At 43.2% G+C, this 42034-nt stretch carries 43 protein-coding genes and 1 tRNA gene (1 of these 44 cut by a window edge); 3 read left to right on the forward strand and 41 right to left on the reverse strand.

Annotated features, from left to right (window positions below; translation table 11 throughout):
• The 4 genes from ACN6KS_RS30015 to ACN6KS_RS30030 all read right to left on the reverse strand — a co-directional run.
• A protein-coding gene (locus ACN6KS_RS30015; protein WP_076285054.1) for a cytochrome ubiquinol oxidase subunit I crosses the window boundary here: on the reverse strand, positions 1 to 213 show its 5' portion. Its footprint begins 1182 nt before the window's first position; only the first 213 of its 1395 coding nucleotides appear in the window; it begins with the start codon at positions 211 to 213; its stop codon lies beyond the left edge, outside the window.
• 223 nt (positions 214 to 436) lie between these two features.
• A complete protein-coding gene (locus ACN6KS_RS30020) occupies positions 437 to 667 on the reverse strand; it encodes a cold-shock protein (protein WP_042131698.1) in 231 nt (76 codons plus the stop codon).
• 92 nt (positions 668 to 759) lie between these two features.
• Positions 760 to 960 (reverse strand): cold-shock protein, encoded by a 201-nt coding sequence (locus ACN6KS_RS30025; protein WP_019914582.1) that lies wholly within the window; start codon positions 958 to 960, stop codon positions 760 to 762.
• A 419-nt stretch (positions 961 to 1379) separates the two neighbouring features.
• Entirely contained in the window at positions 1380 to 2624 is a 1245-nt protein-coding gene (locus tag ACN6KS_RS30030) for a S1C family serine protease (RefSeq protein ID WP_094869747.1), read from the reverse strand.
• Between the two features lie 374 nt (positions 2625 to 2998).
• Here ACN6KS_RS30030 and ACN6KS_RS30035 point away from each other — a divergent pair, with 374 nt between their 5' ends.
• Positions 2999 to 3208: a hypothetical protein gene (locus tag ACN6KS_RS30035; RefSeq protein WP_042193027.1), complete on the forward strand. Its 210-nt coding sequence runs from the start codon at positions 2999 to 3001 to the stop codon at positions 3206 to 3208.
• On the opposite strand, the gene ACN6KS_RS30040 is transcribed toward ACN6KS_RS30035, so the two are convergent.
• The 21 genes from ACN6KS_RS30040 to rpsF all read right to left on the reverse strand — a co-directional run bounded on the left by ACN6KS_RS30040 (position 3174) and on the right by rpsF (position 26807).
• Positions 3174 to 3983 carry an MBL fold metallo-hydrolase gene (locus tag ACN6KS_RS30040; protein WP_094869745.1) on the reverse strand — a complete coding sequence of 270 codons (810 nt, stop codon included), beginning with the start codon at positions 3981 to 3983 and terminating at the stop codon, positions 3174 to 3176. The two genes, ACN6KS_RS30035 and ACN6KS_RS30040, sit on opposite strands and share 35 nt — an antisense overlap.
• 14 nt (positions 3984 to 3997) lie before the next feature.
• A complete protein-coding gene (yycI, locus tag ACN6KS_RS30045; protein WP_094869744.1) occupies positions 3998 to 4738 on the reverse strand; it encodes a two-component system regulatory protein YycI in 741 nt (246 codons plus the stop codon).
• 38 nt (positions 4739 to 4776) lie between these two features.
• Positions 4777 to 6069 carry a YycH family regulatory protein gene (locus ACN6KS_RS30050; protein ID WP_094869743.1) on the reverse strand — a complete coding sequence of 431 codons (1293 nt, stop codon included), beginning with the start codon at positions 6067 to 6069 and terminating at the stop codon, positions 4777 to 4779.
• On the reverse strand, positions 6066 to 7895 hold the full coding sequence (gene walK, locus ACN6KS_RS30055; RefSeq protein WP_094869742.1) for a cell wall metabolism sensor histidine kinase WalK: 1830 nt from the start codon (positions 7893 to 7895) through the stop codon (positions 6066 to 6068). The genes ACN6KS_RS30050 and walK overlap by 4 nt, the downstream gene beginning before the upstream one ends.
• The gene (yycF, locus tag ACN6KS_RS30060) at positions 7895 to 8626 is read right to left on the reverse strand and encodes a response regulator YycF (protein ID WP_094869741.1); all 732 of its coding nucleotides are present in this window, start codon (positions 8624 to 8626) and stop codon (positions 7895 to 7897) included. The genes walK and yycF overlap by 1 nt, the downstream gene beginning before the upstream one ends.
• 190 nt (positions 8627 to 8816) lie before the next feature.
• The gene (locus ACN6KS_RS30065; RefSeq protein ID WP_440961070.1) at positions 8817 to 10361 is read right to left on the reverse strand and encodes a peptidoglycan DD-metalloendopeptidase family protein; all 1545 of its coding nucleotides are present in this window, start codon (positions 10359 to 10361) and stop codon (positions 8817 to 8819) included.
• A gap of 298 nt (positions 10362 to 10659) precedes the next feature.
• A complete protein-coding gene (locus tag ACN6KS_RS30070; RefSeq protein ID WP_440961071.1) occupies positions 10660 to 11310 on the reverse strand; it encodes a hypothetical protein in 651 nt (216 codons plus the stop codon).
• 162 nt (positions 11311 to 11472) lie between these two features.
• Positions 11473 to 12759: an adenylosuccinate synthase gene (locus ACN6KS_RS30075; protein WP_060626292.1), complete on the reverse strand. Its 1287-nt coding sequence runs from the start codon at positions 12757 to 12759 to the stop codon at positions 11473 to 11475.
• Between the two features lie 209 nt (positions 12760 to 12968).
• A complete protein-coding gene (dnaB, locus tag ACN6KS_RS30080) occupies positions 12969 to 14336 on the reverse strand; it encodes a replicative DNA helicase (protein ID WP_042131710.1) in 1368 nt (455 codons plus the stop codon).
• Position 14337: 1 nt separating this feature from the next.
• The gene (gene rplI / locus ACN6KS_RS30085; protein ID WP_094869738.1) at positions 14338 to 14784 is read right to left on the reverse strand and encodes a 50S ribosomal protein L9; all 447 of its coding nucleotides are present in this window, start codon (positions 14782 to 14784) and stop codon (positions 14338 to 14340) included.
• Positions 14781 to 16787, reverse strand: a complete 2007-nt coding sequence (locus ACN6KS_RS30090; protein WP_094869737.1) for a DHH family phosphoesterase — start codon at positions 16785 to 16787, stop codon at positions 14781 to 14783. Before ACN6KS_RS30090 ends, rplI begins: the two co-directional genes overlap by 4 nt.
• An 11-nt stretch (positions 16788 to 16798) precedes the next feature.
• Positions 16799 to 17716, reverse strand: coding sequence for a DUF2232 domain-containing protein (locus ACN6KS_RS30095; protein ID WP_440961072.1), 918 nt, complete (start codon positions 17714 to 17716; stop codon positions 16799 to 16801).
• 6 nt (positions 17717 to 17722) lie between these two features.
• Complete coding sequence (locus tag ACN6KS_RS30100) at positions 17723 to 18025, reverse strand: MazG-like family protein (RefSeq protein ID WP_170880353.1); 303 nt, start codon at positions 18023 to 18025, stop codon at positions 17723 to 17725.
• A 213-nt stretch (positions 18026 to 18238) separates the two neighbouring features.
• A complete protein-coding gene (locus tag ACN6KS_RS30105; protein ID WP_042193039.1) occupies positions 18239 to 18664 on the reverse strand; it encodes a CBS domain-containing protein in 426 nt (141 codons plus the stop codon).
• 193 nt (positions 18665 to 18857) lie between these two features.
• Positions 18858 to 19898: an LCP family protein gene (locus ACN6KS_RS30110; RefSeq protein WP_179281570.1), complete on the reverse strand. Its 1041-nt coding sequence runs from the start codon at positions 19896 to 19898 to the stop codon at positions 18858 to 18860.
• Positions 19899 to 20213: 315 nt separating this feature from the next.
• Complete coding sequence (locus tag ACN6KS_RS30115) at positions 20214 to 21158, reverse strand: D-alanyl-D-alanine carboxypeptidase family protein (protein WP_440961073.1); 945 nt, start codon at positions 21156 to 21158, stop codon at positions 20214 to 20216.
• Between the two features lie 74 nt (positions 21159 to 21232).
• Positions 21233 to 22963 carry an oligopeptide ABC transporter substrate-binding protein gene (gene opp4A, locus ACN6KS_RS30120; RefSeq protein ID WP_440961074.1) on the reverse strand — a complete coding sequence of 577 codons (1731 nt, stop codon included), beginning with the start codon at positions 22961 to 22963 and terminating at the stop codon, positions 21233 to 21235.
• Between the two features lie 201 nt (positions 22964 to 23164).
• A complete protein-coding gene (locus ACN6KS_RS30125) occupies positions 23165 to 25120 on the reverse strand; it encodes an endonuclease MutS2 (RefSeq protein WP_440961075.1) in 1956 nt (651 codons plus the stop codon).
• A 553-nt stretch (positions 25121 to 25673) separates the two neighbouring features.
• Entirely contained in the window at positions 25674 to 25946 is a 273-nt protein-coding gene (gene rpsR, locus ACN6KS_RS30130) for a 30S ribosomal protein S18 (RefSeq protein WP_036651767.1), read from the reverse strand.
• A gap of 21 nt (positions 25947 to 25967) precedes the next feature.
• Entirely contained in the window at positions 25968 to 26474 is a 507-nt protein-coding gene (gene ssb / locus ACN6KS_RS30135) for a single-stranded DNA-binding protein (RefSeq protein WP_036677780.1), read from the reverse strand.
• Positions 26475 to 26522: 48 nt separating this feature from the next.
• Positions 26523 to 26807 carry a 30S ribosomal protein S6 gene (gene rpsF / locus ACN6KS_RS30140; RefSeq protein WP_036677776.1) on the reverse strand — a complete coding sequence of 95 codons (285 nt, stop codon included), beginning with the start codon at positions 26805 to 26807 and terminating at the stop codon, positions 26523 to 26525.
• 214 nt (positions 26808 to 27021) lie between these two features.
• On the opposite strand from rpsF, the gene ACN6KS_RS30145 reads away from it, so the two are divergent.
• Positions 27022 to 27219, forward strand: coding sequence for a YjzC family protein (locus ACN6KS_RS30145; protein ID WP_042131720.1), 198 nt, complete (start codon positions 27022 to 27024; stop codon positions 27217 to 27219).
• 371 nt (positions 27220 to 27590) lie between these two features.
• Here ACN6KS_RS30145 and ACN6KS_RS30150 read toward each other — a convergent pair.
• The 4 genes from ACN6KS_RS30150 to ACN6KS_RS30165 form a co-directional block, all read right to left on the reverse strand.
• Positions 27591 to 27681: transfer RNA gene (locus ACN6KS_RS30150), tRNA-Ser, on the reverse strand.
• A gap of 43 nt (positions 27682 to 27724) precedes the next feature.
• Positions 27725 to 27937 (reverse strand): DUF951 domain-containing protein, encoded by a 213-nt coding sequence (locus tag ACN6KS_RS30155; protein WP_094869732.1) that lies wholly within the window; start codon positions 27935 to 27937, stop codon positions 27725 to 27727.
• Positions 27937 to 28965, reverse strand: a complete 1029-nt coding sequence (locus ACN6KS_RS30160) for a mechanosensitive ion channel family protein (protein ID WP_440961076.1) — start codon at positions 28963 to 28965, stop codon at positions 27937 to 27939. Before ACN6KS_RS30160 ends, ACN6KS_RS30155 begins: the two co-directional genes overlap by 1 nt.
• A gap of 15 nt (positions 28966 to 28980) precedes the next feature.
• Positions 28981 to 29232 carry a DUF3343 domain-containing protein gene (locus ACN6KS_RS30165; protein WP_094876551.1) on the reverse strand — a complete coding sequence of 84 codons (252 nt, stop codon included), beginning with the start codon at positions 29230 to 29232 and terminating at the stop codon, positions 28981 to 28983.
• Positions 29233 to 29350: 118 nt separating this feature from the next.
• Between ACN6KS_RS30165 and yyaC the strand changes: the two genes are divergently transcribed.
• Positions 29351 to 29956 (forward strand): spore protease YyaC, encoded by a 606-nt coding sequence (yyaC, locus tag ACN6KS_RS30170; RefSeq protein WP_094869729.1) that lies wholly within the window; start codon positions 29351 to 29353, stop codon positions 29954 to 29956.
• On the opposite strand, the gene ACN6KS_RS30175 is transcribed toward yyaC, so the two are convergent.
• The 12 genes from ACN6KS_RS30175 to rpmH all read right to left on the reverse strand — a co-directional run bounded on the left by ACN6KS_RS30175 (position 29931) and on the right by rpmH (position 41360).
• Positions 29931 to 30431, reverse strand: coding sequence for a DUF4446 family protein (locus ACN6KS_RS30175; protein WP_094869728.1), 501 nt, complete (start codon positions 30429 to 30431; stop codon positions 29931 to 29933). The genes yyaC and ACN6KS_RS30175 overlap by 26 nt on opposite strands.
• A 20-nt stretch (positions 30432 to 30451) precedes the next feature.
• The gene (locus tag ACN6KS_RS30180; RefSeq protein WP_094869727.1) at positions 30452 to 31612 is read right to left on the reverse strand and encodes an aminotransferase class V-fold PLP-dependent enzyme; all 1161 of its coding nucleotides are present in this window, start codon (positions 31610 to 31612) and stop codon (positions 30452 to 30454) included.
• A gap of 110 nt (positions 31613 to 31722) precedes the next feature.
• Entirely contained in the window at positions 31723 to 32565 is an 843-nt protein-coding gene (locus ACN6KS_RS30185; protein ID WP_440961077.1) for a ParB/RepB/Spo0J family partition protein, read from the reverse strand.
• Positions 32558 to 33319, reverse strand: coding sequence for a ParA family protein (locus tag ACN6KS_RS30190; RefSeq protein WP_094869725.1), 762 nt, complete (start codon positions 33317 to 33319; stop codon positions 32558 to 32560). The genes ACN6KS_RS30185 and ACN6KS_RS30190 overlap by 8 nt, the downstream gene beginning before the upstream one ends.
• Positions 33320 to 33526: 207 nt before the next feature.
• On the reverse strand, positions 33527 to 34342 hold the full coding sequence (gene noc / locus ACN6KS_RS30195; RefSeq protein ID WP_094869724.1) for a nucleoid occlusion protein: 816 nt from the start codon (positions 34340 to 34342) through the stop codon (positions 33527 to 33529).
• Between the two features lie 414 nt (positions 34343 to 34756).
• Positions 34757 to 35482, reverse strand: coding sequence for a 16S rRNA (guanine(527)-N(7))-methyltransferase RsmG (gene rsmG / locus ACN6KS_RS30200; RefSeq protein ID WP_440961078.1), 726 nt, complete (start codon positions 35480 to 35482; stop codon positions 34757 to 34759).
• A gap of 3 nt (positions 35483 to 35485) precedes the next feature.
• The gene (mnmG, locus tag ACN6KS_RS30205) at positions 35486 to 37372 is read right to left on the reverse strand and encodes a tRNA uridine-5-carboxymethylaminomethyl(34) synthesis enzyme MnmG (RefSeq protein ID WP_094869722.1); all 1887 of its coding nucleotides are present in this window, start codon (positions 37370 to 37372) and stop codon (positions 35486 to 35488) included.
• 39 nt (positions 37373 to 37411) lie between these two features.
• Entirely contained in the window at positions 37412 to 38788 is a 1377-nt protein-coding gene (gene mnmE, locus ACN6KS_RS30210) for a tRNA uridine-5-carboxymethylaminomethyl(34) synthesis GTPase MnmE (protein ID WP_280788006.1), read from the reverse strand.
• Positions 38789 to 38896: 108 nt separating this feature from the next.
• Complete coding sequence (gene jag / locus ACN6KS_RS30215; protein WP_042193066.1) at positions 38897 to 39631, reverse strand: RNA-binding cell elongation regulator Jag/EloR; 735 nt, start codon at positions 39629 to 39631, stop codon at positions 38897 to 38899.
• The gene (locus tag ACN6KS_RS30220) at positions 39628 to 40497 is read right to left on the reverse strand and encodes a YidC/Oxa1 family membrane protein insertase (protein ID WP_094869720.1); all 870 of its coding nucleotides are present in this window, start codon (positions 40495 to 40497) and stop codon (positions 39628 to 39630) included. The genes jag and ACN6KS_RS30220 overlap by 4 nt, the downstream gene beginning before the upstream one ends.
• Positions 40498 to 40583: 86 nt before the next feature.
• Positions 40584 to 40934 carry a ribonuclease P protein component gene (gene rnpA, locus ACN6KS_RS30225; protein ID WP_042193070.1) on the reverse strand — a complete coding sequence of 117 codons (351 nt, stop codon included), beginning with the start codon at positions 40932 to 40934 and terminating at the stop codon, positions 40584 to 40586.
• Between the two features lie 291 nt (positions 40935 to 41225).
• Positions 41226 to 41360 (reverse strand): 50S ribosomal protein L34, encoded by a 135-nt coding sequence (gene rpmH, locus ACN6KS_RS30230; protein WP_039295761.1) that lies wholly within the window; start codon positions 41358 to 41360, stop codon positions 41226 to 41228.
• Between the last annotated feature and the right edge of the window lie 674 nt (positions 41361 to 42034).

The raw sequence follows: 42034 nt of genomic DNA on the forward strand, positions 1-42034 counted from the left end.
CAAAATCCCTGTAACTACCCCTACTGCAAAGTTGATGAGAAACAGCTTTCCCCAGAACTGCGCCATTCTTTTGTACTCTTCATTGCCTTTTCTAACGTACATGGTCTCCATAATCGCAATCAAGAGCGCTAGTCCGATTGATACCGGTACAAAGAAATAGTGGAATATTGTCGTCGACGCAAATTGAATACGCGACAGCATTACTGTATCCATATTTTTCCCTTCCTTCTCCCCTTTTCGTTAATTATATTGTGTCAAAAATTCAGACGTCGTTTTGTGATATATGTCACACAAAGGAGTGCTTTTAACGGTGAAATTCAAATGATTTGTGACAAAAATCACAATTTGCCTTAAAAAAAGCAAAAAAAATAAGACGGTTTGACCGTCTTGAAGTTGTTCACTGCTCTATAACAAGCTTGACTCATAAAGGCATTGGTTAGGTAATGGAAATACCCTTCTTCAGCGATTTGAGATCGCCATTCGAATTAAGCAATTGTGGTAGCATCTTCGTGCTGCGAACCATTGGAGAGTCACATAGACGGCAAGAAGGCGCATGTTCAAATGCGAAATTATCCCTCATCCATCCGTTGCATCCATCATTGGTACACGCCCAAATCGCGGTATTTTCTTCCGGTATTTCTTCCAAAGGTTTCTTCCGGTAGTTCATTGCCGTTCCTCCCATCCTGTAAGTCAATAGTGACTAACTAGATATAAAAAGACCGTCCCAACTTTCACAAGCTGGGACGGTTTCTTCTATTATTACAGTTTTACAACGTTTTCGGCTTGTGGTCCACGGTTGCCTTGAACAACGTTGAATTCAACGCGTTGGCCTTCGTCCAAAGTTTTGAAGCCGTCGCCAGTGATTGCGCTGAAGTGAACGAATACGTCGCTTCCGCCTTCAACTTCGATAAAACCGAATCCTTTTTCTGCGTTGAACCATTTAACTGTACCTGTTTGCATGTGTGTTACCTCCACAAATTTAAATTAATATGTTCTTTTTATCTTCAAACAAAGAAAAAATTCACACATTGAAAAAGGTTGTATTACCGAATATAACAGCCCTTTTCAATGCGAAAATTAGGGACTAAATGTATGATTGATATCATATTACCACACCTGATTAGCAAAGGCAAGCTGGCATCCGTATATATCCGTTTCTACCCTAATAAGTATTACCTTCCAATGTAAGGGTTGCCAGTCAGCCCAAAATTCATTAAATCAGCTTATAACTGCCATATTTATCAAAAATTTAGAAGAAACAGATCCCCGATAGCGATACAGAGTATCGCTATTTCAGGAAGCTCTACCTTCTCAACTGAAGGGGTAGTCCGCTCTACTTGTCATTACTGCTATATCATTATATGCCGACTTCCAGCATATTATTCCTCTGGTTTTTCAAGAAGTTTAACTGTGGCTTGATTGACTTTCCCATTTCGGTAATAGGTAATCTTCAGATCCTCACCAATCTTCGTCTGATTATATAAATACTTGCGAAGGGAAAGCGTAGATGTAATAGGTTGATCATTAAATTTCGTAATCACATCATTGAACTGTATTCCCGCTTCCTGTGCAGGTCCAACAGCATCCAGAACGACAACCCCATCCTTAACATTGTTCGGTAGGTTCAGTTCCTTGCGTTGGTCCTCTGCGAGAGGAACGTAAGGATTGTTTAAATCTACCGAATATACGCCTAAGTAGGAACGAGCAATCCGCCCTTTCTCAGCCAGTTCATTAGCGGTGTCTATCACATGGTTAGCTGGAATAGCAAAACCCAGCCCTTCTACACCTGTATCGGAGATTTTCATCGTGTTAATACCGATCACCTTACCATCCAAATCCACAAGCGCCCCGCCGCTATTGCCTTCATTGATTGCCGCATCGGTCTGAATGACCTCTTGCTCCCAATCATATACGCCGTCCTGATTCAAGGATACGGGAACCTTCCGTTCAGTGTAGCTAACAATACCTGAAGTCAATGTGTCACCAAGTCCTAACGGATTTCCGATGGCAATGACCGTTTCACCTAGACGAAGCTTCGAGGAATCTCCGAGCTCTGCGATTGTATTGATACCCTTGGCGTCAATTGAAAGCACCGCAATGTCACTCACTTTATCCGTTCCAACGAGTGTAGCTTTACGTGTCTCGCCATCTACTGTTACGACTTCAAGATTGCTAGAGTCTTCGATGACATGGTTATTAGTAATGATAAATGCCTTATTATCTACCTTTTTATAAATCACTCCAGAGCCTAATGCTGACTCATCCAGAATGTTCAATTCTTTATTGTCTTCTTTATGATTGATAATACTTACTACTGCAGGACGAACTCTAGCAGCGGCTTGAATGATACGGTCAAACGGATCACTGCTTGGGGCAACCTCCCCAGTTGTTACTACCGACTTCGGGGCAGTTTCGTGACTCATTTGTCCAGTAAGCATACTGAATAAAAACACTGCCACCACAGCACTGATTAAGGAGCAGACGGCGGATATTTGCCAAGTAGCTAAGCCCTTGCGCGATCTTCGCACAGAATGCTTGCGGTTAGCAAATGATCCCTTTGATGCTTCATCCCCTCTGGACCGTGATACTTTAGTTGAATAGAAATCGTCATCAAACAATCCCACCGAAAATCTCCCCCTTCTATTGCCAACCGTTCACAGTATTTAAAACCTGAACCTCTAGCAATCACGTTCCAAGCATATACCTCTGCATCCTTTAGACTCCAACAATCACTAAAAAGTTTCACTTTATCCATTAACCACACAATAGTTTCAGTTAATCGAAAGAATTTTAGAATCTTTCAATATATCTTCTCTACTAGGAATATTTTGTAACTTAAAAGACTACACTAATAGAAAGGTTCCTTAAATTTAGAGTTTGCTTATCACGTCTATAATTGTATCACAGGCAACCGTCAATTCGTGATTTTCCTGAGGTAAAAAGCCTGCGAATTTTTTACAACTCCAGTTCTGCTTATCCTATATAAGGAGGTATAATTATGAATTCTTTTTCCACAAGTATGGATCTGGTCGAGTTTATCGGTAAGCTTGGTGATTTAAAGGATGAACATTACCATATGACCCTTGCCTTCAGTGCAATGATCGAATTGATGATCGATAAAGGCCTGATCTCCCGCCAAGAATTAGAACGAAAGACTGCCGAGCTTGATCAGCTTATGACAACTGGCTCAACTTATCCCATGGCGTAGGTTGGTCATAATAGGTATCGCAAAGCTTAAACTCACTATCTTTAAAGAAACAGCCCCGATCCTCCATTGCGCAACGCACCGACATTTTGGCCAAATCCATCATATTATGATCCCGGCTTAAATGCGCTAAATAGGTACGTTTAGTCCGTCCTGTGAGAATTTCACTTAGTGCCGCTCCGGCTGCTTCATTAGAAAGGTGACCCATGTCGCCAAGTATACGTCGTTTCGTATTCCACGGATAACGTCCCATCCTCAGCATTTCAATATCATGATTCGCCTCCAGCACCAATACGTCCGCCTCTGAAATCGCATCTCTTACCTTGTCGCTAACATACCCCAGATCTGTAGCTACACACAGCTTTTCTTTTCCATCATAAAAATTGTAGCCCACCGGCTCCGCCGCATCATGAGAAATTGCAAACGATTCTACACGCATACTGCCAAAATCCCTATGCTGTCCCGATTCCATAATGATTCGGTTATAGTCGGGTATTTTTCCAATGCCTTTTTCAATGGCTCCCCAGGTATTGGTGTTCGCATAAATCGGAAGATCGTATTTACGGGCCATTGCCCCGAGTCCTTTAATATGATCGGAATGCTCGTGTGTGACTAGAATCCCGTCTATCTCATTACCCGTTAGCTCGCGCATGGCCAACAGCTCATCGATCCGCTTGGCACTTAGTCCCGCGTCAATCATAAGTGTTGTCTCCCCGTTCCGTACCACCGTTACATTTCCGGTAGAACCACTGGACAGTACTGTAAATGAAATCCCCATTTTCCTTACTCCTTCTAATCTGTTGTCTTCGGACTGATGATGTCCGCACTTATAGCATCCACATAATAGGCATTGCCGTTCTCCAGCATGAACCGCCACATCGGTGACGCTACCTGACTTTCGGAGTTGAACAACTCACCATAATAACCAAGCTCAATCTCCTTCACTACGGAGTCTGCCGGAAAATATTTTTCAATCAAACTGCTAAGCGCTTGCGATGCCGGCAGTACCTTCTGTTCCTTATCGCTACTGCTTGCCCCTATCTCAATCTTAGGTGAGCGGAAAGCTACAATCTTCTGATCACTATTAATCAACTCTAACCTAACTCGGAATAGCGACCACTGATTCTGAACTAGCGGGTGAAGCACGAACTTCCCAACTTCACTTTCTTGAGAATCAAAACGATAATTTGCGATATCCGGTATTTGACTCTCAAGCGCCTTGCTAAGCTCGGTGAAGGAAGAATAAATCAGCTTGCTATCTATAGGAACATCTAATTTAATGGGTGGTTCATTCTGCTCTTCAGCAGAATATCGATAAGTGATATTAGGAAGCTGCGGGGTAGAAGCCGGAATGGGACACAACACACGAATCCCTTTCTGCTCCATGACCGCCTGGGTTTCTTCGGACAGGGAAGTGAAATCGAGATTGGCACTAACCTGATCGCGCAAATCAATCCACAGCTGATAACATAGCAGCAGATTTAGACCTAAAAAGGCGCAAATTAGTACATTTTTGGCTCTTCCCCAATCCATACCCTTACCTCCTAAATGTTATATGAACAACTTGTACATTAATTTAATGTAAGAACGCTGCCGTCAATAAGTGTAACCTTCCAGACTGGAAGTAGTTGCAGCTTTTCTTCTTTCACTACAGGTACATACGCAGGCGTTAAATCCTTCACTGCCGAAGTTTTGCTAACCGCAGACAATTGACTTTCTAGCTCCACGCCTCCAGATAGCTCTACGATTTTCTTCACTGCTTTACTCTCATCAATATAGATTAACGAGCGTTCGTAAGAGGATACGGTGCCTTGCTGCAATTCCAGATTAATAACACCATACTGCAGCTGCGAATTACTCATGATCGGATAGGAACCATATGGATAGGAGCCATAATATTGTTGAAAAGAGACCTTTCTCTCCTGTCTCCCCTCCTCTGTGGCTTCAAGACGATAGGTTCCATTCCATCCACCATGTTGGTTCACAAATTCCACAGCTTCAAGCGCATCCTTGGCAGGTGTACTGTCTCCGGCTGGAAGCGCGGCAGGATCGCTATAGCTCATCCAATTCCGTTCCTTATCGACCTGAAGACTCCGTTTGCTATCCGTATAAATCTCCGAGCCATTTTTCTCGCGAATATATCTAGTGCTTCCAACATCGAAGAAAAGATTGTTCTGCATCTGTTCTATGGTATACATGCCTGAAGGCATCTCAACCTGAACCAGAGAAATCTTGCTGTCTGGCACATAATAATCACCATCTACGGACTTGTAAGGCGTCCAATTCTTGCCGAAATCCACATGCTGCTGCACGTCTTGCACAGTTAAATCCGCTTTTGCTGCTTCATATATAATGTCGCCTCTCGTGCTGAAGAAAATAGCATGCGCTTTGGAATCATTCTTAATGTTATAGATCCAAATGCGATCGATGCTTTCTCCTTCAAATAGGGAATCAGGTGACAGCTGCATAACCCGCTGAAGTAACGTTACCGGAATGCCGGATCCGAACGAAAGCTCAATCCCCGGATTCTCATTGCGAATCTTATCCCAGTCATAATCCTGTACCGAGTGCCGCTGGAAGCTTTCAAATCCACGCCCTTTTAGCCGATTCATAATCAAGCTATAGAACGTTGAGTCTGGATAAAAAAGCGTATGCTTGTTTTCGCCCATATGGATGATCATTTTATCAGGGTACAGCAGGTTCTCGACCTTTTCCTCCGGTCCCATATTGTCTGTCTTCACATATAGATTCTCGGAGAGTACCGCAGAGTCTGCACCAGGCAAGCGGTAAATCAAATAGTAACTCTCAACAAGGCTTCCCAGCACGAGCAAGGCTAGAATCCATGACTTCAATCTCTCCTTCATGTCTCACTCCCCCTTTGCGCATTCAGAGGTAGCGTAAAGGTTACCTTAGAGCCTTCATTAAGCTCGGATTGCAGGGAAATAGAGCCTCCATGGGCTTTCACAATTTCCCGGGCAATGGAAAGGCCAAGTCCGGTGCCTCCCATATTCCGTGAGCGCGCCTTATCCACCCGATAAAACCGTTCAAAGATCCGCTCGATGTCTTTCTTCGGAATACCAATCCCGGAATCACGTACAGAAATGGAGAGCATTCCATCCTCACTTTTCATGGCTTCCAATTCAATCGTACCGCCTTCTGGCGTATATTTTAATGCATTGGAGACCAAATTCCCCAAGACCTGATCAATTTGATCACGATCGAGCCATGCTGTGCTGACATCCCTACGGACCCTTGTACTAATGTCGATCCGCTTCTGCCGAATCTGAAAAGAAAAGCGGTCTGCTACATCCTCCAGCATCTCTGTAATATCCGTCTGCTGAATTCTGAGAAGTGCCTCCTTGGAATCCAGACGCGAAAGATGCAGTAGATCTGTAACCAGACGAATCATACGCTCGGTTTCGTTACGAATAACCCCAACAAAACGAACCGCTAACTGCGGATCCTCAAGCGCTCCATCATCAAGTGCCTCCACATAGCTCTTAATCGTTGTAAGTGGCGTTCTTAGCTCATGCGAAACGTTCGCAACGAACTCTCGGCGTGATTCCTCCAGGTTCTCTTGCTCAGTTACATCCTGCAGTACAGCAATCGTACCGGCAATGCCGCCTTCACGGCGATGAATCGGAGTAAACGTAACTCTCACGATATTAGAATCTTCTCCACCCATATGTGTCAGATGCAGCATTGCAGACTGGGCATTGCCTTTAGCCAAGGAACCGCTCTGCTCATAATCAAGACCTAGCAATTTATCCAGGGGGGCACCTTCCGGCAACGGACCTTCTGTTCCCAGCATAAGTGCTGCTCGAAGGTTCATAAGAATGACTACACCATTCTCATCCGTGGCTACCACACCGTCGCTCATATTCGTCAAAATAGAGGTAAGCTTCTCTTTCTCTTCCTCATTCTGAGAGAGCGCCTCACGCAATCTGCCGGTCATATAATTGAATGCCTGACTGAGTTGTCCAATTTCATCGTTGCCGAGTACGGGCATTTTTCGATTGAACCGACCCTCAGCAACAGCTGTTGCATGCCTAGTCATTTCTTTAATCGGCTGCGTAATGGTGTGTGCAAGAATAACACATAGGACAACCGTCAGTCCCAAGGCTAACAGCAAACCAGAGATGAATACACTGTTGATCCTGCCCATAGTCGCATATAAATCCTTCATGTCAGCAGCAATATAGATTGCACCTACTACCTTGTCACCGGAAAGTACCGGCTTGGCCACAACCTTTTTTCGAACATTATCATCGGCAATAATATATTCTTCATTATCGCTGATCCCCTGCAAGGCGCGATTGACTACGGTCTGAGTATTGCGCTGTCCGACATAGTCATTTTGCGAGGGCACGGAGGTGGTAATGATTTTGCCGCTGGCATCAAGCACTTGAATTTCAGCCCCGTTAATGTATAGATTATTAACCATACCGCGCAGACTTTCTACTGCCGTTTCCTCGTCCGCGGTGCCAGCTTCACTGCCAAATTTATCAGCAGTCAGGATGGACAGCATCTCCGCACGTGCTTTAAGATCCTTCGTGAAGTTATCCGTTAACGAGTTCTTCATCGAACTGACAAAATAGACTCCAATTAACTGCATAGCTATCAGAATCAGCAGCACATAAATAATAATAAGCTTGGCCTGAATTGTCCGGAAAAAGGACCACCATTTCATCACAATCCTCCGCTTTTAGGGCTATGCATCAAATAGCCAAGTCCGCGCCGAGTATAAATATATTCCGGCTTGCTGGGATTCTCCTCAATTTTCTCTCTTAAACGACGGATCGTCACGTCAACGGTCCGCACATCGCCGAAATACTCGAATCCCCACACGGCCTGCAGTAAATGCTCCCGGGTCATTACCTTACCCGCATGTTTAATCATATAGTAGAGCAACTCATATTCACGATGGGTCAAATCAAGCGGCTCCCCACCCTTATATACCAGATACATATCTGTATCAATAAATAGATCAAAATGGTAAATACCCTGTCTAGTCTCTGCAGGTTCATTCGCCGTTCCCGGCGGTGACGGTTTGTGCTGTCTCCGCATTTGGGCTTTCACTCTGGCGAGTAGCTCACGTGTACTAAAAGGTTTGGTCACATAGTCATCCGCACCAAGCTCTAGACCAAGCACCTTATCAATCTCTCCGTCTTTGGCAGTAAGCATAATGATAGGAATATCCAAATGTGCAGAACGAACCTCACGACAAACATCCATCCCGTCCTTACCAGGCAGCATAAGATCAAGCAGCATTAGATCAGGCTTTTTGGACAATGCCAATTCTACTGCACTGTTACCATCAAAAGCACAAATAACCTCGTAGCCTTCTTTTTCTAGATTAAACTTCAATATATCAGCAATAGGCTGTTCATCGTCTACTACCAGAATCGTTCCCATCTGCATGTCTCAGCTTCACCTTCCTATCCCTACTTAAAGATCATTCCTTTATTTTAACATACCTGTCTTAACGTCACATCCTACGAAATAAGGAATCGGCTTCCCCAGCAAAATGAAACAGCTATATCGTCATTCCTATATTTAAAAAAAATAAAACCGCTCGAGTTTAATCGAGCAGTTGAGGTTAATGTATGAATTATCGCAAATACTTCATTGGATTTACTGCAGTGCCATTCTTCCGAATCTCAAAATGCAGATGTGTTCCTGTCGAGCGTCCAGTATTGCCCATTACACCAATTTTGGCGCCTTGCTCCAAACGCTGTCCCGTAGAAACGGAGATGCTGTTTAAGTGGCCATAATAGGTTTCGTATCCGTTACGGTGATCCACAATAACCACATTTCCATATCCACTCTTCACACCAGCAAAGATTACAGTTCCGGCATCAGAGGCTTTAATGTTCCGGTTGCCAGATACCATATCTAGACCCTTATGAGCACGGCTCCAGCGCTCACCGAAACTACTAGTAAGGGTTGCTCCGCTTACTGGCCAACTGAACATGCCTGTTCCTTCACCAACTACCTTTGTACCCCGATAAACCACTTCAGGAAGAGAAGATTTAATAACGGTCTGACCCAACCACTCTTCTTGTACGACCATTCCGTTTTTCTTTGTTAACCGGTACTGCATTTCTTTAAGGCCCGTTTGTCCTGGACGAACGACCTTACTTTTGCCTGCTGGTAACTGGTCGCTCTTCCGTACGATCACTTCAGGCTCAGTAACCACCTGCTCTGACACTTGCTCTACAGTAACAACTGTAACATCTGGCTGTGGTACCTTCAGCTTCAGTGTATCTCCAATCTTCAACGTTAGCTCTTTCACATCCGGGTTGTTACTGTAGACCTCTTTTTGTGTAATTTCAAACCGTTTAGCAATCCCCGAAATCGTATCGCCCTCTTGAACGGTATAAAGAAGTGGCGCTTCTTTACCCTCGGTAAGTGTCTTGACTGCTTCCTCCACATCCAACACTTTGTTAGGATCTGTCTTCACAGGAACAATAGAGACCTCTTCACTAATCTTAACGGACTCCACTTGTTTGGCAGCTTTCGCTTTCGCAGCGCTTGAGCTTGAGGCAGCCGTTCTTGTGAGCTTACTCGCTGTTGCTACTTCAGTTTGTGGAACATAATGATTCTTGACCCCTTCGAGTACCGCATTTGCGGTCTCTTGATCCTTAACAATGCCAACGGCTTTGCCATCTACCATTAATTCCACACCTACAGCATAGGCCTTCAGCATACCATCTAATTTATTAAGCGTTGCTTCACTATCAACTTCCGGCTTGTACGCTTTCTCCTGTTTAATTGTAATGCCTTCTGTCTGAAGCACCATCGTTGAAGCCGGATACTTATCCTGATATTCCTGTTGCTTCTTATCATACAGCTGGTTAAGCTGTGCCTGATCGTTAAGCTTCCCGATCTCCTTCCCCTTCACCAATACTTGGTAGTAGGTTTCGGTATTGGCTGCTACATACTTTTTCTCTGCACCGATTAACACAGTGGTTAGAAGTACCATGCCAACAGCTCCCAAGATCCAAGCGCGCCGGAATCTACGAGTCCCTTTTTCTTGATGAAAGTGTGTGGAGTCGTGATCGAAATTGTGGCTCTGCTGAACATCTGCTCCGGATTCTGCTGTGTCAATATCCCGCAGTTTCCCCATCCGGCGCATGAACTTAAATCCCTTCATGAAACTCTCCCTTTCAGTCCGCTCTGTCATCTGATATGAACGGCCAAGCTAGTTGTACGATCTCGATTATATAGATTACGACCATGAATGTTTCTGCTTATCCTAGTTCTAAATTCCTGCTTCTAATGGACCCTCAAAAAGGTTACAAAAAATTAACCCTTTGACATCCTTGTCTAATGTACCATAGCTGAGCAAAAAATTTCAACTTTGTATACATAAAAAAACCCACGAAATACGCGGGTTTTTTGCGCAAATATGAAAATTTAGCCTTTTTCTTGTGTCTATAAATTGACAATTACTATGGTTGCTGTAGAGTTCCTGTAGTTGGTGTAAGCATTTTCATTATACTCTCGTATTCATTAGGATCAACATATTTGGCAATGACTTGTTGCAGCTCCTTAACCTCATCCTCCGTTAATCCATCCTCCATAGCTGTGGATATTTTCTGCATCTCATCCTGCGGTAGCTTGGACATCAAGATATTGAATATATTTACCTTCTCCGCCGAAGGAAGATTATCTTTTAAGTCACCTATTGCCTCAGGTGTCATTACCAATTTTTGGTCCTCGGAACTCCCGCTCTGGCTTTCGTTTGTAGAAGACTCATTTGAGGCTTGGCCCATAACCGGTAAAGCATCCTCGGGTGCTTTTTCCTCCACCGGCTCCCCTTTTTCAGGTGTATCCTTACTGTTATCTTTATCCTTGTTTACCGTGCTGCCTGTTGTCGTCGCTTCTTTATTTACTTTATTGGTATCCGATTGGCTATCCATGCCAATCATACTCTTGACCATCCCGCCTAAACCTGGGCCTGGACTATCCACTTTAATATCGAAGCTTGCCAGCACCGACTGAATATAAGCATTTACAACCACGCCTGTAGTTAGAATTGAAAGTGTACTTGCGAGTACTACAATTAGACATACTCCCAGTGCACGCTTCACGATCTTCATTTCTTCTCTCCTCTCACCTATGTCCAAGTCTATCTGGTATATTTTTTCCATGTTTTTCTATAGTCCCAGTATTGACTAGAACCAGCTTCGGGAAACATACGCATAAAAGTAAACATAAAAAAGAGACCTCTCGCGAGGTCCCTTATAAATGACTAAATTTATTTAAATATAAATTGGCGTTACTTGATTCGTCTGCTCACGGTTACGGCCTACTGAGAAGATGGCGATCGGAATCCCTGTAAGCTCAGACACACGTTCAACATATCTGCGTGTATTTGCTGGCAGATCGTCCAATGTTTTTGCCGAAGTAATATCTTCGCTCCAACCTGGAAGCTCCTCATATACCGCTTCACACTCTGCCAGCATCTTAAGGCTAGCTGGGTAATGCGTGATTACTTCACCACGGTATTTGTAGCCTGTGCAGATCTTCACAGTCTCAAGTCCGCTCAGCACATCCAGCGAGTTAAGAGACAAGCCTGTGATTCCACTTACACGACGAGCGTGACTTACAACAACACTGTCGAACCAACCTACACGACGAGCACGTCCTGTAACTGTGCCATATTCATGACCTGTTTCACGGATATAATCACCCGTTGCATCATTCAGTTCTGTAGGGAACGGGCCATCTCCAACACGAGTAGTGTAGGCTTTAGCAACCCCGATAACCTGTTTAATCTTAGAAGGTCCAACACCAGAACCTATGCATACGCCACCTGCAGAAGGGTTAGAAGAAGTAACAAACGGATACGTACCTTGATCGATATCAAGCATTACCCCTTGTGCACCTTCAAACAATACTTTGCGGTCTGCATCAATAGCTTCATTAAGAATGACCGACGTATCAGTCACATAATTACGAAGCACTTCCGCATATTCCAGGTACTGAGTCAGAATCTCTTCAACGTCAAGAGCTTCCGCGCCATATACTTGAGTAATCACTTGGTTCTTCTCTTCCATCAAGTGACGAAGTCTCAATTCGAATTCCTCAGCGTCCATCAGGTCAGCAATACGGATACCGTTACGTGCAGCCTTATCCATGTAACATGGACCGATACCTTTGCGTGTTGTACCAATCTTGTTCGGACCCTTGCGGTCTTCTTCCAGTGCATCCAGTACCATGTGATAAGGCATAATAACATGCGCACGATCGCTGATCACTAAGTTCTTAGTGTCAAAACCGTTCTCGTGAATATAATTAATTTCTTGGATCAAGGCAGCTGGATTAATAACCATCCCGTTACCAATCACACAAGTCTTTTCTTTATAAAATACACCAGAAGGGATTAAGCTGAGCTTAAACTTCTCACCGTCAATCAGAATCGTGTGACCGGCATTATTGCCCCCTTGATAACGGGCAACCACATCTGCACTTTCCGCTAGAAAGTCAGTGATTTTCCCTTTACCTTCGTCTCCCCATTGTGTTCCCACGACGACTACCGTTGACATGTTCATTCCTCCGTAGGTGCTAGCCAGCACCATTATTTTTCATAATATGGGCCCTGTACGTCATTCTTATGTACGTAGCCCTCCGGACTCCAAGCGGATTTACCCACTAAAGGACAATACTCAGTGTAACAGCCGTTTTTTTCAAAGTCAAATAAAACGAACGATTACACAAAGAAATGTGCAATCGTTCGGATATCATACATGACAGGTTACCCAGCAAATGGTTCTGCATGTGCTCGCTCGTAGTTAACGAACTTGTTGAAATTTTTGAGAAAGACAAGCTCTACAGTCCCAACGGGACCATTACGCTGTTTAGCTATAATAATTTCAATAATATTTTTCTTCTCGGTGTCCTGATTGTAATAGTCATCACGATACAGGAACGCAACAATGTCGGCATCCTGCTCGATAGAACCGGATTCACGCAAGTCACTCATCATCGGTCGTTTATCCTGACGCTGCTCCACACCCCGGCTAAGCTGGGACAGGGCGATAACCGGCACGTCCAATTCACGGGCGATCTGCTTCAGTGTACGGGATATATCCGATACTTCCTGCTGACGATTTTCCCCGCCTTTACCGCGGCCCTGAATGAGCTGCAAGTAGTCAATGACAATCATCCCCAGGCCCTTTTCCTTCTTGAGCCTCCGGCATTTTGCACGAATATCCGTTACAGTAATCCCTGCTGTATCATCGATATAAATCTCCGCCTCCGATAGGGACTGAATGCCCATAGTCAGCTTCGACCAATCATCATCACTCTTGAAGTCACCGGTACGCATAGTATTCGCATCGAGATTAGCTTCCGCACAAATCATCCGTTGAACTAGCTGCGGCGCAGACATTTCCAGACTAAATATGGCAACCGTCTCTTTGGCACGTACGGCCACATTCTGAGCAATATTTAGCGCGAATGCTGTCTTACCTACAGAAGGACGGGCTGCAACAATGATCAAATCATTGCGCTGAAATCCATTAGTCATATGGTCTAAATCCACAAATCCTGTTGGTATACCTGACATGCCGCCCTTATCTTTATTCTGATGAAGGAGTTCAACCTTATCAAATACTTCCATCAATACATCGCGGATTGCGATAAATCCACTGCCACTGCGCCGGTTAGAGATTTCAAGAATTCGCCGTTCTGCATCACTCAGCATATCGGCTACATCTTCGCCACCGGTGTAACCCTCGCTTACGATCTGCGTCGCTGTACGAATCAAACGCCGTAGCATAGCCTTTTCTTCAATAATCTGCGCGTAGTATTCTACGTTAGCCGCAGTAGGCACAGCATGCGCCAGCTTAGCTAGGTAGCTAACACCACCAATATCTTCGAGTTCTCCCTTGTCCTGCAGTCTAGAAGTAAGCGTAACAAGATCAATCGGCTGGCTCTCTTCTCCGAGCTGCACCATCGCCTCAAAAATCATTTGATGCGCTTTATCGTAGAAGTCTTCGGTATTCACCCGTTCCATTGCAGTAATGAGCGCTTCATCCTGCAACAGAACAGCACCAATTACCGCTTGCTCCGCCTCAAGATTCTGCGGGGGAACCCGATCGAAAAAGAGATCTCCACCCATGTTACTCCTCCGTTACCTGAACCTTAAGGGTAGCCTTTACTTCAGTGTGTAGTTTTATACTTACTTGAAATACTCCCAAATGACGAATCGGCTCTCCTAGCTCAATCTTGCGCTTATCAATGGAAATGCTTTGCGTGGCAGCTAGCGTTTCAGCAATTTGTTTGCTCGTGATTGCGCCGAATAGACGGCCGCCTTCACCTGCTTTTGCTTTCATAGTCAAGGTAAGCTCATCTATCTTCTTGCCCAGTTGCTGAGCTTCTTCTTTTTCGTTATCTTTACGGCGTTGTTCAGCAGCTGCTTGATTCTCAAGCGTCTTCACATTACCTTCCGTTGCCGGACGAACTAATCCACGTGGTAATAGGAAGTTCGAAGCATAACCTTCGGATACCTCTTTAACCTGACCTTTTTTACCTTGACCCTTAACATCTTTTATGAAAATGACCTTCATTCGAATAAACCCTCTTTCGATTCGATTTCAGCCAGCACCTGCAGCAGTCTGGCTTCTGCTTCTTTACATGTTCCTTCTAGCTGTACGGCGGCGTTCGATAGATGCCCACCGCCACCCATTTTTTCCATCACGACCTGTACGTTCATACGCCCAAGTGATCGAGCACTAATGCTTATCAGGCCGTCTGGTCGCTCGCTAATGACAAATGAAGCAACTACGTTTGTCATCCCAAGTAATGTATCCGCAGTCTGAGCGATAAGCAGCTGTGGAATCTTCATACCTGGTGCCGTAACGACTAATGCGATTTGATCATAAATCATACGCGCATGTTTGATAATCTCGGCTTTTGAAATATACTCCTGTAAATCCTCCTTCAGCATACGCTGAATAAGAACGGTATCCGCACCATTTCGGCGCAGAAACCCTGCAGCTTCAAATGTACGTGAGCCTGTATGCAGTGCAAAGTGCTTCGTATCTACAGTAATTCCCGCTAAAAGCATTGTAGCATCCAATGGACTAATCTTTACCTTCTCATGGATATATTGAAGCAACTCTGTCACCAGCTCACAGGTTGATGAAGCATAAGGCTCTAAATAGACAAGTACAGCATCGTTGATGAACTCTTCACCTCTACGGTGATGATCCACCACCACGATTCTACTCGCATATTGCACAAGCCGCGGTTCCATTGTCATAGACGCCTTATGGGTGTCCACAACAATAAGCAGTGTATGCTCCGTCATCACTTGTAAAGACTGCTCCGTTGTGATGAATGACTTATACAATTCATCATCTTTCCGAATCTGCTCCATCATGTTCGTTATGGAAGGATTAGGCGTCTCCATCACAATGCTAGCCTCTACATTATACATCTGTGCGGCTCTCAGAAGGCCTATCGCAGCACCAACAGCATCGATATCTGGTGTCCGGTGACCGAGGATCAGCACACGGTCGCTCTCCTGCATTAAATCACGCAGCGCATGCGCAATGACTCGTGCCCGCACTCGTGTACGCTTCTCCGCTGCATTACTCTTTCCACCGTAAAAAGACAACCTCTGACCTGCTTTTACCGCAGCCTGATCTCCACCTCGGCCGAGCGCCATATCCAAACTGGATTGTGCTAAGGCACCTAGCTCGCTTGCAGAGTCCGCTCCAAAAGCCATACCAATACTCAGTGTCATTGGCACTTTAAGGTCGGCCGTCATTTCCCTAATCTCATCAAGAATAACGAAACGACTTTCTTCCAGAGCTTGCAGACTGCGATGATTAAGTAGCATTAGATACCGCTCAGACGACAGACGCCGCAGGTAAACTTCAAACTGTTTACTCCATTCGGTGATCTCACTTGCTACCTTAGCGATCAGAGAAGTGCGCTGTTGATCATCCATTCCTTGAGCAGATTCATCTAGATTATCCATCATCACTATGCCAATCGCCAGCTTCTCATCCTCATAACGTTCCCGTAGCACCACAAGCTCAGTGATGTCATACATGTAAAGAATACGTTCACTTGGAATAATGACGGCTTGATAAAATCGTTCATCCACAGTGAGCTCAAGGCGAGTGTCATGCAGTACGCCTTCTTTGTGGACATCCCGTTTTCCCGAGACATTTGTCGTAAAAAAAGACTGCATATCCGGCAGCAATTCCAGTAGCGGTTCTCCCACTAAAGACTTGCGCGCAAAAATATCACCCGCGTAGCGGTTATTCCATTCTACCGTTCGATCTTCGCTAAACAGAATGATACCGAGGGGCAGCATACTCACTGCTTCTCCCTCCACTCGCTTAATACGAAAAGTTAATCCATTAATATATTCCACCAGATTGCGGCGGAACGAAATCTCCGTCTTTAGCATATAGAAGCATAATGTACCTGCCAGAAACAGGCTGACGACTCCAAGAGCCCAGTTATAAATACTAACAATTATAATAAGGGCCAACAGCAGCATGAACGCCCATACGGTATGATAGCCGTGCCAGCGTCTTTGCAGAAATTTAGGCATGAACTCTCACCCTATCGTTTCGATTTCGTCACATACTCCCGCAGCGGGAAAGCAAGATCAATAATACCGATAATGCGTAGCGGCGGCAGCAAAATGACCGGTATTGCTAGCAAAATGGCAACCATCTTGTTCCATTTGCGTTCATGCGCCAGGAAGAAGAAAAATCCAATCGCCTGAATCATAAAGCCAATTCGCAGCAACGGCAGTAGATTGGCAGAAATCATGAGGATGTAATTATTCTCTGATCCTGAGAAGAAGAGCTGAAGAACCACACCAATCAAATAATACCAAATAAACGATCTCGAAAGTCTCCATTCACGAGCAGGCTTCATCTTAGGCACTGCATAATTCATGCTGTGCAGAATCGGACGAACAATAGAATGCGTAATGACAGCTATCATGAAAGAGCTTACGATTAGAGTCATTGGGATCATTTGAACCGTCATATGACTTAGCTTGTTTACATCCTCAGTCGTAAAACCAAGGTCCGTAAACAGTGGATTAGCGGTACCCAGATCAGACAGAGGCGAGTTAACCATCTGCAGGACATCGTTCACATAGGTAGACAAATCAAAATTAAATAACGCCGTACCGAGTAATAAGAGTACCAGGAATTCTCCAAGAATCGTAACTGTACCTGCAATCACGGTAGATACTGCTGAAGCATGTCTTTTATACCAACGTCCCATAACCAGAGCAGGTATTAAGAAATACGCCGCGATCAGCACATAAATAGGTGTAATCAGACCAACAATCAGCAACACCGGTAATACATGTAGAACAAATTGTTTGGTGTTCAGCGTAGTGAATAACACTACTGCCGGAACAATCATAAATAGGGTAGTGATGATGAGCAATGGAGTCGTTAAACTAAGCAGCAAAAGTAAGTACGCTACACTCCAAGCCACAGATGACCAGCGAAATTTCAACAGTATTCACCTCTTACGCATATGTTCTTCTAAAGCAGATATATCTTGATACCATTCTTCCAGTTGATGCCCTTCCTGCTTATGCTTTCTGAGCTTCTCGAGTAGCAAGTCATCTAATTGCCGATAAGGAATCCCTAGTCTGCGGCCCAAAATATAAGAGCTCATAATCAAACTAGCCAGGCTGTCCCCCACACGGGTAGTACTGCCTTCCCATAACGCTTTAAATAACCGAGAAACTTGGTCAATCACTTCTGTTTTTAACCATTCAATCACCTTGGCGCGTTTAGCTACATCCAGATCCTTCGGCACATTGGACACGTCTCTCTACCTCCGGCAAAAAGCTTTATTCTCAATTATAGCATAAAAAATTCCGTGTCACACAAGGGCGCCCCGCGCACCTTAAGTATGCTTCAACAAGGGATGAACTAGTACTTCTTACATTTTTAAAAAAGACCTGCTTTCCGTTATCGCCGGAAATACAGGCCTTGTTCCGATTGCTTCTATTACCGCGAATAAATTGGGCTATAATGACTCTTGTGATTGTTTTGATACAAATTTCTCACAATATTCTATGACTTGACTCCGGCGAACGATGCCAATAAACCGGTTCATATCATCGACTACAGGAACAAAGTTCTGTACCTTAGCCAAATTAATCAGATCTTCCATATCCGCATCAATCGAGACAGGTCTGTTATTCATTCTTAACGGCAAATCTTTAAGCAAGAATTTTGAAGCGTTCTCGAAAGTAACCTTGCCCTCGGATTCCTTCATATACCAGAGCAGATCACCCTCTGTAACCGTACCAGCATATTCTCCATTTCGGTTAAGAATAGGGACAGCAGTATAACGGTGATACTCCATCCTCTCCAACGTTTGGCGTAGCGTTGAATCGATCGTTACGCAAGCGACTTCCTGTTTCGGAAGTAAAAAAAATGCAATATTCATCTCTTGATCCTCCTCAAAGAGTTCCGAAGGAATTACGGTTCTTTAACTTCCTTTTACTGCCATGCAAAATTATTAATACGTGGCAGCTTAATAATAGTTCCAATACATTATAGCATGAAGACAGTAAGCAGCAGCCATAAGAATGTGAATGGCTGCTGCAATTAATTATATGAGTTTGAACTCCACTTTAGAATTATTGCGTAACTGCTGTTGATTTAGGCTCCAGTGCATTACTTGCTTTTCCCGGCTCAATTAGCTGATCTACAGGTGTTGCCGCACTCATCCAGTTGTCGATCATCGCCTTAGCTTCACTCAAATCCTCTTCATCAACGATATCATAATAAACACCATCCATACGTTTACCTTCGCCCATGACTGTGAAGCTTGAGATATCCATGCCTTTTCCGCCCATGAATTTTTTGGCTAGACTGATGATCATCGAAGGCTCTATATCAGTTTTGAAATTATCTCCCATAATATCCAACAACTTCGGAATGTTGCCAATTTGACTGATGGATAACATTTTATTTGCTACGACATCAATAAAAACCTGTTGACGTTTGGTACGGTTAAAGTCACTATCCTCACGATAACGCGTATAGTTCAGTGCTTCTTGTCCGTTATAAAGCGACTTGTTAGCTTCAATTGTAAACTTTTCATGATCCTTACCTTTGTTCACAATGTCTTTCTTAATCGGCAGCGGAACGCCTCCAATAGCATCTACAGCATCCTTGAGTCCTTGGAAATTTATTGTCGCATAATATTGAATATCATGACCAAGCAGTGCTTCTAGGGAATCCTTGGCCATCTGTTGCCCCCCAAAAGCATAGGCATGTGTAATCTTATCCTTTTTATTATCCTTATGACCTATAATTTCTGTATACGTATCACGCGGAATAGAAATAAGCAGGATCTTATAGTCCTCAGGACGAACAACAGCGTACATCATGGTATCTGAACGTGCCGTTTCATTATCACGTTGATCGGTACCTAAGAGCATGATTGAGAACGGATCGCTCTTGTACACAACCGGTTCTGGCTTAACCTTGTTATCATCCTTGAGTGGCTGGTAAGATTCTTCCTTTAGCTTAGTTTCAACCCGATCAGACAAAAAGAGGTCGAAGGCTAATACAGCCAGGGAATTCCGAAACAGAAAGCCTCCCGCTATAATAACAACGAGAACAATGAGGGCGATATATCTTTTCTTTATTTTTTTCATCTTTGATTGCTTCATTTTTGATTCCTTCTTTATTGTAGAATAATTGCTTGCCATATATATAATGCTTCCTGAATCTTTATCAGGCAGTCATGACTTTATTTCTCACGGCGATCAACTGTCCCTTATTCCATTATCTTATTGTCCCCCCTTTCAGGAAATTCAGGTCATTCAAAATTATAGAAAAAAAGTTTTTGGCGGCTCTAAAATAATGTGGACTAAAACAATATTTCTATTGTAATCACTAAATGGATAAAAAGAAACCACAAATAACGACATGAATAGGGAAAAAGCACCAAACCAAGTAATAAATACTGGTATGGCGCTCCGACTTTAGTTCCTAATTGTGAGCGGATTCATCATATGTTTAACCCGATCTCCGGATTGTAAACCACGAAAAAATCCGTAATCAAATAATTTTGCTGCACCTTCAAATCGGCTCTCATATGTCTTTGCCCCCATAACAACTGCAATAAGCCTATGCCCGTCCCGCTGAGCCGAGCCTGCAATGCAGTATCCTGCCCGGGTATTGTGTCCAGTCTTTAAACCATCTGTACCCTCATAAGCGTAAATGCCACCCATAGCTGGCAACATGAAATTGCTATTACTTACATATAACCCCTTATCCTTCAAATGCATTTGTGTACGGCTGGAAATATTGAGAATATCCGGATGATGATAGATTAGTGCGGCAGCCAGTTTAGCGGTATCACGAGCTGTCATCATTGTCTCACCGCTGATATGCATATTCGGATCAGTGAAACCAAGATCCTTACCTGATAGTCCCGTTGCATTAGTAAATATTGTGCGAGTAGATAAACCTAGACTACGTGCCTTGTCGTTCATCATGAGCACAAAAGAGGCTTCTGAACCAGCCATATACTCTGCCAATGCAACAGTAGCATCGTTCGCAGAATATATAGTGACTCCTTCAAATAATTCCCTTATAGTATAGAATTCTCCCCGCTTCAATGAGAGACTTGTGCCGCCCATTTTACTTGCATAGGCACTAATTGGGACTCTATCCTCCCATCTAATCATTCCAGAGGAGATTTGATCCAGCACAATCATTTCTGTCATTAATTTAGATACACTGGCCGGTGGCATGGGTACATCACCATTAATATCCACCCATATATCTCCGGTATCCATATCTAGAAGCACTGCTGATTCCGCGTCAATATTCGGTTTAAAACCAAGCCCTGTTGGCCTCCATACCGCAATCAAGACAACGACTAATACAGCTGCGATTGCCCCCACTACTATCCGTCTCTTCATCGTCGTCATCCTCCATACTATATATGACGAATGAAACTACAATTTGATTTCACTTTTCACAAAAAATTATTATTTTATTTTTCGTCCTCTTCCTTAATCCACCATTTATAAGGGTCTATAATCGTACTGATAGAATTCACACGAACGCCCTGTAGGCGCTTATTTACTGGAACAATGGCTTTTCGTTCGGCAAAAAAGATCATAGGTACCTCTTCATTAACCAGCTTCTGCCACTCATAATATATTTCTTTACGATAATCCATGTCGTATGCCTTCATACTTACGCCTTCACGAATCAGCTCTTCATTCCGCTCTGAAGACCAACGTGGATAGTTCCATAGATCATTTTCTCTCCATAGACCTGTTGGATCGGGATCACTCGCAAGCCCCCATACTCCGTAAAAGAGTTCAATTGACGGATCGTCGGCTTCCACTGCGTCGTAAAAGTTGTGGAATTCCTTTAATGCTCCACCGTTTAGCTGTACATCTAGTCCAACATCACGCCAATTTCTTAAAATAGCTTTGGCACGTAGCTCTGCTGTTTGACTGCCTAGCATAGAATCAAAATGGATCTTCAGCTTCTGACCCTTTGGGTCTTCCCGTAATCCATCACCGTCTAGATCCAAGAACCCGGCAGCATCCAGCAGTTCTTTAGCCTTAGTAGGATTATAAAGGTAAGTATTAATCTCAGTATCAGGAATCTTCGCCCAGCTAGTGCTAGATATTGGAGTCTCTATAGGCTCAGCTAGACCGTGGGAATATGCTTTAATGATTCCTTCACGATCTAAAGCATAATACATAGCTTGCCGTAATCTTTTATCTTTAAATTTAGGGTTATCCATTACAATTTTTTCGGTTTTCGTATCCCAATGCCCGAACTTAAAACCTATATATTCATAGCCCAGCTCAGCAGTTTGCAGGATGTTTACATTCTCCAGTTTATTTAGATCATCATAAGCATCACGAGGGGCTGACTCTATATCGATTTCTCCTGTTTGAAAGCGTTCAGTCACTTCCTTATCGTCAAATGCCTTATACACTATCCCATCCAATAGGGCTTTGCCCTTATAATATTGATCAAAACGTTTCATTTCTACCCTCTGGCCAGGCTGAATATGTTCAACCTCAAAAGCACCAATGCCTATAGGAGATTTTCGCATCTGGTCACTTTCAGGCATATCTTTAACAGCAATTCCAGTATAGTATTTTTTATTCATCGGATAGGGCCACAGACTATCGATTGTGTTTACCCGTGCAGCCGTTACAGTTATTTTCAAAGTATAAGGATCTATGACCTTCAATCCCGATATGCTCTTCGCTTCTCCCTCATGATAGGCTTCTGCACCCTGAATCATTTCAACACTATAATAATGCGAGCCCGTATAATCTGGACTAGCAATCGTTTCAATTGCGAATTTCCAATCCTCTACCGTTAATTCATCACCATTATGCCAACGGATGCCCGGTTTAATTTTAAAGGTAAATACTTTATGATCATCAGATTCCTGCCAAGAGGCGATATTAGGAACCGTCACTAGTTCATCATTTACCTGAAACATCGGCTCAGTAATAAACTCCAGCACATGAAAATCATCTTCCCCTTCATAAAAAGCAGGCTCAAACAAACCCGTAAATGGTGAGGAGAATCCGTAGGTAACTACTCCACCAGCCTGTGGCTTATCGTCTACTAAATTATGGCGCGAAGATAATGGATTACTGCTGGAAGTTGCCCTACTACATGCTGACAATAAAGTTGCCATCACGAGCAGCGTTAACAACAACCTGCATATTTTCTTATTATTCATGTGTTTCTTCCCTTCTCTAGTTGAACATATATCTACATATAAGCTATGGAATATAAATAGTTTTACTGTAACAAAGTTTTTCTGGCGTTACAATAACTTCTAAGCCCTAGGCCTTTACTCCTGCTTGAATTTCACATATTTCGTTATATCTAAAAAAAAGACCTGTCTTTTGGACAGATCTTCATTGCATTTATTCTTCCATTATTCTTCCTCTCTATGCGTAATCCTTAGACCCTCAACATGTTTACGCTGCATCAATTTGCGCTTTTTACGAGTATCTTTACTCTCAAAAATAATATCAAAGTCATACTCCTCCGGATATAACTCCTCTTTTGAAAGGTATGGCTTCAACCGCTTATGGTTAATTCTCAGCTTTTGCTTCTGGATCATCACGCCAACCATTCCTAAATGATCTCTCTTCTCATACACGATCCCTGTCCGGCCGAGTGAAGTTACCACAACTGCATCTCCAATTTCAAATTGGACGACCAGCTTCTCCTTGCTGCTGACGGATGGAGTAACCTCCTCTTCTGTGTTGTCATTTGCCTCTACGGCGTGCTTAACATGCCCCTTCTCTCCCTCTTTGCTAAAAAAACTTCCCCAAGCCTCACCGCCGCCTTTCTGCAACCTTTGTTGCTGCGCCTCTACGATTTCCCATGATCGCTTGATAACGTTATCCTGTATCCCCAGCTTCTTTGCAATTTGCAGCGCGTAACTCTCCCCCGCTTCTCCAATCGTTAATCGATACAACGGCTGTAGTGTTTCTTTGTCGAATTCCATTCTTGCGTTTTGAAAGCCAGTCGTTGCAGCAGCAAAGGCTTTTAACTCATTAAAATGTGTGGTAACAATAATATTTGCCCCTTTACGGCTCAGCTCTTCCAGAATCGCGATAGAGAGCGCAATGCCTTCCCCGGGATCCGTACCAGCCGCCAGCTCGTCAATGAGCAGCAGCACACCTTTAGATGCATCTCTCAGCATCCCCTCAATACTCTTCATTTGCGCCGAAAACGTACTAAGTGATTGTGCCAAACTTTGTCCGTCGCCGATTACACTGATCACATCTGTAAAAATAGTAAATTCGCTGCCCTCCTCGACCGGAATTAACAGCCCTGATTGAGCCATGATCGTCAGTAGCCCCAGTGTCTTGAGGACTACAGTTTTGCCGCCTGTATTCGGACCTGTAATAATGAGGGATTTATAGCCCTTACCCACCTCCAAATTGATCGGAATCATCCCCTTCAGCATGGGGTGTCTGCCTCCGTTCATCTTAAGAAATCCTCTCGCGTTCAGAGTAACAGCAGATGCCCCCAGCGTTCGCGCATATTTAGCTTTGGCAAAAATAAAATCATAGGTGCCCGTAACCTCAATATTAAGCTGCAGTGCGGTCTGTTCCTGTTCTATTAAGCTAGTTAGCATGCTGAGGATTACAGCTTCTTCTCGCGCCTCTTCTCCTAATAGTAAATCAAGCTCTATCTGGAGGGCAGCGATCTCGTCTGGTTCGATAAACACCGTCTGTCCACTTGTGGATTGATCAAGAACAGATCCTTTTATTTGCTTATGATATTCTCGTTTTACGGGGATAACATAACGCCCACCCCGCTGGCTGTAGATATTCTCCTGTAAAATCGATTGATGGCGTGACATAATTCCGTCGATTTTTTTATGAAGACGTTCTTTAGCCACTACAATCCGTTTACGAACTCGCTCTAACCCCTTACTTGCCCCATCGTCAATCGCACCAAAACGGATACAGCGATCAATAGCCTCCCTCACGTCATTTAACTCCATCAGCGAGGATGCATATGCTGCAATCCGTGGAGCACTCTGTTCTTTAGAGGCCATATATTTGCGCAGTTGACTACAGCTCTTAAGAAATGTAGCAACCGCAGTGAAATCTTGCTCACTATACAAATATCCAGTCCCCATTAAGGACATAATCCACTCAATGCCTTCTAATGAAGGAATGGGTACACTCGATCCTCGTTCCAGCAGTTCTTTAGCTTCAGAAGTTTCCTCCATTGCTCTTTGAATCGTCGGCAGAGAGGTCATTGGTATAAGCTCTCCTACAGCTTTTTTCCCTACATAAGATACTGCATGACGACCAAGTTCAGTTTTAATAATTTCGTATTCCAATGTGCTTAAGCTTTGTAAGTTCACAGCAAATCCTCCTTCAAATCTCTATTATTGGCTTAGACCTAATTCTCCCTAACGCAAAGAAGGGCAAAGAATGCCACTATGGCAGTCCTTGCCCTTCTTTTTATGCTGATGCCCCCTATGGTTCTAAGGCTCCCGAAATTGAAAACAGGTGCCGAAAAACAAAAAAACCGTGCATAAGAGCACGGTTAATTACAAAGAGAACAACAGCCGTAAAGAGGCCATTTGACGCTTCGTGTGTTCTTAACTAAATCATCCACCCGTAAGGAACAACAGACTGCTGCGTAATACGAACGCAAATAAAGCACGTAATCGCCTCATGACGAGCCTGCTAAAGTCTTCCTAATCAAGTGTTATGAAATTGCTAGTTAAGAACGTTCACCGACATCAAAATTTCCCCTTTAGTTATAGGATAGCTGTAATTTAACACATAACAGTGCCAACGTCAAACGATTCCACACCCAAATGATTTAATTTCATGCTTACCGCACTAATAATGCTTCCTTTTCTGCATACAAAAAAGCAGCCGGTTTCCCGACTGCTTTTATAAAACGTCCTATTCCGTTGTGTAAGGAAGCAACGCGATTTGACGCGAGCGTTTTACAGCAATGGTAAGAGCGCGTTGGTATTTTGCACTAGTACCTGTTACACGACGTGGCAAAATCTTTCCACGTTCGCTGATGAACTTCTTAAGAAGTTCGGTATCTTTATAATCAATGTGAGTAATCTTGTTCACAGTGAAAAAGCAAACTTTTTTACGCTTGTTGCGTCCACCACGACGTGCCGGTCTTTTGTCGTTGTCGGCGCCTTCTCTTGGTTTAAAAGCCATATTCTTTTCAGTCCTTCCTAATTAAAATGGCAAATCATCATCCGATATATCAATCGGTTTACCATCGCCCGAAAAAGGATCTTGAGTATTGTTGTTACGCGAGAAATTATTGTTGTTATTTCCGCGTCCAGCGTTACCACCGCCACCATATGCTGGCTCTTCAGGCATACTACTTGCACCACTTGAAGTATTTCCACCTTCACGGCTCTGTGAAGATTCCAGGAAACGAACATTATCAGCAATAACTTCAGTTACGTATACACGTTTGCCTTCGTTATTCTCATAATTCCGCACTTGGATGCGTCCTTCCACTGCTGTCAGACGACCTTTGCGCAAGTAATTGGCACAGGTTTCTGCTAGCTGTCTCCAGGTTACAACCGGGATGAAGTCTGCCTCACGTTCACCGTTCTGGCCCGTAAAGTTACGATCTACGGCTAGCGTAAATTGCGTTACGGCAACACCAGCGGGAGTATAACGAAGTTCCGGGTCACGGGTCAACCGTCCGATCAAAATGATACGGTTCAACAATTCTGGTCCCCTCCTTTAGAGCGATTCATTACAAAGCTTGTCAAGATCTTAAGCAACGTCGTTCGTAATGAGATAACGAATAACTTCGTCAGAAATCTTCATAAGACGTTCTAATTCAGTAACTACTGCAGGTTCTGCATTGAAGTTAACCAAAACATAAACGCCATCACGGAATTTCTTGATCTCATACGCAAGACGGCGTTTACCTTGCACTTCGTGCTTTGTAATTTCCCCGCCATTGGAGATGATGCCTTGGAATTTATCGACTGCTGCTTGAACGGCTTCTTGTTCAATGTCAGGACGAATAATGTACATCACTTCATATTTGCGCATAATTTTCACCTCCTTATGGTCTGAGGCCCCTAATCACGTCAGGAGCAAGGAACGAGCACAAACATAGACTCGCACCTGATTAATATACCAAAATCAACAGCAGAGTGCAAGCAATATTAATACAGGACAATCCATCACCCTCTTTTTACATGAAAAAAACACTACCTGCGCACAATAATTACGAATTCATCTACATTAAAAAGGAGGAATAATAATGGGTGAGAAGACGGAATATGAAGAAGGCGACAAAGCCCCCAATCCAGGCATGTATACAGAGGTAGGCGAAGCGCGAAGCTTCCATACTGAGATTTCAAATCCACAGCACATCAAGATGGAAAAAGGGGACACCTTTCCTGAGACCACCAACAAAAATCGGAAGTGGAAAAAGGTTGAAAAGGCACGGGTACATTAATTGAAAAATAAATGTGTATAAAAAAATCGATAATACACATACTATACTCAGGCAGTACAAAAGAGAGGTGTGGTTCCGTTGGCCGTCGTAGACGAACACAATCACAGGAGATCTGATTCAGCATCTATTGTAAGCTGGGAAGAGTAGTGGGTTATTGCCTTAAAAAAGCATTAGCCTCAGCAACGCCTAATTCACTTTAGTCGCTATAAACAGAGAAATTCCAAACATCATTGATGTACTGCCTCCTGAAGAAGGACCCGAAAGGGGCCTTCTTTTTGTGTTGTATAGAATTCGTTTATAGGCTATTATAGACACAAAAAAACCTCCGTTGCAGGAACGAAGGATTCATTAAAGGTTATATTATGCTGAAGTGGCGGAGAGGGTGGGATTCGAACCCACGCACGCTTTGACACGCCTAACTGATTTCGAGTCAGCCCCCTTGGGCCTCTTGGGTACCTCTCCGCAGCAAAAATAATTGTATCATGCAGACATGCCATTTGCAAGCTTAATTATTGTCTGTATTTTCCTCCAAAGAACGCAGTACCTTCTTCATATTCTTCTCGAATTTGGCACGGGGAATCAGGACACTATGCTGACAGCCTGTACATTTTATTCGGATATCCATCCCCATGCGAATAATTTCCATTTCATTAGATCCACAAGGATGCTGCTTCTTCATTTGTACTATATCCCCAAGCTGAAAAACTTTACGTTCCACTATTCTTCCCCCTCTTCTCCTTCTTGTGCAGCTGCGATTTGCCGTCTTGATCCAGTGTTTGCCGACCCTGTAACTTCTAGTGCATGTTCAGTTTTTGCAAGATCTATTTCAGCCTTCGCCTTTGCTTCTGCTTTCTTACGTGCTTCCTCTTCCGCTTGAGCCTGTTCCAGTGTGTTCTGTTTCTCTAGTGCCTGTTTGATGTCGTTTTGAATTTGTCTTTCCGCTGCATCTCTTGCATTAGGAGCACAACTGGCTGCTATACGAATCACATATTCCGAGGTACTCATGGACTGTATACCGAGCACATTAGGGTAAGCAAGCACATTGGAGTTGCGCTCTTCTATTCCTTTTAGCGCCTCGGCAATTAATCCTAACGTAGCTTCCAAGCTTCGCTCCATTTTAACAGGAACATCAACTACAGCCAATGCATTGGAAAGAGAATAGTTCGTCACATTCGTAATTAGTCCATTAGGGATAATAAATACTTCTCCGGTAGCACTAAGAAGTCTTGTTGTTCGTAATCCGATTAATTCAACAGTTCCTTTATAAGTACCTGTCTGAATCACATCACCCACTGCAAATTGGTCCTCCAAAATAATAAAGAAGCCGGTAATAACATCCTTCACCAGACTTTGTGCTCCAAAACCTATTGCAAGACCGAGAACACCCGCTCCGGCCAACAAGGGTGCTAAGTCGAAGTGGAACTCTGAAAGAACGAGCATGATCATCACAAAATTACAGATAACCGTTACTACATTTTTCATCAATTCCCCTACCGTAGTAAATCTTCGCGTGTTAGAGAGAATTCTGCCACCAGTTTTACGCTCAAGCGAACGATCAATAATATTAGAAACAATCTTAATGATAACCCTCGTTAAGAGGAAAATAATAAGAATTCGCAAACTCGCAAATAAGACATTAGCCCACATATCAGCATCGGTAAACCAATTCCACACCTTATCTTTAAAACGTAAAGCATCTTTTACAGCATCACCGGGAGTAGCAGCCTCCAATATCCACCTATCCATATCGTGTATTCCTCCCTACCTCTCAATCAGTATGTAGTTCTCGTTGTGTTTTCCGTAGATACCGCGAATCTCGATATTCTGCTCAGTTACAATCCTCTGCACCTCTACCAGCGCACTTGGATAAAACTGAATCGATATCGCGCACCCTGCCGTGATCTCTTTCGGGGTCGGGAATATATCAATCTCAATTTCTGCATATTCAAGCAACATTTCAGCACGAAGCGCCTGCTGGGTAGAGTCAAACGCGATCAACATCTCTTCTTGCATTTACGTTACGCCTCCCATAGGTTTATCGTCCTATCTCTTGCCGTTGTAGTATAAAACCCCTCTTCTATCCATATACTAGATACCATCAAATAGAATCAGCCTCAGAAAGGAAGATAGTATGAATTTTCCATCCAAAGCTACATCAGCGCAAGAAACATCCTGTTTAAAAATATCACATACCGATCCCGATATCTATTCTGCTATTACACACCGACTACTTTTCCATTTTGCACGTACACGCCCTGAGACACAGATTGTCGTCATTTGTGTGGGTACAGACCGATCCACAGGAGACTCTCTTGGTCCTTTAGTTGGTACTGCATTGTCACGTTTTCATAGTCCGCTGTTTCATTTATATGGAACGCTTGAAAATCCTGTCCATGCCGTTAATCTTGAGGAAACTTTGACCCTAATCAATGAAAAATATAGCAACCCTTTTGTCATCGGTATAGATGCTTGTTTAGGTCACTCTACTAGCGTGGGCTGTATCCAAGTTGTTGAAGGACCTCTACGACCGGGCGCTGGCGTAAATAAACAATTGCCGCCGGTAGGTGATATCCATTTGACAGGAATCGTTAATGTCGGCGGCTTTATGGAGTATTTCGTATTACAGAACACGCGATTAAGTTTAGTGATGCGATTATCTGATATTATAGCGACAAGTCTATATTCTGCCTTAAAGCAATGGAATCTTCATGCTAGGTCCGCTGCAACGCGAGAGTAACGACTTCTTTTTCTTCAGGTGATAGCACATATTGTGATTCACCATTCTGCATAGGTTTAGAGTAAATGTAAGAATTCTCACGATTATGAAGACTGGTTAATACAATGCCACTGCTGTTGTCATCCAGTATAGCGACTGAGAAACTCAGATCATTGCCACGTTCACCAAAGGCATTATAACGCTTCAGCGCAATATTGGACTTCATGCCACGCATTCTAGTTTGAGTTGCTTCTAATACGGATTTTTGCTCACGTTGTTCTTCTTCCAGCATGTCGCTTTGGTTCTTCAGATCAATTAGAAGGCCTTCCAGATCCTCCACACCGTTCCCAGCCATCATGGCCTCATATTTACGCCGCATAGCACGCAGCTTAGCCCCCTGGGCGATCACAGTGATTACCAGCACCAACATAATTACTGTAAAACCAAACACAAACCACTGCAACTGTTCACTAATTAATTGATTTAATTCAGACATGAATGGACCATCCTTTTTATTCATCTGCTGCGGGCATTGCCATATAACTCATCCATAGCAGCCAGCATTCTGCTTATATTATGCTCTGTCGTATCTACACCTACACTCGCCCGAACAGCACCACTCTCTAGCGTATCAACTGCCTTATGTGCCAAAGGGGTACAATGCATACCTGCTCTAACCGCTATTTTATAATCACGATCTAGACGGTGAGCGATATTCGCTGACTCTTCTCCATCCACCACAAACGATACAATACCCGTTCTTGGAGCGCCTAGTGAGGGTCCTAATAGTCTAATGCTCGGGATGTGAGACAAACCCTCCATTAGCCTTTGAGTTAACGCCCACTCTCTCTCATGAATAACGCTCATCCCTAAAGATTGTACCTTTTGAACACCTGCTAGTAAACCGGCAATCCCTACCGTATTTTGCGTCCCTGCTTCATACCGATCTGGACGAACATTGGGCTGTTCGCTATTTTCCGATTGACTACCTGTCCCTCCATACATTAAGGGTTCAAGATCCAATTCAGGTGATATATAAAGTCCGCCGGTTCCTTGTGGTCCAAGTAGTCCTTTATGCCCCGGAAATGCCAATAAGTCTATATTCATTTTTTTAACATCAATATCAAGTGAACCCGCGCTTTGAGCTGCATCTACCAGAAATACGGCGCCATGAGATTTAACGATATCGCCAATATCGTTAATAGGCAGTATGCTTCCAAGTAAATTGGAGCTATGATTGCAAATGACCAGTTTGGTGTTTAAGCGAAAAGCATTTTCGAGTTCTAGTAAATCCAATTGTCCTTCACGATCTACTTTTAGATAGTCCACTTTTATCCCTAGAGTCTTACGCAAGTATTCCAGCGGCCGTCTCACAGAATTGTGTTCTGTCATGGTTGAAATCACGTGATCTCCCGCTTTAAGCGTCCCTCTGATCGCCATATTTAAACTCATCGTAGTATTATGGGTAAAAGCTATATCTTGCGCATTAGATACACCGAACAACTTAGCCAGCGCACTCCGTGTTCTTACTAACACTCGGCCGCTTCCTATCGCTAGCGAGTAATTCCCTCTACCAGCATTCGCTCCTGACTGCAGAGCATTCATCATCGCAGCTGCAACCTCTGGTGGTTTAGGCCATGAGGTAGCGGCATGATCCAGATATACGAAGTCTTCCATAACCTCGCTCCTCGTCTATTACCCTTTTTTAATCAACTTACTCAAAAAAACATACCCCTAATTATCCGATTAAGGATATCTCAGGATATGTTCTTAGCATAGATACCCATTTAGTTACCCAATAATTCCAACAATCTTTCTAAATCCTGAGTACTGTAGTAATTCAGTTCAATCTTCCCTTTTTCCTTACCCTGTTTTATTTTCACCGTTGTTTTAAAACGTTCACGCAATACTTCCTCTACATTATCAATATAGGGATCACGTTTAACAACTTTCACTTTAACTCCATTTGCAGGTTTACGGTCTAAGTTCTTCACTGTTTCTTCTAATTCTCTGACGCTCCACTGTTGTTCCACGCATTGTTTGGCCAGTTGTTTAATCACTTCTGGATCCTTTAAAGCAACAATCGCCCGTGCATGCCCCATTGACATTGTTCCACGTGAAACATATTCTTTTACTTCTTCAGGTAAAGAAAGCAATCTCAGGAAGTTGGCGATATGTGATCTGGACTTTCCCACCTTAAGCGAGAGTTCTTCCTGCGTAAGTGAAAATTGATCCATTAGGCCTTGGTAAGCCACAGCAATTTCCATTGCATTTAAGTTCTCACGTTGTAAGTTCTCGATTAATGCAATCTCCATGACCTGTTGATCACTAAGATTTCTAACGACTGCTGGAATTGTAGCTTTGCCACAATATTGCGAGGCCCGGAATCTGCGTTCGCCGGCAATGATCTCATACCCCTTCAATACGCTACGAACAATGATCGGCTGGATCACGCCATGTTGTCTGATCGATTCTGCTAGTTCTTGAATGGCCTCTTCATTAAAATCTTTGCGCGGTTGATATGGATTAGCCCGGAGTTGAGCTAAAGGGATCTCAACTACCTTATCATCTTCATTAATTGATAAAGAAGGGATTAGCGCATCCAGACCTTTTCCTAAACGTTTACTCATAAGAAATCACTTCCTTTGCCAACTCTAAATACACTTCTGCTCCTTTAGAGCGAGGATCATAAGTAATAATGGATTGCCCATGAGACGGCGCCTCACTTAACCGGACATTCCGAGGAATAATCGTTCTATATACTTTTTCTTGGAAATACTTCTTAACCTCTTCTATCACTTGAATTCCCAGATTGGTACGGGCATCAAGCATAGTCAATAATACTCCCTCTATCTTCAGATGCGGGTTGAGATTTTTTTGTACCAGACGAACGGTGTTTAATAGCTGACTTAAGCCCTCAAGCGCATAATATTCACATTGGATCGGGATGATTACCGAATCCGCTGCAGTAAGGGAATTGATCGTCAAAATTCCCAGGGAAGGCGGACAATCGATGATAATATAATCATAATTATTTTTAACCGCATTTAGCGCCTTCTTTAGCTTTAGCTCTCTGGAAATCGTTGATACCAACTCGATCTCCGCGCCTGCCAATTGAATCGTCGCCGGAATGATATGCAGCCCTTCATTTTGAGTTTCCAGTATGGTTTCTAGAGGATTTACCTCATTTATAAGAATGTCATATATACAATTCGCCACGTCAGCCTTGTTGATGCCAACGCCGCTAGTAGTGTTACCTTGAGGATCGATATCAACTAGAAGCACTCTTTTTCCTAATGTAGCCATACCGGCACCTAGGTTCACGGAGGTTGTTGTTTTACCGACACCGCCTTTTTGATTTGCTATGGCAATAATCTTGGACACTTATTTCACCTCGAATAGTTAGGAAGAATCTTCTCGTAGATCGCAAGTACAAATGTTCCTGACGCTGATGTAGCGTCACACTTTATGAAGAATATAGACAACTTTTGAATACTGAAACTCTAAATTATAAGTTTTGCCAACATCCCGGTTATAGCCACACAAAAGGCGGCCAATCACCTCAGGGCCGCCTTCAGCTTTTGAAACAATTTATCTTTTGGGGATTTGGATTACAATCTCGTAATGGTCACCGCGGTCATTTTCTGACGTTTTGATTTCCATTCCTGAGCCTGTCACCATATCAATAGATTGACGAATTGTATTAAGAGCTAGACGAACATCCTTGGTATAGGAAACCCGTTTTGACTTTTTAGTTTGTGAGACTTGTTTGTAGAAAGCAATACGAGCTTCTGTTTGTTTAACATTTAATCCTTTTGCAATGATCTCTGCTAACACTTTCAGCTGCATCTCCACACTATCTAGCGATAATAATGAACGTGCATGTCTTTCGGAAATCTTGCGCTCCATCAATGCCATCTTAACCTCTTCAGGCAAATTGAGTAAGCGAATTTTATTAGCTATGGTAGACTGACTTTTACCTAATCGTTGCGCCAAGCTTTCTTGCGTCAATTGATGAAGATCAATTAACTTTTGATAAGCTACAGCTTCTTCAATGGAGGTTAAACCTTCACGCTGTAAGTTTTCTATAAGCGCAATGGATGCGGCCTGTGAATCATTGAATTCACGAACAATGGCTGGAATCGTCTCTAAACCAAGTTTTTTAACCGCTCGCCAGCGTCGTTCACCTGCGATGATTTCGTACACGGAATCGCGCATGCGTACAACTATGGGTTGAATGACACCATGAGTTTTAATCGTCTGGCATAACTCATCGATTTTTTCGTCATCGAATATAGTCCGTGGTTGGTAAGGACTGCTAATGACCTCATGAACTGGTATTTGTTTGATTTCTTCTCCGCTGCTCCGCTCGTTAAATCCAAATAGCTTGGTAAATTGTTCTTTCATTCCGTTCATAACCACCTAATTTCGTTATAGTACGATCTTCTTGACCTTCTTTTCGGAAAGCGTATCGTACAGCAATAAAAAACATTCTGATATTATGAAATCACCTGCTACTATCAGGCATCATAATCTCTCCTTCTTTCGAACAAGAGTACAGAGAAGGAGTTATATACAAAATTAAAAGTCTACTATGCTATTCTATCACTTTTCTCTACATAATCATATTCTCCGTAAAGACCTATTTTTCCTGCATTTTCATAATGATAACAGCCTTATAAACATATCAATTTAGTTTATCTTTTAATTAATGTTCATTAGAGATCGCTATCGCAATTCCCCACAAAAAAAGGTCATCCCCTTTTAAGATAGAGGATGACCTTAAATATATTTACCTATGCCAATGTTTCACGTGAAACATTATTTGATAAGTGGTGTTTTGGCAGGAATTCCCGCTTTTCGTGGGTACTTAGCAGGAGTAGCACCTGTCTTACGAATAATGACAATATGTCGCGCCGACTCTTCCACAGGCAAGCTGAAAGACTCCACTTTACTAAGTTGAGCACGAAGCTCTTTTAAACTGTACTTCGCCTCACTTAATTCTTCTGATGGATCGCTCCCCTTCATGGCAGCGAAAAATCCATCCTTACGTGAAAAAGGAAGGCAGAATTCATTCAACAAGGATAATCTTGCCACTGCACGTGCGGTCACCAAATCATAAGCATCACGATGCTTAAATTGCCGGGCAATATCTTCCGCACGACCATGAATCAATTGCACATCCGTTAATTTTAACGTCGTACAGACATGCTGCAGAAAAGAGATTCGTTTACTCAATGAATCAACAATCGTAAGCTTCAAATGTGGAAAACAAATTTTAAGCGGAATCCCTGGGAATCCTGCTCCCGATCCAATGTCTGCCAAATTGTTTATCTCATTGATATTAATGAAAAAAGCTAGCGAGATCGAATCATAAAAATGTTTCGTGTAAACCTGCTCACGCTCTGTTATTCCGGTAAGATTCATTTTTTCATTCCAGGATACGAGTTCTTTATAGTAGAGATCAAATTGCTTCAATTGTTCCGCTGTAAGTGTAATCCCTCGTTCCTGTAAAAGCTGTGTAAATTGTAGTTCCGTATTATCCATAGATTATCCTTTCGCCGCGGTTACCCGGTTGTAATGCTCAAGATATACGAGAAGAATAGAAATATCTGCAGGTGTGACCCCTGCTATCCGAGAAGCTTGACCGATAGAGATCGGGCGAATCTTAGTCATCTTTTGCCGCGCTTCCATCGCTAATCCATGAATCTCATTATAGTTAATGTCATCCGGAATTTTCTTCTTTTCCATCTTTTGCAGGCGCTCCACATGTTGAAGCTGTTTTTCGATATATCCGGCATATTTAATTTGAATTTCCACTTGTTCCTTCATCTCTGCGTCTAGCATTTCGGGTGATGGTGAAACTTGATCTACAAAGCTATAATCAAGCTCCGGACGACGCATTAGAACAAGCAAATTGCTGCCATCTACTATAGGCGCCGATTCATATTGTGCTAGAATATCATTTACCTCAACAGGTTTAACCTTTTTCTCTTGTAGGCGGACAATTTCACGTTCCACCCGTTCCTTCTTGTCTACAAAGTTATCGAAACGCTCTTGAGTGATCAAACCAATATCATAACCGATAGGTGTAAGTCTTAGATCTGCATTGTCATGACGGAGCAGCAAACGATATTCCGCACGTGAGGTTAGCAGACGATACGGTTCATTAGTCCCCTTAGTCACCAGATCATCAATGAGTACACCAATGTATCCCTGTGAACGATCTAAGATTACGGGTTCTTTGTCTTGCACTTTGCGCGCTGCATTAATTCCAGCCATTACACCTTGGCCAGCCGCTTCCTCATAACCGGAAGTACCATTGATTTGTCCAGCAGTGAACAGACCTGGTAGACGTTTAGTTTCAAGAGATGGCCATAGCTGTGTAGGAACCATTGCATCATATTCAATAGCATAGCCGTTACGCATCATCTCTACCTTTTCCATACCAGGGATGGAACGCAAAATCGCTAGCTGTACATCCTCCGGAAGACTAGTCGACAGACCTTGTACATAGTATTCCGATGTATTTTTTCCTTCTGGCTCTAAAAAGATCTGATGCTTAGATTTATCACTAAATCTTACTACTTTATCTTCAATTGATGGGCAATAACGTGGACCTGTTCCTTCAATAATACCCGTAAACATCGGCGCACGATGAAGGTTGTCATTAATAATCTGATGAGTAACCTCAGAGGTATAGGTCAACCAACAAGGTAGCTGTTCATTGTTGGATGATTTCGTCTCAAACGAAAAGAATTTAGGCTCATCGTCGCCCGGTTGAATTTCTGTCTTCGAGAAATCGATCGTATCACGATGTACACGTGGTGGTGTACCTGTCTTAAAACGCACCAATTCAAAACCAAGCTCCCGCAAATTCTCAGATAGCTTCACTGATGGCTGCTGATTGTTAGGTCCGCTCTCATACGTCAGTTCACCCATAATCACTTTACCCCGCAGGTAAGTACCTGTGGTCAAAATAACGGTCTTACTATGGTATTCCGTTCCTGTCTTCGTAACTACACCCACACAACGTCCATCCTCAACGATTAGACGCTCAACCATGCCTTGACGAAGCGTTAGGTTAGGCGTTTTTTCCATGGTTTCTTTCATTGCATGTTGGTACAGAAACTTATCCGCTTGTGCACGCAATGCATGCACCGCAGGTCCCTTCCCTGTGTTAAGCATACGAAGCTGAATAAATGTCTTATCTATATTACGGCCCATTTCTCCGCCTAGCGCATCAATCTCACGCACTACATGTCCTTTGGCTGGTCCGCCTATGGACGGATTGCAGGGCATGAATGCAACCATATCCAGGTTAATTGTAATCATCAATGTGCTGCAGCCCATCCGTGCTGATGCTAAAGCCGCTTCACAACCGGCATGACCGGCGCCAATGACGATTACGTCATAGTTGCCTCCATCATAACTCATGTCCTGTTTCCCCCTAATTGTTATATTAAAATGTAAAGCTTATTTTCCTAAACAAAATTGCGAGAATATTTGGTCTAACAACGAGTCCGCTGCTGTATCACCAATAATTTCACCCAGCTGTTCCCATGCTAGCCGTACATCGATTTGAATCATATCAATCGGTATATACTGTTCCGCCGCATCGTATGCATCTTGTAGTGATTTATAAGCTTTTTTGAGCAAGGCAATATGTCTCACATTACTTACATATGTCAAGTCACCCGATTCCAGCTTTCCACCAAAAAAGAGTGTCGAAATGGCATCTTCAAGTTTGTCTAGACCTTCCTCTTCCAGAACGGACATCGGTACGATGTTGGACTCCTCAAAGTACGAGAGCAACTTATCCTTATCCAGTTTGGGTGGTAAGTCCATTTTATTCATGATCACTAGGCATTGTCTACCGTGGATTTGTTCCATCAATGCCAATTCGTCCTCATGCAGCTCTTCGTTAGCATTTAACACAAGTAGAATCAGATCCGCATCACTAACTGCCGCCTTGGAACGTTCTACGCCAATCTTCTCGACTACATCCATCGTTTCACGAATTCCCGCCGTATCAAGCAACTTAAGCGGAATGTTGTTTATCGTTATATATTCTTCGATGACATCACGTGTTGTTCCAGGAATATCTGTTACAATCGCTTTGTTATCACGTGCTAACGCGTTTAATAATGAAGATTTACCAACATTGGGACGACCAACTATAGCTGTCGTTATCCCCTCACGAAGAATTTTTCCTTCATTAGAAGTCTTAAGAAGCTTTGTGATTCCTTCCATCACTTCACTGCTTTTATCTTTAATAAATTCAGCTGTCATGGATTCTACATCGTGCTCTGGATAATCTATATTCACTTCGATATGAGCCAGCATCTCAATAAGTGTATGACGCAAAGCATGAATTCGATCCGACAAGGATCCACTGACCTGCTTTAAAGCCACCGAAAACGCGCGATCCGACTTCGAGCGAATGAGATCAATAACCGCCTCAGCCTGTGATAAATCTATACGTCCACCCAAGAAAGCACGCTTGGTGAACTCACCCGGCTCGGCTAACCTTATCTCCTGCTGAAGAAGTAAATCCATCACCCTTCTTACAGAAATTACACCACCATGAGCACTGATCTCTACTACATCCTCAGTAGTAAAAGAACGCGGACCCTTCATTACGGTTACAAGTACTTCTTCCAGCTTCTCCCCGTTATCCGGACTAACGATATGCCCATAATGAACGGTATGCGATTCCGCTTCAGTTAACGGAACTCGGCTACGAAACAAAGGAGCCACTTGGGAAATAGCCTGTGGGCCACTTACCCGAATAATAGCAATTCCTCCCTCGCCTAATGCCGTTGATACGGCAGCAATGGTGTCACTAAGCATGCTGTTTTTCACCCCAAAACCTGTATTTTTTGATTATAAACGGTCTTATATTTTTAAAAAAGCAATGACCCCTTACATTGGTCAAGGAGTCATTGCATCATATAGTCTTTACTTCAAAGTTATAACGACGCGGCGATTTGGCTCTTCGCCCTTACTAAGGGTATTCACTTGCCGATGATCCTGTAATCTGGAGTGAATAATTTTCCGCTCCTGAGGTGACATCGGTTCCAGTACTACCTCTTTACGAGTCCGAATGACACGACTGGCTAAACGATCAGCCAGCTCTTCGAGAGTTTTTTTACGCCGCTCACGGAAGTTCTCCGCATCTAGCACAAGCCGTATAAAACTGTCGGAGTAACGATTAGCTACGATATTAGCCAAATACTGCAGAGCATCGAGAGTTTGTCCTCTTCTACCAATCAACAGTCCCAAATCTGGACCTGATATCTGCAGAATCGTGGATTCCTTGGTGTGGACGATTTCTACTTCCACTTCGAGCCCCATGCTCTTAGCGACATCCACAATGAAATGAACGGCTTCTTGGTAAGCTTCCTCCACCGGTTGTCCGGAATCTTGGCGTGGCACACCGCCGTTAGCCTCCTGTTTGCTCTCTCTGGTTGACTGCTGAGGCAGTGACGGAGCACTCGCCGCTGATGCCGGTGCGGCTTCGGCTATCAAGGTTAACTCAACCTTGGCACCTTTCGCACCGATCAATCCCAGGAATCCTCTTGATGGCTGCTCAAGTACGTTGACCGTTACCCGGTCCTTTTGAACTCCAAGCTGGGTTAGTCCCCGTTCTACAGCTTCTTCAATGGTTTTCCCTGTTGCGACGACTTTGCTCATTTTGACTTTTTGGCTCCCTTCGATGACTTGTTGCCGCTTTTGCTCTTCGGAGCAGGGCTTGAGTCATCTGTACTTTTCACAGCACTTGCGATTGCCAATTTGTGTTTATCATTGTTGCGATATAAGAAATAGTTCTGAACAATAGTGTAAATGTTACTGTATACCCAGTACAGCGGCAATGCTGCTGGGAAGTTGTAGGACATAACGAAAATCAGAACTGGATAAATCATCATCATGAACTGCATTGGCCCTTGTTGTTGCATCGGGTTCATTTTAGTCATCATTCTGGTTTGTATAAATGTTGTTAATGCTGCTAGCACCGGTAAGATAAACAGATGATCCGGCTTACCTAGCTCCAGCCATAAGAAGGAGTGCTCCCGTAGATGTGGATTATAGTAGATCGAGTTGTAGAGAGCGATAAAGATAGGCATTTGTACGATCAGCGGTAAACAACCCGCCATTGGATTAACCTTATTCTCTTGGAACAAACGCATCGTTTCTTGCTGCACCTTTTCAGGTGTGTCTTTATATTTTTTCTGGATCTTTTGGAGTTCCGGTTGAATGGCTTGCATTGCCCGCGAGCTCTTCACCTGTTTAATCGTAAGCGGAAGAATCAACGTGCGGACAATAATAACCATCACAAGTACGGCTAAACCATATTCTCCGTTAAACCAATCAGCAAACTTGTCCAAGGCAATGGCGAAATAATACACTACATTACTTTGCCAGAAGCCTCCATTCTTTAAATCCTCCGTAGTGTGCGTAACAGCAGCTGACGGAGCACATCCCGACAGAACAGCTAACGACAACACCATCACTGTGATGAGGAGAAACCATTTTCCCCGTCTAGTCTTCATTAGAGACACTTCAAAACCCCTCTCTTGAACATTCCATTCCACCGTAAATCATACCATAATTATGAATACAAATAAACAAGCCTCTTATGCGTCCTTTATTTGCGGGAAGCCTTGAGTAGCTTGGCTTTGCGCAGTACATGCAGCACGCTTTTTTCGAGCTCTGCGTATTCCATGGAAAGTGCTCCTTTTCTTACGATAAACACCATATCGAGTCCACCTGCGATTTCAGGTTCATGATGACGAACGATTTCCTTCACCAATCTTCTCATTCGGTTACGGACAACCGCGTTTCCAACCTTCTTACTGACCGATACCCCAACTCTAAAACGCTCTACCTCTTTTTTGCTAAACCAATACACTACAAATTGATGATTCGCAAAAGACTTCCCATGGCGGTATACACGACTGAAGTCGGCACGGTTTCGTAATCGTAACTTTTTGTGCACGGGAATCTCCTTCATAAATCCGGTTAAAAGAATCCTTCCGAATTTTTTTCTTCTAATAGTATAGTCATTTGGATGTCGCTATAAACGACCGCGACTACAACGCTGAAATTTCCCTTCTATATTATAGAAAGAAAAATATTCTCAACTTCTCACAAAATAATTCTGTATATACGTTAAATAGCCCCGCAAAGTGTAGCTAGCGCATTAAGCGAGATCCTAGTCGTTTGCAGAGCAAAAAATAATAAAAAGCAGTAAAAAAAGACCACCGGAGTGGTCCCTTAGTGGCCTAACTTACGCACTCAAAACTTTTCTGCCTTTCAAGCGGCGAGCTGCCAGCACTTTACGGCCGTTTTTCGTGCTCATTCTTTTACGGAAACCGTGAACCTTCTTACGTTTGCTCACATTTGGTCTAAATGTCGGTCTCATAATTGCACCTCCCTTACAGGAACTTAATTACTGTCATATAAGCAGAAACGGTCTAAGCCGTCCTTATAGTAGGGACAGTATCTACATGAATCATCAATTAATTATCGAGACATATCCTTACAGAAAACACCTTTATATATTTAAACATATTTTATGCGCAAAAGTCAACCTACTGCTGGCTCCAGAGCCTCCCTCTAATTTAAGCTGCTTGTCCACAACTCCCATTAGAAAAAAAAGTAATCCACAAGATATGACAGTTATCCACCTGTGATCAAAAAATAAAGTCGACTACTCACAGATGAGCACAACCTGTGTATAAAATTATCGAAGCTTTGGCGTAAGTTGTCGAACCGTAAACAAATTATCAACAATATGTAGTGGTGTTCTTAATAATTGTACACAAGTGCTTGAATTTGTGGATAAAATAGCCCTGCTCATTGAAAAATAAGGGGCGTTTTGCTATGATGGTATTACTTTTGAATGTGAATAGATTTGTTTGTTCTCTTAATTATCAACAAGCTGTGGATAAAGTTGTGAACAAATCAAATTTATCCATATTTTTTTGTCTCTTCATATTGCCTACTGGGGATAAATATCAGCACCAACCTATTTTCTTCGACATTTCCACTTCATGGCTGATGCCACATTTGGAAGATTTAAAGGAGTGACAGTCT

This window comes from Paenibacillus nitricinens, from assembly GCF_052056485.1.
GTDB classification, from domain to species: Bacteria; Bacillota; Bacilli; order Paenibacillales; family Paenibacillaceae; genus Paenibacillus_AQ; species Paenibacillus_AQ nitricinens.

Excerpts from the sequence above, each read along its gene's own strand:
- rpsF (WP_036677776.1), bottom strand. The coding sequence starts at position 26,807 with ATGCGCAAATATGAAGTGATGTACATTATTCGTCCTGACATTGAACAA.
- ACN6KS_RS30115 (WP_440961073.1), bottom strand. The coding sequence starts at position 21,158 with ATGAAGAGACGGATAGTAGTGGGGGCAATCGCAGCTGTATTAGTCGTT.
- rpmH (WP_039295761.1), bottom strand. The coding sequence starts at position 41,360 with ATGAGACCGACATTTAGACCAAATGTGAGCAAACGTAAGAAGGTTCAC.
- ACN6KS_RS30035 (WP_042193027.1), top strand. The coding sequence starts at position 2,999 with ATGAATTCTTTTTCCACAAGTATGGATCTGGTCGAGTTTATCGGTAAG.
- rpsR (WP_036651767.1), bottom strand. The coding sequence starts at position 25,946 with ATGGCTTTTAAACCAAGAGAAGGCGCCGACAACGACAAAAGACCGGCA.
- noc (WP_094869724.1), bottom strand. The coding sequence starts at position 34,342 with ATGAAAGAACAATTTACCAAGCTATTTGGATTTAACGAGCGGAGCAGC.
- ACN6KS_RS30020 (WP_042131698.1), bottom strand. The coding sequence starts at position 667 with ATGAACTACCGGAAGAAACCTTTGGAAGAAATACCGGAAGAAAATACC.
- ACN6KS_RS30145 (WP_042131720.1), top strand. The coding sequence starts at position 27,022 with ATGGGTGAGAAGACGGAATATGAAGAAGGCGACAAAGCCCCCAATCCA.
- dnaB (WP_042131710.1), bottom strand. The coding sequence starts at position 14,336 with ATGGGTGGAGATCTCTTTTTCGATCGGGTTCCCCCGCAGAATCTTGAG.
- ACN6KS_RS30090 (WP_094869737.1), bottom strand. The coding sequence starts at position 16,787 with ATGCCTAAATTTCTGCAAAGACGCTGGCACGGCTATCATACCGTATGG.
- rplI (WP_094869738.1), bottom strand. The coding sequence starts at position 14,784 with ATGAAGGTCATTTTCATAAAAGATGTTAAGGGTCAAGGTAAAAAAGGT.
- ACN6KS_RS30160 (WP_440961076.1), bottom strand. The coding sequence starts at position 28,965 with ATGGATAGGTGGATATTGGAGGCTGCTACTCCCGGTGATGCTGTAAAA.
- rsmG (WP_440961078.1), bottom strand. The coding sequence starts at position 35,482 with ATGGATAATACGGAACTACAATTTACACAGCTTTTACAGGAACGAGGG.
- ACN6KS_RS30180 (WP_094869727.1), bottom strand. The coding sequence starts at position 31,612 with ATGGAAGACTTCGTATATCTGGATCATGCCGCTACCTCATGGCCTAAA.
- ACN6KS_RS30165 (WP_094876551.1), bottom strand. The coding sequence starts at position 29,232 with ATGCAAGAAGAGATGTTGATCGCGTTTGACTCTACCCAGCAGGCGCTT.
- yyaC (WP_094869729.1), top strand. The coding sequence starts at position 29,351 with ATGAATTTTCCATCCAAAGCTACATCAGCGCAAGAAACATCCTGTTTA.
- ACN6KS_RS30070 (WP_440961071.1), bottom strand. The coding sequence starts at position 11,310 with ATGAAGATCGTGAAGCGTGCACTGGGAGTATGTCTAATTGTAGTACTC.
- mnmG (WP_094869722.1), bottom strand. The coding sequence starts at position 37,372 with ATGAGTTATGATGGAGGCAACTATGACGTAATCGTCATTGGCGCCGGT.
- yycI (WP_094869744.1), bottom strand. The coding sequence starts at position 4,738 with ATGGATTGGGGAAGAGCCAAAAATGTACTAATTTGCGCCTTTTTAGGT.
- walK (WP_094869742.1), bottom strand. The coding sequence starts at position 7,895 with ATGAAATGGTGGTCCTTTTTCCGGACAATTCAGGCCAAGCTTATTATT.
- ACN6KS_RS30110 (WP_179281570.1), bottom strand. The coding sequence starts at position 19,898 with ATGAAGCAATCAAAGATGAAAAAAATAAAGAAAAGATATATCGCCCTC.
- mnmE (WP_280788006.1), bottom strand. The coding sequence starts at position 38,788 with ATGCTTAGTGACACCATTGCTGCCGTATCAACGGCATTAGGCGAGGGA.
- ACN6KS_RS30050 (WP_094869743.1), bottom strand. The coding sequence starts at position 6,069 with ATGAAGGAGAGATTGAAGTCATGGATTCTAGCCTTGCTCGTGCTGGGA.
- ACN6KS_RS30185 (WP_440961077.1), bottom strand. The coding sequence starts at position 32,565 with ATGAGTAAACGTTTAGGAAAAGGTCTGGATGCGCTAATCCCTTCTTTA.
- ACN6KS_RS30105 (WP_042193039.1), bottom strand. The coding sequence starts at position 18,664 with ATGAATATTGCATTTTTTTTACTTCCGAAACAGGAAGTCGCTTGCGTA.
- ACN6KS_RS30040 (WP_094869745.1), bottom strand. The coding sequence starts at position 3,983 with ATGGGGATTTCATTTACAGTACTGTCCAGTGGTTCTACCGGAAATGTA.
- ACN6KS_RS30025 (WP_019914582.1), bottom strand. The coding sequence starts at position 960 with ATGCAAACAGGTACAGTTAAATGGTTCAACGCAGAAAAAGGATTCGGT.
- ACN6KS_RS30065 (WP_440961070.1), bottom strand. The coding sequence starts at position 10,361 with ATGAAGGGATTTAAGTTCATGCGCCGGATGGGGAAACTGCGGGATATT.
- jag (WP_042193066.1), bottom strand. The coding sequence starts at position 39,631 with ATGAGCAAAGTCGTCGCAACAGGGAAAACCATTGAAGAAGCTGTAGAA.
- opp4A (WP_440961074.1), bottom strand. The coding sequence starts at position 22,963 with ATGAATAATAAGAAAATATGCAGGTTGTTGTTAACGCTGCTCGTGATG.
- ACN6KS_RS30075 (WP_060626292.1), bottom strand. The coding sequence starts at position 12,759 with ATGTCAACGGTAGTCGTCGTGGGAACACAATGGGGAGACGAAGGTAAA.
- yycF (WP_094869741.1), bottom strand. The coding sequence starts at position 8,626 with ATGCAGATGGGAACGATTCTGGTAGTAGACGATGAACAGCCTATTGCT.
- ACN6KS_RS30175 (WP_094869728.1), bottom strand. The coding sequence starts at position 30,431 with ATGTCTGAATTAAATCAATTAATTAGTGAACAGTTGCAGTGGTTTGTG.